Raw genomic sequence first — 57,671 nt, forward strand, 5'->3', positions numbered from 1 at the left:
ACGTCTATTGAGAAATAATGTTTTGTTCTAGTAGAATTGTTCTTAATTTCTCTACACGCTTTTTATTTACACCAAAATCAGAGTGTCCAGTACGAGACTCAGAGCGAACAATAAGATTACTTCCTTCTATTCTAAGCTCTAAATCATCAACAAAGCGAAAGATCGTACTTGTTGATTCTATTCTGGCGTAGTTTTCTTTAATTACCGCTATTTTTGCACCTTTCAGTTGTTCTGCTAGTTGAGTGATAGTCTCTATTTTTGTGGCGGGGTTATTAAGTGTGAAAGGGGCTGCGCTGAAATCAGCTCTAGTTTCTAATGTCGAGATGCAGTTAGGTTTATCTGCACACATCATTTTTGATTTATCAGGCATATTATCGATCCCTTTACTGCAGGCGGTAAGTGTTAGCAATATTGAAAATATGGAGATTATTTTTATCATAGGTTAGTTCATTATTTTGAATAGGCATTGTCAGTATAGAATAAAAAAGGCCAACATCGAAATGTTGGCCAAAGGTTTGGAAGGAAACCTGAATTAATCTATTTCAAAAATTACGATGCCGATAGCATTAGTGAATCCGCTTTTGCTTCTAGATTAGAATTACCCATAAGGTAAGCATCAATTTCTCTAGAACATTCTCGGCCTTCATTAATACAACGAACAATCAGAGACTGACCGGTACGCATATCACCTGCGGCAAAAACACCTTTTTGATTAGTAGCATAGCCATCGGTTGCTACGTTGCCACGATCATCCAGTTTTATATCTAACTGAGCCAATACACCTGTTGGTTCTGGGTGTAAGAAGCCCATCGCTAAGAAGGCTTGATCACAAGGGATCACTCGTTCGCTACCAGCGACTTCATCAAATCCTGGACGTTCGCCTGGTTTCGCATCTTGCCAAACGATGTCAGCAATACGAAGACCAGTCACGTTACCTGCATCATCAGAGATAAACTCTTTGGTTAAGATATTCCAATGACGCTCACAGCCTTCTTCGTGAGAAGTGGTTGTCTTCATGATCATTGGATATTGAGGCCAAGGCATATTCGCAGGGCGTTTCTCTGGTGGGATTGGCATGATCTCAACCTGAGTAATACTTGCTGCACCATGACGATTCGACGTACCTACACAGTCAGAACCTGTATCGCCACCACCAATAACAACAACATGCTTACCTTTAGCATGGATCTCTTTAGTTTTAAGATCCATGTTATTAGCTCGACGGTTGTTTTGACCTAAGAATTCCATAGCAAAGTGAACGCCATTTAGTTCACGTCCTGGAATAGGTAGATCTCTTGGCACTGTAGAGCCACCAGTGAGTAAAACGACATCGAAGTCTTGGCGTAATTGCAATGCATTAATATCGACACCAATATGAGCATTAACTTCAAACTTGATACCAGCATCAGCCATTAGATTGATTTTACGGTCAATGATGTCCATGCCTAACTTGAAGTCAGGAATACCAAAGCGCAGTAGACCACCAACTTTCTCATCTCGTTCATAGACAGTTACTGAATGACCAGCACTGTTTAACTGTTCAGCTGCGGCTAAACCAGCAGGACCTGAACCAATGATAGCAACCGTTTTACCTGTACGAGAACGAGGTTTCTTTGGTTGTGCGTACCCTTCACGGTACGCAGTTTCTACAATTGTTTTTTCGATATTACAGATAGTGATTGGGTCTTGATTAATACCAAGAACACAGGCACTTTCACAAGGAGCAGGGCACACTCGGCCTGTGAACTCTGGGAAGTTATTGGTCGAGCTTAAGATCTTCCACGCTTCTTCCCAGCTATCACGATATACCGCATCATTAAACTCAGGAATGATGTTACCAATAGGGCAACCGTTGTGACAAAACGGAACACCACAATCCATACAGCGAGAGGCTTGTGTACCAATCTTGTCGGCAAACTCATCATTCAATACAAATTCTTTATTGTCTTGAATTCGAACTGTTGGGTCGAGTTTCTTTGGTAGCTCACGACCATGTTCTAAAAATCCAGTAGGCTTACCCATTATACTGCCTCCACTTCTTCCGTTTGTGCCTGTTGTGCTTCAGCTTTACGCTTTTGAAGAACCGCTTTGTAATCACGCGGCATCACTTTAGCCAGAGAGGCCAAGTTTGCTTCAAAGTTATCTAGGAAAGACTGAGCAACTTCACTTCCTGTGAACTCAACATGCTTAGTTAGCATTTCTAATAGAAGATCTTTATCTTCTTGTTCGATAGGATCTAGGTCGACTAATTCAGAGTTTAGTTTAGTTTCAAAATCACCAGACTTATCCCAAACATAGGCAACACCACCACTCATACCTGCCGCAAAGTTACGACCTGTAGAGCCAAGGATTAGTGCAACACCACCAGTCATGTATTCACAACCGTGATCACCAACGCCTTCAACCACAACTCGTGCACCTGAGTTACGTACACAGAAACGCTCACCAGCCATACCGCGAATATAAGATTCGCCAGAAGTTGCGCCGTAGAAACAAACGTTACCTACAACAATGTTATCTTCAGCTACAATCGTTGATTTTAGGTTTGGATAAAGAACTAGCGTACCGCCAGATAAGCCTTTACCCCAATAATCATTCGCATCGCCTTCGACTTCAAATTTCACACCTTTCGCAAGGAAAGCCCCTAGACTTTGACCAGCCGAACCGTTGAACTTCACGTTCATTGGTTGTGGCAAACCTTGGTCTTTATAGACTTTTGAAATCTCATTCGACAGCATAGTACCTACACTTCGGTCGGTATTTAGGATATCGAACTCAGCATTAACCGTTTCACCTTTCTCAAGTGCAGGAGCCGCTATTTGAATAAGCTTACGATCCAATACATCTTCTAGATTATGCTGCTGTTTAATTTGGTTATAAATACCATCTTCAGCACGAGGCTGTTCAACGTGTAGTACTGGTGATAAATCTAAGTTTTTGTATTTCCAGTGACCGATATCATCACGAACTTTAAGTTTGTGCGATTGGCCAACCATTTCATCAATAGAACGGAAACCAAGTTCTGCCATTACTTCACGTAAACCTTCAGCCATGTACTGGAAGAAAGTAACCACATCTTCTACGCGACCATCGAAACGCTCACGAAGGGTTTTGTTTTGTGTTGCGATACCAACAGGGCAGGTATTCTTATGACACTTACGCATCATGATACAGCCTTCAACAACAAGAGCTGCTGTTGCTACACCCCATTCTTCAGCACCAAGAAGTGTTGCTACTGCAAGATCTCGAGGTGTTTTCATTTGGCCATCAGACTGAACAACGATACGGTTACGTAAACCATTTTTCAGTAGTGTTTGGTGTGTTTCTGCCAGACCTAGCTCCCATGGAAGACCAGTATGACGAATTGAAGACATTGGAGATGCACCTGTACCACCATCAAAACCAGCGATAAGTACAACGTCTGCTTTTGCTTTTGCTACACCAGAGGCGATAGTACCAACACCCGCTTCAGATACTAACTTAACGTTAACGCGGCCTTTACGGTTGGCGTTTTTCAGATCATAGATAAGCTGTGCTAAATCTTCGATTGAATAAATATCATGATGTGGCGGTGGTGAAATCAGACCAACTCCAGGAGTTGAGTGACGTGTAGCACCAATCCAATCATCGACTTTATCACCAGGTAGTTGACCACCTTCGCCAGGTTTTGCACCTTGAGCCATCTTGATTTGTAGCTCATCAGCGTTAGTTAGGTAGTAAGATGTCACACCAAAACGACCAGAAGCCACTTGTTTGATTGCTGAACGTTCCCAGTCACCATTGTCTTTTTTCTCAAAACGAATTGGGTCTTCACCACCTTCACCTGAGTTAGATTTAGCACCGATACGGTTCATAGCAACAGCAAGTGTTGAGTGAGCTTCATGTGAGATAGAACCAAACGACATTGCACCAGTAGCAAAACGTTTTAGGATTTTCTCAATAGGTTCTACTTCTTCTAAAGGAATAGATCCTGCAGGATTTTTGATGAAATCTAATTGGCTACGCAGTGTTGCTGCATCATCACCTTGATCATCAACCGCTTTCGCGTATTTCTTGAATTGACCGTAATCTTTATTACGAGTTGACTCTTGAAGTAGAGAAATAGTTTCAGGGTTAAACAGGTGCTTCTCACCACGTTGTTTCCACTGATATACACCGCCCACATCAAGTACTTGAACTGGGATCTCACGAGTTGGATAGCCAACACGGTGACGGATTAGAACTTCTTTTGCGATATCATCAATCGTTAGACCTTGGATACGAGAAACGGTACCGGTGAAGTACTTATCAACCACTGATTTACTGATACCAAGCGCTTCAAAGATTTGAGCACCATGGTATGACTGCAGTGTTGAAATACCCATCTTAGAGAAAATCTTAAGTAGGCCGCCATTAACCCCTTTACGGTAGTTATCAAACAATACTTTTGGATGAACTGTTGGGTCTAGTTTCTTAACTCGTTGAAGTTCAACAATTGTCTCAATTACTAAGTATGGGTTTACTGCGTTTGCGCCGTAACCAACCAGTGTTGCAAAGTGATGAGTTTCACGAGCATCACCCGTTTCAATCACGATGTCACATTTAGCTCGTAACCCTTTACGGATTAGATGGTGATGAACCGCACCAACGGCTAGCATTGCAGGAATTGCTGCGTGGTTTGAGTTTACTGCGCGGTCTGTTAGTAGAATGATAGAGTAGCCATCAACGACGGCATCTTCTGCATACTGGCAGATACGTTTAAGTGCACGCTCAAGTTTGCCTGCATCTTCATTGGCTTGGAATACGATATCTAGCGTTTTAGCTTGTAGGTGCTCGTTATCAATAGCACGCAGTTTTTCTAGCTCAGAGTTAGAAAGAACTGGTGATTCAAGCTCAACCTTTTGACAGTGCTCAGGCGTTTCAGTAAGTAAGTTTTGGTCTTTGCCTAAGTAGGTGTTTAGCGACATAACCATACGTTCACGGATCGGATCGATCGGTGGGTTAGTTACTTGAGCAAACAACTGCTTAAAGTAGTTAGATAAATGCTGAGATTGATGAGAAAGAATCGCCAGTGGCCAATCGGCTCCCATGGCAGTTAATGGCTCATAAGCCGTTTTTGCTAATGGTAAAATAATTTCATTTACTTCTTCAGAGGTAACACCAAATGCTTGTTGACGGTTCAGTAGGCGCTCTGGAGAAGGTTGACTGTATTGGTTTGTTGCTTCAGGTAGCTTATTTAAGCTTAATAGATTTTCTTCAACCCATTTTTCATAAGGTTGTGATTTCGCAATCCCATCTTTTACTTCTTCATCAGAAATAATACGACCTTGCTCTAAGTCAGCAACAAAGATACGACCGGGTTGCAGACGACCACGGAACTCAATGTTTTCTGGTGCTATTTTTACAACGCCAGATTCAGATGCCATCACAAGGAAATCATCTTTTGTTACGGTATAGCGAGAAGGACGAAGACCATTACGGTCAAGTGTTGCACCTACTTGAACACCATCGGTGAAACAAACAGACGCAGGGCCATCCCAAGGTTCCATCACGTTGGCGTGGTACTGATAGAACGCACGACGTGTAGGATCCATATTTTTATTTTCTTGCCACGCTTCAGGTATCATCATCATTAATGCGTGAGGCAAGCTGCGGCCAGAAAGAACTAGCAGTTCTAACGCCATATCAAAGTTCGATGAATCTGAGCTGCCTTCCTGACAAATAGGAAGTAGCATATCCATCTCTTGCTGGCTAAATAAATCAGACTCTATAATCGCTTCACGCGCTTTCATCCAGTTCAAGTTACCACGAACGGTATTGATCTCACCATTGTGCGCGATGTAACGGAATGGTTGAGCTAAACGCCAGCGAGGGAAGGTATTTGTAGAGAAACGAGAGTGAACCAGCGCTAATGCCGTCACCATTGTTGGATTTTGTAAATCAAGGAAGTACTGTGGTACTTGTTCAGTTGTTAATTGACCTTTATAAACCAGTGTTTTGTACGATAGAGAGTTGATGTAAAAATCATCACCAATATTAGAAATACTCTCCAAACATACTCGAACAGTGTAGTTGCGTAGAACATACAATTTACGCTCAAGCTCTTCTGATGTCATTGATGGGCCACCAGAAATAAATACATGCTCAAATTGAGGTTCTGTACTTAGTGGGTCGTCGCCTAGCATTGAATTATCGACAGGAAGAACGCGATAGCCAATGATTTCTAAATCAAGACGTTGAGCATTACGCTCTAAAATATCTCTACATTGTTGACGTTTATGCTCATCTTTAGGGAATAAGACAACACCAACACCGTATTTCTCAAAAGATGGCAGTTTAATACCAAGTTTTACGGCTTCTTCTAATAAAAACTCATGAGGCTTTTGTAAAAGAATACCCGCGCCGTCACCACTGCATGGATCACAGCCTTGACCACCACGGTGTTCCATACGAGCAAGCATATCAAGTGCTTGAGTAACCACATCATGAGATTTACGGTTTTTGAGGTGAGCGACAAAACCGATACCACACGCATCATGCTCCAACTCGGGAGTATACATGCCTTGTGTATTCTGCTCTCTATCTACCATAGATACATCCTTCCAGTATTATGCAGACACAACTTCTCTACGTAAGTTTCTGTCTAGTCCTTTGCTAAATTTTAAATCGAACTTGCTGTGAGTTAGTCTCAAGAGGTAGCAAGTTTGAATCCATTCTGGTGTTTGCGGGCATCACTTAATATGACGTGCAAACAAACCCAATCCATTGCGGTATCTATCAAATACACCTTTATCCATTGTATTTGTTGTTTGAGAGTAGATACCACTATCGAAAAACCACAACATTCGTGTTGGTGGCAAATTAAACTATTTAACGATGTAACTATCCTACATTTTTGTCATATTAAATACCAACGAAAGTTGCACGTAATTTTCACTTTTTTTACTCAAAATGAATAAGTATTTATAATAATTCGGCTTTTTTTGCGATAAATTGCCTCTTTATGCGCCTTTTATTGATATAAATTACAATTAAGATGGGTGGATTTCGATATTATTTACGGTCTTTTTTTACAAACGAGTTAGCAACTTTCACAAATAGGAGTGAGACTTCTTTTTATTTGTGAACTAAGTGTTTGATTTATTAATTGGTTATCGCAATGCAACTTCATGAACTAGCAAATACCTTTGGGCAAGATCTACAGCGCCGTTATGGTGAAAAAGTACATAAGCTGACCCTTCATGGTGGATTCAGTTGTCCAAACAGGGATGGAACGATAGGAAAGGGGGGATGTACCTTTTGTAATGTGGCTTCATTTTCTGATGAACAAGAGCAGTTCAAATCGATTCATGATCAGTTGGTAGATAGAGCTGGAGAAGTGCAGCGTGCTAAAAAGTACCTTGCTTATTTTCAGGCTTATACGAACACCTTTGCTGAAGTGCAGGTATTAAGAAATATGTATGAAGAAGCACTTAAGTCGGCCAATATTGTTGGATTATGCGTTGGGACACGCCCTGATTGTGTGCCAGATGCTGTATTGGATTTACTAAAAGGGTATGTTGATGATGGCTATGAAGTTTGGTTAGAGCTTGGGTTACAAACGGCCAATGATAAAACGTTAAAACGTATTAATCGAGGACATGATTTTGCCTGTTATGATGAGATTACTCGTAAGGCAAGATCGCTTGGAATTAAAGTGTGTACTCATTTAATCATTGGTTTGCCAGGAGATACTAAAGATGACTACCGAGCGACATTAGCAAAGGTACTTGAAACGGGTACTGATGGATTAAAGTTGCATCCTTTGCATATCGTAGAAGGAAGTACGATGGCAAAAGCATGGCGAGCAGGAAAAATTGAAGCACCAGAGATGGACGATTATGTAGATGTAGCTTGTGAGTTAATTAGATTAACGCCACCAGGGATTGTGTATCATCGAGTGTCAGCAACTGCGAGAAGGCCAACCTTATTATCGCCTTTATGGTGTGAGCCGCGTTGGTTAGGATTAACTAACGTAGGTATGGCCCTTAATGAAAAAGGGTCGCAAGGCTCTTTGATAAACCAACCCTTCAAATATACTGCTCCAATATTGAAAAAATAACTCAAATAGAACTAACCCTGATATTATTTATCTGAATACTATCAGGGTGTGTTTATGAAGCAGTTAAAAATTCTCGCGCAATTTTATGTCGATCTCATGGTGAGACTTGGCATTGTTCGTTTTAGCCTCTTACTTGCCATTGCATTAGTTGCATTGGCCGTTATTGTTCAAGTTGGCGTTACGCTTGTGTTAAGTGGTGAAGTGAATGATTTGGACATCGTCCGTTCCGTTTTCTTTGGTTTGCTTATAACGCCTTGGGCTGTCTTTTTCTTGTCTGTCGTAGTTGAACATTTAGAAGACTCACGCCAGAGACTTTCTAAATTAGTCAGTAAGATGGAAGAGATGCGCACTCGTGACTTAGAGTTAAATAAAAAATTACAGGGTAATGTTAAGAAACTTAACCAAGAAATTGAAGAGCGTGAAAAAGCAGAAGACGCTCGACAAGAAGCGATGGAAGATCTTGAAAATGAAGTTTTTCAGCGTGAAAAAGCACAATTAGAGTTAGCAGAACAAACCGCATTACTTCGCTCTTATTTAGATACCTCTCCAGATATTATTTATTACCGTAATGAGCTAGGTTTATTTTCTGGCTGTAATAAAGCCATGGAAGAGCTTACGGGTAAAACAGAAAAAGAATTAATTGGTTTATCTCCTAAAGACGTTTATAACGCAGAGGTTGCTGCTAAAGTTATTGATACCGATAGGCAGGTACTGCGAGATAATAAAGCATTAACTTATGAACAATGGCTAGATTACCCTGATGGGCGAAAAGCATGTTATGAGCTCAGTAAAATTCCTTTCTATAGTAAATCGGGGCGTCATCTTGGTTTGGTTGGTTTTGGGCGAGATATAACAGAGCGTAAAGAGTATGAAGAGGCATTACAAAAAGCCAGTCGAGATAAAACCACCTTTATTTCTACCATTAGCCACGAATTACGCACGCCACTAAATGGCATTGTTGGCTTAAGTCGAATGTTATTAGATACCCGTCTTGATGATGAACAGCATAATTATATGCGAACCATTAATGTCAGTGCGATCACGCTTGGTAATATTTTTAACGATATTATCGATATGGATAAATTTGATCGTCGTAAATTAGAATTACTTCCAAAACCTCTTGATTTTATAAGCTTTGTTACTGAGATGGAAAACATTTCAGGTTTGATGGCTGAGCAAAAAGGTCTTCGTTTTGATCTTGAGCGATTAACAGACTTACCGGCAAATATTAGTGTTGATAGTACACGTCTTCGACAGGTACTTTGGAATCTAGTTGGTAATGCCACTAAATTTACCAAAGAAGGCAGCGTTATAATGTCGGTTGGTGCTGAAATTCATTCAGACAGTGCTGAGATCACTTTTGAAGTAGAAGATACAGGGATCGGAATCCCTGAGTCAGAATTAGATAATGTTTTCGCCATGTATTATCAAGTTAAGCAAGGCAAAGATAATCTGCATGCCGTCGGAACAGGCATTGGTTTAGCTGTATCTAAAGAGCTTATTAATCTGATGGATGGAGACATTACCGTCAGTAGTGAAATAGGTTTTGGTAGTACATTTACCGTAACGATCAATGTGCCATTAGTCGATTCTGTAGAAGAAGAAGAAGCGATGCCTGAGGTAAAAAGCGCGAAGTCACTACGTATCTTTATGTTAGAAGATATTGAATTGAATATCACGGTTGCTCGCTCGCTGCTTGAAAGTCTCGGACATACTGTTGATGTTGCCATGTGCGGCGAAGATGCTCTTAATCAATTTGATCCAACCAAATACGATTTAGCGTTGCTTGATATTCAATTACCAGATATGACAGGGTTTGATGTTGCCCAAGCATTAAGAGAAAGGTTTGATGAATTACCGCCACTCGTTGCTTTAACTGCTAATTTATTGAAAGAAAAAGATGAATATTTTGAAAAAGGCATGGATGAAGCAATAAGCAAACCCCTTAGCGTGAAAGCTTTAACAGAGGTGCTTGAGCTATTTTCGATGTCGGATAAGAAAATAGTTCAAAAGAAATCACAACAACCAATTAAAACGGCTGAGCAATTGGAAAATGAGCAATTGATCGAGCGTTTATTGGATGTGGAGATGTTAGAGTCATATATTGATATTGTCGGTACTAAACCTGTTTATGCCAGTATAGAAATGTTTGAAAAAAGCATGAAGGAATATATTCAAATCTTAGACACCAACATGACAGCAAGAGATCAAGACGGTATTGTATTTGAAACACATAAGATGAAAGGTGCCGCAGGCTCTATTGGCTTAAAGCATATTCAGCAAGTCGCTCAAAAGGCTCAATCGCCAGAATTACCGGCATGGTGGGAAAATATTGATGATTGGGTTGAAGAGATAAAAAATGAATATGAAAATGATATTCAAATATTAAAAAGCTGGTTAGAGCAGCAAAATAAATAAGGAATAGCATGAAAAAGGTACTATTAGCTTCAGTAATGGCCGTTGCATTATCAGGTTGTCAAATGACAACTGACCAACAAGCAGATTGGAAGCAAGATAATAAAATTGAAATGATGAACGCTCAAATTCAACTTGATTCCGCTGTATGGATTGATCAAATGCCAACCATAGGTGAAGAAACAGATGAGAGTAAGGTTAATTTTGCTCTGACATTAACATCAGAGCAAGTAATTGCGCCTGAGTTAATGATTGATAAAGTTATTCTTCGTCAAGGAGATAACTCGTGGTCATTGTCAGATGATGAGTTCGAAGTGAGAGTTCATGATAACCATACATGGGAAGTTGCAGGCCAATCTTTCTATAATATCGACGCAACACAACTGATTGATATTGCGATTGAAGCAAATAATGAGTGGATTGTTGAAACTGATGTTCAGGTTGATACTGTTTATTAGTCGTTTTGTATAAACTAAAAATGCCCAGCTATCACTAGCTGGGCATTTTTATTGGATAAAATAAAAGAGGCTTATAGCTCTTCTAAATCACCACAAAAACGGTAACCTTCACCGTGAATCGTAGCAATGATCTCTGGAGTATCAGTTACTGATTCAAAGTGCTTACGGATACGACGAATTGTCACATCAACCGTACGATCGTGCGGCTTAAGCTCACGACCTGTCATTTTTTTCAGAAGATCAGCACGAGTCTGGATCTTGCCTGGGTTTTCACAGAAGTGAAGAAGAGCGCGGAACTCTGAGCGAGGAAGCTTGTAGCTTTCGCCGCTTGGACTAACAAGAGAACGGCTATTAATTTCAACTGTCCAGCCATTGAACGCATAACGCTCAACTGTTTTCTTATCTTCAACAGTTGTGCTTTGGTTCATTGAACGAGTTAATAGGTTACGAGCACGAATAGTAAGTTCGCGAGGGTTAAATGGCTTAGTGATGTAATCATCAGCGCCAATTTCTAAACCTAAAATCTTATCAACTTCGTTATCACGGCCTGTTAGGAACATAAGAGCCATATCGCCACGCTCGCGAAGTTCACGAGCAAGAAGAAGGCCATTTTTGCCTGGAAGGTTGATATCCATAATCACAAGATTAAGTTGTTGCTCAGAAAGCACAGTGTGCATCTCTTCGCCATCGCTCGCTTCAAAAACATTGTAGCCTTCAGCTTCAAAAATGCTTTTAAGTGTATTGCGAGTTACGTGTTCATCTTCAACGATTAGGATCTGAGGGGTTTGCATGGGCGGTACCTAACTAACTGGTTAAAGTCAAAAGTAGAATTAATAGTGCTAATTCTATAATAAATAATTTACAAATAGGAAATAGATTCTTCAATAGTTAACTAAAATGTTAATTGAAGAATAGAAACCTAAACGGTACGCCATCCTTGGTGGTTGTTATTGAATACATAATCAATAACATGATAAAGCTCTAAATTCGTGAGCTACTAGCTGAAACTCCAATAGAAGGGAGATTTTAATCCCTTAACACCACTCTAACAATAAGCGATTTTTATTTCCATACATTTTATTGATTTAAGTCAATATCAATCAAGGTCAATACAGTGTAGTAATAAATGTAGATACATATCTATATTAAAATTGTAAATATCTATGCGTCTTATCGCTAAATGTTTTAACAAATGTTGTTATTGTAGAGTCAATTTTACAAACAAGGAGAAAATAAAATGGATTTATTACCTGATATTTGTGATCAATTTGAAGAGAAAGTGCAGCTGATTGATATCGAGTTTAAAAACTATGGTGGAAAAGCATGCTTTCATGGTGAAATTGTAACGGTTCGTTGTTATCAAGATAACTCTTTAGTAAGAGAGGTTTTGCAAACTAACGGAAAAGGAAAGGTGTTAGTAATCGATGGTAACGGTTCTTGCCAAAAAGCGTTATTAGGCGATCAGGTCGCTACGCTTGCGGTTGAAAACCAATGGGAAGGCGTTATCGTTTATGGTGCAGTGCGAGATGTCGGTGCGATACAGAATATGTCATTAGGTTTGAAAGCGCTAAATGCTTCCCCATTTAAAACGGAAAAAAGAGGGGCAGGGGAAAAACAGGTATCAGTTACGATTAATACTCAGATCATTTCTCCGGGAGATTATATTTATGCTGACCTTAATGGGGTTCTGATGAGTAAAGAATTATTAATTTAATTGTAGAAGCCAAATTAATACAAAATTACTTTATAGAGAATACTCAATGACTTGAGGTGATATATTCTTTTTTTGTTAAGTAAATGAATAAACTTTTCATTGACTTGTAAGCAGAAAGTAAGGTAGTTATGGTATATCGCAATCATTTATTTCAGAGTTTTTATAATATGTTTACTATCAACTCAATGATTATCACCACATCAATTACCGGCACCATGGTTGCTGGGGTGGGCTGATACGCGTAAGTATTTTAAAGAAGCCCGCCCTGATTTTCAGAGCGGGTTTTTTTTTGCAATTTCGTTACTAATTCCTAACTGTATTCTTTCATTATTGACCGAAAAGGTTATTATGCTAAGAGCAGTAAGGATACTGCAGTAACACTCGTTTTTAGGGAGGATAGAAATGCGAGTATTAAAGTTTGGTGGTTCGTCATTAGCCGATGCAGATCGTTTTTTACGTGCCGCAGATATTATTGCCAATAACGCACAGCAGCAAGAAGTCTCGGTTGTGTTATCAGCACCAGGAAAAGTGACCAATAAATTAGTCTCTGTGGTAGATAATGTTCTTACTAATGGAGAAGCTGAATTACAGATTTTAGAACTAGAATCTACGTTTACTCAGCTATTTAGTGGTATTTCTAACGCTCTTCCTCAAGTTGATCTTAAAACGCTTGAAAATAAGCTAAAAGACTCTCTTTCTCAACTTCGTCAATACGTCCATGGGATCACCTTATTAGGTATGTGTCCAGATAACGTATACGCAAAAATCATCAGTAAAGGCGAGCGCATTTCTATTGTTACGATGAAAGCGGTGCTTGAAGCCAAAGGCCAACCGGCAAGTTTGATTGATCCTGTTAAATATTTATACGCTCGCGGTGATTTCCTTGAAGGTGCTGTTGATGTAGATATCTCAACACTCAACTTTAAAAATGAACCTCTGCCTTCTGGTCATGTAAATATTATGCCGGGTTTTACTGCCGGTAATGCAAAGGGTGAATTAGTTACTCTAGGCCGTAATGGTTCGGATTATTCTGCTGCGGTACTTGCCGCCTGTCTTCGTGCAGAGTGTTGTGAGATTTGGACCGATGTTGATGGTGTCTATAATTGTGATCCTCGTTTAGTTGATGACGCACGTTTATTAAAATCATTAAGCTATCAAGAAGCAATGGAGCTTTCTTATTTTGGTGCCTCTGTTCTACATCCAAAAACAATTGCACCTATCGCGCAATTCCATATTCCTTGCTTGATAAAAAACAGTTTTAACCCTCAAGGTCCTGGCACTTTAATTGGACAGGATACTGGCGAAGATAATCTTGCGATTAAAGGGATTACAACACTAAACAACTTAACAATGGTTAATGTTAGCGGCCCTGGTATGAAGGGCATGGTTGGCATGGCAAGCCGTGTATTTGGTGCGATGTCTACTTCTGGTATCTCCATTGTTCTTATTACACAATCCTCTTCAGAGTATAGCATCAGTTTCTGTATTGAAGCTGAAGACAAATGTAAGGCTGAGCAAGTCTTAAGAGAAGCGTTTGAACTTGAATTAAAAGATGGTTTACTAGAGCCGGTAGAATTCACTGATAATGTAGCAATTGTTACCTTAGTTGGTGATGGTATGCGTACATCTAAAGGTGTCGCATCTCAATTTTTTACTTCTTTAACTGAAGTAAACGTTAATATTATTGCCATTGCACAAGGTTCTTCAGAGCGAGCAATTTCAGCTGTTATTCCAGAAGATAAAGTGTCTGAATCAATTAAAGCCTGTCATGAGAACTTATTTAACAGTAAGCATTTTTTAGATGTGTTTGTTGTTGGTGTTGGTGGCGTTGGTGGTGAACTTGTCGATCAGATTAAGCGTCAGCAACCAAAACTGGCAGAGAAAGGCATTGAGATCCGTGTTTGTGGTCTAGTAAATAGTCGTGGTTTATTGCTTGATAGTAAAGGTATTCCGCTAGAGACTTGGCGTGATCGTATGAGTAATACGTCAGAAGAATTTAGTTTAGCCCGATTGATTGCTTTAGTTCAACGTAACCACATTATTAATCCTGTGATTGTCGATTGTACTTCTGATCATGGAATTGCTGCTCAGTATGTTGATTTCTTATCCGCTGGTTTCCATGTTATTACGCCAAACAAAAAAGCCAATACTGACTCAATGGCGTATTACCATCAATTGCGTAATGCCGCACGCAGTACTCGTCGTAAATTCATGTATGAAACAACGGTTGGTGCCGGCTTACCTGTTATTGAAAACTTGCAAAACCTTATTGCTGCAGGTGATGAGCTTGAGAAGTTCAATGGCATTTTATCTGGCTCTTTATCTTATATCTTCGGTAAGTTAGATGAAGGTATGTCGTTAAGCGAAGCAACAAATGTCGCAAAACAAAATGGCTTTACTGAGCCTGATCCTCGTGATGATCTTTCAGGTATGGATGTCGCTCGTAAGTTGCTTATTCTTGCTCGTGAATCCGGCCTTGAAATAGAGTTAGATGATGTAGAAGTTGAGCAAGCCTTACCACCAGGTTTTGATGATTCCGGCAGTATCGAAGAGTTTATGGCTCGTCTTCCTGAAGCGGATGCTTATTTTGCTCAAGAGTCAGCAAAAGCGGCAGCAGAAGGTAAAGTGTTGCGCTATGTTGGTGAAATCCTAGAAGGTAAATGTAAGGTACGCATTGCTGCTGTTGATGGTGATGATCCTATGTTTAAAATCAAGGATGGTGAGAATGCGTTGGCTTTTTATAGCCGCTATTACCAACCAATCCCATTAGTATTACGTGGTTATGGCGCAGGAACCGAAGTAACCGCTGCTGGCGTGTTCTCTGATTTAATGCGTACGCTTGGTTGGAAATTAGGAGTATAAAATGAGTGTTGTTGTTTATGCTCCAGCATCAATTGGTAATGTAAGTGTTGGCTTTGATGTATTAGGTGCCGCAGTTTCTCCTATTGATGGCACATTACTGGGGGATCGTGTTTTAGTTGAATTAGGAACCGAAGCTTTCACTTTAGCAACCGCAGGTAGCTTTGTAGATAAGTTACCTGAGAACCCAAAAGAAAATATTGTTTATGATTGCTGGCGTGTATTTGCAAGAGAGCTTGTAAAAAAAGGCACTGAACTTAAACCGATTCATATGGTACTTGAGAAGAACATGCCAATTGGCTCTGGGCTTGGTTCTAGTGCCTGTTCGATTGTAGCCGCATTAGATGCGTTGAATTTATTTCATGATAAACCATTAACAGACATGGAAGTGTTGGCCCTAATGGGTGAGATGGAAGGGCAGATATCTGGTGGGATTCACTATGATAATGTTGCCCCTTGTTATCTTGGTGGTCTGCAATTAATGGTTGAAGAGTTAGGTATTATTAGCCAAGAAGTCCCGTGTTTTGATGAGTGGTATTGGGTGATGGCATACCCAGGAATTAAAGTATCAACAGCAGAAGCGCGTGAGATTTTACCTTCTCAATACCGCCGTCAAGATGTGATAGCACATGGTCGTAATTTAGCAGGTTTTATTCATGCCTGTTATTCAAAGCAGCCTGAATTAGCTGCGAAAATGATTAAAGATGTGGTGGCTGAACCTTATCGTGAACGCTTATTACCTAACTTTGCGAAAGCGCGTGAATATGCAGCCTCAGCAGGAGCGCTAACAACTGGGATCTCAGGTTCTGGTCCAACGCTGTTTAGCATCTGTAAAGATAAAGACGTCGCTGAGCGAGTATCTCGTTGGCTACAAGAAAACTACGTACAAAATGATGAAGGATTTGTCCATGTTTGTCGTTTGGATAAGCAAGGCTCACAAGTAACAGGAAGTAAACTATGAAGCTGTATAACATAAAAGAAAATGATGAACAGGTCTCTTTTGGTCAAGCTGTTCGTCAAGGTTTAGGTCGTAATCAAGGACTATTTTTTCCATCAGAATTGCCTAAGTTTGATGATGTTGATGCGCTTCTAGCTGAAGATTTTATACCTCGTAGTACTAAGATTTTATCTGCGTTTATTGGTGAGGAATTATCACAAGATACCGTGAAAAGCATGGTAGAAAATGCGTTTCAATTCCCAGCGCCAATTCATGCAGTAAAAGAGGGCGTTTATGCGCTTGAGCTATTTCACGGCCCGACATTAGCGTTTAAAGATTTTGGTGGTCGTTTTATGGCGCAATCTTTAGCTGCGGTGACAGAAGGCAATGAACAAATTACGATTCTAACGGCGACATCAGGTGATACTGGTGCAGCCGTTGCTCACGCATTCTATGGTATGGATAACATTAAAGTCGTTATCCTTTATCCAAAAGGAAAGATCAGCCCGCTGCAAGAAAAACTATTTTGTACACTAGGCAAGAATATTCATACCGTTGCCGTTGATGGTGACTTTGATGACTGTCAGGCATTAGTTAAACAATCGTTTGATGATGCTGAGCTACGTAAAGAAGTTGGACTGAATTCAGCAAACTCAATTAATATCAGCCGACTAATGGCGCAAATTTGTTACTACTTTGAAGCGGTATCTCAGCTGCCAAAAGAAAAACGTAGTGATGTCGTTATCTCAGTACCAAGCGGTAACTTTGGTAATTTAACCGCAGGCCTGTTAGCTAAATCATTAGGCTTACCAGTTAAGCGCTTTATTGCTGCAACTAATGTCAATGATACGGTACCGCGCTATCTTGAAACAGGTAAGTGGGAACCAAAAACGACGATTCCAACTATCTCAAATGCAATGGATGTGAGTCAGCCAAATAACTGGCCTCGAATCGAAGAATTATGTCAGCGTTTAGGTTGGGGATTAGAAACACTTGGTAAAGGTGCTGTAACGGATGAGCAAAGCGCTGAAACATTAAAAGCAATGAATGCTGAAGGGTATTTATGTGAGCCACATGGTGCCATTGCTTATCGTATTCTTGAAGAGCAACTTAATGAAGGTGAAACCGGGCTTTTCTTATGTACAGCACATCCTGCGAAATTTAAAGAAGTTGTGGATGATATCTTAGGTGGTGATCTGGAATTGCCAGCACCATTAGCGAAACATAATGCAATGGAACTGTTATCTGAAGATCTTGCTAACGATTTTGATGCATTAAAAGCAGTACTTCGTAAAGTACAGTAACCAAAAGTATTAATAATAAAACTCAAATAGCACATCATAATTAATTGATGTGCTATTTATGAAAAGCTTCTTAAATACAGACTAAATAAGTCATTATTTAAGAGGTTTTTTACGCATAAAAAAACGGCACTCATGAGCAATGAGTGCCGTTTTTATTGAATTCAATTCACTCTAAAATTATAGAGTTTCAGTGAATGTACGTGCGATCACGTCTTTTTGTTGTTCAGTAGTTAGAGAGTTAAAACGCACAGCATAACCAGAAACACGGATAGTCAGTTGTGGGTAATTCTCTGGGTGTTTAACAGCATCTTCTAATGTATCACGTTGCAGAACGTTCACATTTAGGTGCTGACCACCTTCGATTTTTGGTGCTTTTTCAATTGCAACGTCACGGCTTTCGTATTCGCCTAGCTCGTTTGCTGCAATTACTTGATCTGCTTCAAAACCTGCTGTTGCAACAACACAACGTGCTTCGTTTTTCTCGCTATCTAGTAGCCAGATAGAGTTAAGAAGATCGTCATTTGCAGCTTTAGTAATTTGGATACCTGTGATCATTTTACTTTCTCCTAGTCCACTTTGTGGTTATTTTGTAAATATCTTATGGGTCACATTATATACATGATACCCTTACTTTGTATATTGATATAGGTCAAAAAACTACAAAAAGTGATAATTAATTCACCTTGCAAACCTTGCTCTAAATCAATAAAGCGCCATATAGCTAGTCTGTAGCACGAAAAATGCAGTCTACCACTTTATTGTTATACCTTTATTTTGTTGTAATATTACTACAAAATGGTTTTTTATGTTGGTGCCCAAATAAAGGTTCAATATTAGTAAAATGATAGAACTACTGACAAATAAAGTGTTTACCGTAATAATAGTGACGACGTTAATTTTGAAAGGAAAGTACAGAGATGAAATATATTGGAGCTCACGTATCTGCGGCCGGTGGGGTTGATCAAGCACCGAAGAGAGCCTATCAAATAGGAGCAAATGCATTCGCACTATTCACTAAGAATCAACGTCAATGGGCAACCAAGCCACTAACGAGAAAAGTCATCTCTGATTTTAAAGTAAACTGTAAGCGTTTTGGTTTTTCAAGTGATCAAATTTTACCACATGACTCTTATCTTATTAATTTAGGTGCACCAGAAGAAGATAAGTTAGAAAAATCTCGAGCGGCGTTTATTGATGAGATGGAGCGTTGTAATCAACTTGGTTTAACGTTATTAAATTTCCACCCAGGAAGCCATTTAAAGAAAATTTCAGAAGATGAGTGTTTAGCTTTGATTTCTGAGTCAATTAATTTAGCTCATCAAGCGGTTCCTGATGTGGTTGCCGTTATTGAAAACACGGCAGGTCAAGGTACAAACCTAGGATGGAAATTTGAACATTTAGCTCAAATAATCGATCAGGTTGAAGATAAAACACGAGTAGGGATTTGTCTTGATACTTGCCACACTTTTGCGGCAGGTTATGACTTAGGATCGAAAGAAGCCTGTGAACATACCTTTGCGGAATTTGAGCGAATTGTTGGTTTTCAATATTTACGTGGTATGCATATTAACGATGCAAAAATTGAGTTAGGCAGCCGTGTAGATCGTCATCACTCTTTAGGGCAAGGAACTATTGGCTGGGATTGTTTTGAATACATCATGCAAGACGATCGATTTAATAATATCCCTCTTATATTAGAAACAATTGATCCTGAAATTTGGAAAGATGAAATATCTCAATTAAGAAAAATGAGCGAGAAGGCATAATGACAGAGACCTGGAATTCGGTTTTATCGGCTGAAAAAGAAAAAACCTACTACCAATCTATGATGGCAAAGATTGATAGAGAGAGAGCGCTTGGCAAAAATGTTTTCCCACAAGAAAAAGATATTTTTACTGCCTTTGACTTAACTGCTTTTGATAAGGTTAAAGTTGTGATTCTGGGCCAAGATCCATATCATGGTGAAGGGCAAGCACATGGTCTTTCTTTCTCAGTATTGCCAGGGATAAAAACGCCGCCTTCATTGCGTAATATCTATAAAGAATTAGCGGAAGATATTAGTGATTTTACTATTCCTGAACATGGCTACTTGGAGAGTTGGGCTAAGCAAGGCGTATTATTGTTAAATACAGTATTAACCGTTGAAGAAAGCAAGGCGCACTCTCACGCTAAGTTTGGTTGGGAAACATTCACAGATAGCATCATAGAGCAGCTGAACTTACATAGAGAAGGTGTAATCTTCTTATTATGGGGAGCTCATGCTCAAAAGAAAGGTGGGAATATAGATAAGGAACGCCACTCTATTTTAAAAGCACCTCACCCCTCTCCGTTGTCAGCTCATCGTGGTTTTTTTGGTTGTAAACATTTCTCAAAAGTGAATGAATTACTTAAATCGAAAAAGTTAGCAGAGATCAATTGGCATTCAGTTTCATAAGTTTGCTGTATAAATTTTGAACTAAGCCCTGTGCTCTTATCTCAGTGATATACACTTAAGTTATCTTAAATAAATTAAGAGACTGTAGGGAGGAAAGGATGCTGATAGAAAGCATATATAAAGAGCATGGGTATATTAATCGTATCATTCAGTTATTAGAGAGTAAGCTGTCTCGGCTAGAAGATGAAAAGAGCGTTAATTATAATGTGATCCGAGAAAGTGTTAGTTATCTGTCGTCTGTTGCAGAGAAGATGCATCACCCTAAGGAGGATATGATATATCAATATTATATTGATCATTATGGTGAGCATGAAGGGTTGGGTAACTTACTGCAAGAGCATCACACATTATCAGACAGCACTGAAGCCTTCTCGATAACGATTGAGATGATTTTAAATGATGCGATTGTTCCCAAGGATATTTTTAAAGAGCACTTAAAAGCATTTACCTCTCGAGTACGACAGCACCTTGAACTTGAAGAAAAGGAGATCTTACCTTTTCTTAAAGCACACCTGACCACCAATGATTGGGAGGAATTAGAACGGTGTTGGATTGAAGAAGAAGATCCCGTATTTGGTAAAATAATTGATAAACGTTATTTAGTACTTGCTGAAAAGGTGAGATAGGGTTGTTGTCAATTAAAAAGGAGAGTTCCGTACTCTCCTTTTTTTGTTTAGTGATTTAGTGTGATGTCTTATTTAAAAAAAGCTTCATCAATGCTTCCTTTGAATGAAGGATCGAGTTCTCTTAATTCATGTAATAGCTGACGACGATCTTGAAATGCCTCAATTTCTCGCCATAAACGCTTTTTTGGCTTCTTTTTAGTTGTTGATGTTTTTGTAGCTAATAAATCATTTAATGTGTACCCATCCATAAGCACCTCGTTTTATAAAATAATGAATCATTACAAAGAGTAAGTTATCTACCATCGTGTGTTATTAAATATCACAGAGTGTCGATTATGACCTTGAACTGTTTCGCATTTGTTTCTTTTTAATGAATAACATGTGAGATAACGGTCACTAAAATGACTTTAATTTTAATTAATAACACCTAATACTCTTTGATTAATCTATTCCATACTGAATAAAAGTATATTTTTTTGTTTAATTTTTGTTAGTGTGGGTTCTTTTTTTTATTGGTTTTTTAGTCTATTCCCTTGCTAAGAATTGAGATGCTTATTATTTTTCTAAGTAAAAATAGAGAGGATGAGCAAAGTCGATATCTTACTGTTTTCTATAGTTGTGGAAGCGTATTTTCATAACTTAAACAACGTGAATTATTATTTGCTGATGTTTCTGCATTGATTTAAATGTCAATAGTATGATTTATTATGTTGTGAAAATGAACGGTAAGTCCAAGATTGTAGAAAAAGTGTCATAACTACAACATTTGTTTTTTATTGATTTTTTAGTAAATACTGAGCATCATTCAGCCCGCTAATCTTATTGGATGAGTAAATATTTAGATTTACTGCTAATAACTGAATAGAGTTGCACGGTATAGAGCTAACTCTTCATCATATCCAAATAAATAATCGACAATAACAAAGAAGATTAGTAGGGGCACTTATAGTGATAAGTGTGTGCAATCATAAATTATTGACGTAATTGAGAGGGAAGTGTGACAAGTCTTATTAACTTACTGAATGACCTATTATGGGGTTCAGTACTGGTGTATTTATTAGTCGCTATTGGTATTTATTTTACTGTTCGTTTAGGGTTCATTCAATTTCGCCATTTTGGTCATATGTTTTCGGTTTTGAAAAACAGTAGAAAATCAGATCCATCAGGAATTTCATCATTTCAAGCCTTGTGTACTAGTCTAGCCGCTCGTGTCGGTACTGGTAATATGGCAGGTGTCGCAGTGGCGTTAACTGCTGGTGGCCCTGGTGCCATTTTCTGGATGTGGTTAATTGCTATGTTAGGTATGGCAACCTCTTTTGCAGAAAGTACATTAGCTCAATTATATAAAACTAAAGATGACGACGGTAACTACCGTGGTGGTCCTGCTTATTATATGGAGAAAGGATTAGGAATGCGCTGGATGGGCGTTTTATTCTCTGTCTTTTTAATTATTGCGTTTGGTTTAGTTTTTAATGCGGTACAAGCCAACTCTATTGTAGGTGCAATGCAAACGGCGTTTGGATGGGAGCCTCTTTATGTTGGTATTGCGATTGTTATTATCTCTGCGGTTGTTATTTTTGGTGGCTTTAGAACTATAGCAAGAACCGCTGAAATTGTTGTTCCAGTTATGGCTCTGGCGTATTTGGCAATAGCATTGTTTATTATGCTAACCAATATCGAACAATTACCAGGTGTTATTGCTTTAATTTTCAAAAGTGCGTTTGGCCTTCAAGAGGCCGCTGCTGGTGGTTTAGGTTACGCAATTGCCCAAGCGATGATTAATGGTATTAAACGTGGTTTATTCTCGAATGAGGCTGGTATGGGGTCTGCACCTAATGCTGCAGCTTCGGCGACACCATATCCACCGCATCCAGCATCTCAAGGCTATGTTCAAATGCTTGGCGTATTTATGGATACGATTGTTATTTGTTCTGCAACCGTCGCAATCATCTTAATGTCTGGCGAATATGTGCCACACGGTGAAGTGACAGGGATAGAACTAACTCAATTAGCTCTAACGAGCCAAGTGGGTGAGTGGGGCGGGATTTTTGTGGCTATCGCAATTTTCTTCTTTGCATTTACGTCAATTATTGCAAACTATTCGTATGCGGAAACAAACTTGATTTTTTTAGAACATAATCACAAAGCAGGCATTGGCATATTCCGTGTCATTGTATTGGGAATGGTTATGTTTGGTGCTTTATCTTCACTACCAACGGTATGGGCACTTGCTGATGTTTCAATGGGACTAATGGCTATTGTTAACTTAATCGCTATTTCATTACTATCTGGCACGGTAATAAAGCTAGCTAAAGATTATAATAAGCAGTTGGCAGCGGGTAAAGTACCTACCTTTGATAGTAAAGATTATCCAGAGCTACACTCGCAGCTAGAAGAAGGTATTTGGGATAATACAAAAGAACAAAAATAATCATTTGTTTTATCCATCAAAGAAATAGATAAAGCCACGCAAGCTAGCGTGGCTTTTTTATATCTGAATAGTTACTATCTTAGTATATAAAAATACATAGGATATCTTGCTCATGCTTATTGTTGTTTCACCTGCGAAAACACTGGATTACGAAACGCCATTACCCGTTAAAACCTTTACTCAACCTGATTTTATTGCTGATTCAGCTGAGCTTGTAGAGGTATGTAAACAATTAACGCCATTAGATATCTCCGGCTTAATGAAGGTGAGTGATAAAATTGCAAGTTTAAATGCGGTGCGTTTTGAAGAGTGGTCAACGACGTTTACTCAAGATAATGCTCGTCAGGCCCTATTTGCATTTAAAGGTGATGTTTATACTGGGTTAGATGCAAACAGCTTAACGGAGAGTGATATCGAGTTCGCTCAAGCGCATTTGCGTATGTTATCTGGGTTGTATGGGCTATTGAAACCATTGGATCTTATGCAACCTTATCGCTTGGAGATGGGAACAAAGCTAGCGAATGATCGTGGCAGTAATTTGTATCAGTTTTGGGGGAGTAAAATTACAGAGCAATTAAACCAAGTACTGAAAGCACAAGGTGATGATATTTTAGTGAACTTAGCCTCAAATGAATATTTTAAAGCGGTAAAACCAAAAGCATTAGCTGCAAAGGTGATAACTCCTGTCTTTAAAGATTGCAAAAATGGACAATATAAAATTATCAGCTTTTATGCCAAAAAAGCACGAGGTTTAATGGCTCGTTTTATTATTGAAAACAGAGTGAAAAATAAAGAAGAGCTCAAAGAGTTTAGTGTTGCGGGTTATTACTTTGTAGACGCAGAATCAACAGAAAGTGAATTTGTTTTCAAAAGAGAAGAGCAACAAAAATAATTACGTCACGACAGTTGAATGTATTATTTTTGTAAGTAAAATGTAGTCAGGATGATTTAACCTGCTAGTGTTAGGTAGGTTATTGTAATTCACGTTGTTTTTATTTCTTACTGAAGAGAATCGAAAGAGAAAAGTGTTTTTTAGAAAGGGATTTTACATCAAGCTAACGCTGATAGTGTTAGAATTGGTATAAATCGTCAATATATGGCAATCATCTCAATTTATACTGAGAATAACTATAAAGGACAAATTACATGGCAGATCAAGGTGCAGTCACTGATTTAGCTACCACAAGTGTGGCTAATTTAGAGCATTGGTTAACAGACAATTCAGAGCTATTTATCACGTATGGGGTAAATATTATTTCAGCATTGGCGATCCTTTTTATCGGTAATATTATCGTTAAGAAAATCGCAGGTGGTGTAAGCAAGGCTCTTCAGAAAAAGAAAATGGATAAAGCAGTTGTCGACTTTGTTCATACGCTGGTTCGTTACCTTTTATTCATTATCGTTTTAATTGCAGCACTAGGTAAAGTTGGTGTTCAAACTGCTTCTGTTGTTGCTGTTATTGGTGCGGCCGGTTTAGCGGTAGGCCTTGCGCTTCAAGGTTCATTATCAAACTTTGCAGCAGGTGTATTAATCGTCGCATTCCGTCCATTTAAGTCTGGCGATTATGTTGAGATTGGTGGCGTTGCAGGGTCTGTTGATTCAATTCAAATTTTCCAAACAATTCTAACTACACCAGATAACAAAATGGTTGTAGTGCCAAATGGTGGCGTTATCGGCAGCCCAATCACTAACTATTCACGTCATGCTACTCGTCGTGTAGACCATGTAATTGGTGTGTCTTACAGTGCTGATTTGAAGAAAACAAAAGAAGTGATTACTAAAGTACTAGAATCTGATGAACGTGTACTTAAAACACCTGCACCAACTGTGGGTGTTGTTGCTCTTGCTGATTCATCAGTAAATTTTGTGGTTCGTCCTTGGTGTAAAACAGAACAGTATTGGGATGTTTACTTTGATACGCTTCAAGCGATTAAAGAGGGTCTGGACAACGAAGGTATTGAGATCCCATTCCCACAAATGGATGTGCATTTAAATAAAGTAGACTAAGGTTTACTTAAATCAATACATGAAATGCTACCTTCGGGTAGCATTTTTTTTGAATAGAACTTTGGTTGGCTAAGGGAATCATTTACTATTCTTATAGTCATAACCCTATGATGTTACTTTGAGATATTAACAATGAAAAAAATAATAAATGCTTTATGTTTATCTGCTTGCTTAACTCCGGTGGCATTTGCTTCATCACCAGACTTTCCTCATCTTGAAGTGTCAGGGACAGGAGAGGTGCTTGTTGTGCCTGATATGGCTCAATTTTCGGTTGATGTTGTAGAAAGTAAAGCAACCGCAGAGAAAGCGAAACAAGCAGCAGATAAAGCCGTGACGAGCTTCCTTGCTCGTTTAGAAGTTCAAGGGGTGAAACGTGAAAACATTAACAGTGGCAATATTCGTTTAACACCAGAATACCGTTATCCAAAAGGAAAAAAACCAGAGCTTGTTGGGTATAAAGCTGTTCGTAATATTACGGTTACGGTAATGGATTTAAATAAGTTAAATGGTTACCTCGATAAAGCGTTAGGTGATGGCGTCAACCGCATTAACCACATTGAACTCAAGACAAGTAAAGAAAAAGAATACATTGAAGCGGCACGTTTAGAAGCGATTAAAGATGCTAATGAAAAAGCAGTATCCTTAGCAAAAGGTTTTGGCACGGAAGTTAAAGGGGTGTGGAAAGTCTCTTATCGTAATAACTATAGCCAACCAGTCTTAATGAAAAGCATGAGAATGGATGCAGCTTCTAATGTGGCTGAAAGCTATCAAGACAGTCAAATGGTAATTTCTGATTCAGTGTCCGTTGTTTATCGATTAAAAGAATAGTTGCTTAAGAGCAGAGAAATAAAAAAGGGTTACCGTGTGGTAACCCATTTTTAATGATACTAGTGCAAAATTCGAGCGCGGATTGTGCCTTCAATAGCTTTTAGCTTAACTAATGCTTCTTCAGAGCGAGCGGTTTCAACATCAATTACGACATAGCCCATATCCGCAGATGTTTGTAGGTATTGAGCGGCAATGTTAATCCCTTCATCAGCAAAAATGCTGTTTATCTGAGTTAGAATACCTGGACGGTTCTCATGGATATGAAGCAAACGAGACGTATCAGTATGTTCAGGAAGAGAGACTTCAGGGAAGTTTACTGATGACAATGTTGAACCATTATCAGAGTATTTAGTGAGTTTCCCTGCGACTTCAACGCCGATGTTTTCTTGAGCCTCTTGAGTCGAGCCTCCGACATGTGGAGTAAGAATAACATTATCAAACTTTTGTAATGGCGATTCGAATGGGTCTGCGTTTGTTTTAGGCTCCACAGGGAATACATCGATAGCTGCACCACCTAAATGACCAGACTCTAATGCATCGCATAAGTCAGGGATCTTAACGACAGTGCCACGAGCGGCATTGATAAAGATAGCACCTGGCTTCATACGGGCAAACTCTTCAGCTCCCATCATGTCTTTTGTTCCTAGTGTTTCTGGAACATGAAGAGAGATAACGTCACATTTATTTAATAGCTCACTCATGGTTTGGATCTGAGTTGCATTACCTAGCGATAGCTTGTTTTCTATATCGTAGTAATAGACTCGCATACCTAAGTTTTCAGCTAAAATACCTAATTGTGTACCGATATGTCCATAACCTATGATACCCAAACGTTTGCCTCTTGCTTCAAAAGAAGCGTCGGCACTTTTTTTCCAGATACCACGATGAGCTAACGCATTTTTCTCAGGGATACCACGCAGGAGTAATAGGATTTGCCCTAAAACAAGCTCAGCAACACTTCGAGTGTTAGAGAAAGGGGCATTAAATACTGGAATACCGCGTTTTGCAGCGGCCGTTAAGTTCACTTGGTTCGTTCCGATACAGAAACAACCGACGGCAACTAACTTGTTTGCGGCATCAAACACTTCTTGAGTTAATTGAGTGCGTGAGCGAAGACCAATAAAGTGAACATCTTTTACTGCCTCAAGAAGATCCTCTTCTGACAACGATCCCTTATGATATTCGATGTTTGTATAGCCATCAGCCTGAAAAACTTCAACACAAGATGGGTGCAACCCTTCTAAAAGAAGAATTTTTATTTTTTCTTTTTCCAGAGATACTTTTGCCATGGTCGTTCTTATCCTTAAAAACAAATTTATGATGGGGAGTTTATGTTTGATGATTATAAAGTATCAAAAAATAATCAGTTTGGGTAAGAAAATTACGGAATAGTTAATAAAAAACGGTGCTAATGAGCACCGTTTGTAATCAAATGACATTTTTTGCACCCGATTGGCGGGAGCATTAAGACGAAAAAGAAACTTAATCGAACTTTTTAACGCCTTCAGGAGCGCCTACTAATAGGACATCTGCACCGCGATGAGCGAATAGACCAACCGTTACCACACCTGGCAATGCATTGATTTTATCTTCTAACTCTTTCGCATCAGTAATTTTCATACCATGAACATCTAAGATCACGTTACCGTTATCAGTAGTTACACCATGACGGTATGCAGGATCGCCACCTAGTTTCACCAATTCACGAGCAACGTAAGAGCGAGCCATTGGAATAACTTCAACAGGCAGTGGGAAGGCACCTAATACATCAACCTGTTTTGTGTCGTCGACAATACAAATGAACTTGTCAGAGATAGCAGCGACGATTTTTTCACGAGTAAGAGCAGCACCGCCACCTTTAATCATTTCGTTTTTGCCATTGATTTCATCAGCGCCATCAACGTAAACATCAAGACCTGCAACATCATTGCAGTCAAAAACTTCAATGCCCAGCTCTTTAAGTTTTTCTGTTGAAGCAACAGAGCTTGATACTGCCCCTTTGATTTTGCCTTTCATTGTCGCAAGCGCGTCGATGAAGTGATTTACTGTTGATCCTGTACCTACACCAACAATGCTGCCAGCTTCTACGTATTCTAACGCTGCCCAACCAGCTGCTTTTTTCATCTCGTCTTGAGTCATGACATTCTCCTAATGAAATAATAGTCTTCAAATGAAAGCGGCGTGATTATAACGCACTGTTTTTTCTTCGTCAGAAAAAATAAGTCTGAAAAGAGCAAAAATTGAAGGAAATACAGTCAAAGCAAACGATTTCGGTTGGGGTTTACCAGAACCATGTTTTTTTAGGGGTGATGATTTGAGGTAGTGGCACATCCCAAGATTCGATCGGTAATAGTGGTACTTGCTGGCAGGAATGAGATAAACCTATTGGCATTGGCCCTTGCTGGTCAGTGTGCCAACGTGAGAGGGTTCGATCATAATATCCTCCCCCCATGCCTAGACGGTTACCGGTATGATCAAAAGCCACCAATGGGGTCAAAATAAGATCCAGCTCTGAGGTCGGTACGATTTTTGTTTTATCTAATTTTGGTTCAAGTATTTGGTATTTATTATGAATGAGTAGGGTTGTTTTTGTGTACTCAAGAAACAATAAATGACCCTTTGCAAAAGGGTGTATAACAGGCAAAGAAACTTGCTTACCTTGTTGCCATAACCATTGAATGAGTGGGTCAGTATCAACTTCACCATCAGATGATAAATATACGGCTATCGTATTTGCTTTTTGAATTATAGGGTTGGTAGCACATTGAAGGACAAGCGCGTCAGCAGCTTGTGATTGTTCTGTAGGAGATAAGGTGTTACGAAGTTGACGTATCGATTGTCGAATGCGTCGACGAGATGTCATGGAATACCCCAAAGTGCCGTAGTGGTCGTAGCCCTTGAACCCTAGGTTCAAGGCGGATCAGCAAGGTTCACCGTAGGCTTCTCAGTACGAGCCGAGCATGCTCAGTAGTAAACAAATACTAACCCTAATTTGTGCTTATCGGCTCAGGGACATAGATCCGCCTACAAACACTCCAGGGTAAATTTTATTCTTTTGCTATCCTTAGCGATATTTCTATTCTGCCGTACTTTCTTCTGTTTGGCTAGGCTTAACTGTAGAAATCGCTGCTTCTAATGCATTAGCAAGCAATCCCATACGCTCATAAACATCAGAAGAGTGTTTACTTGCCTCTTTTTTCGCCATATGTAATTCATAGCATATATTTAATGATGTAATAGTGAGTAGCTGCTCTGTATTGGTTACTTTAGTTCGTTCAGATAGCTCATTTACTCGGTTATCCAAATCTTTCGCTGCTTCTTTCAATGCAGCTTCTTGACCAGCAGGGCAGTTAACCTTGATGGCTCGTCCTAATATTTGGACTTGCACGGCTTGGCTTGTCATCAATACATTACTCATCGTTAAACAATAGAATTACACCATTCAGAAAAGGGAATAGTGATAAGTGAATGAAACTATAAGAAATGCCGTAATAAGATTCAAGTATTTCCCCTCTCTTTGTTGATGAGGGTTAACTATATTCTTAATAAAACAACAATCTGATGAAAAGATACTCAATTGCGAGAGATCGTGAGTTTTCTGAAAATGCGCAAAGTGGTAGCATTGTGTTATTGATTATAAATTCAGAGATCGTTTTACTATGAGTGAAATAAAAATGCCAACATTCCTAGCTGTAGAGTCAGCGCTAAAGGACAGCGGATTAGCGGTTACCCCATCAGAGTTGCATGGCCTACTTGTCGGAATGGTAAGTGGTGGTTTGCCACTAGACGATCAAACATGGAAGCCGTTAATTTATGATTACACAAATGAAGGCATGGGCTGGCCTGATAGTGCAATTAAAATGGGTGAGCAGGTATTTCAATCAACGGTTTCTGAATTAACGTCTGACGTAATTGTGTTAGAAATGTTGATCCCAGATGACACTGAAACATTAATGAATCGAGCTGATGGACTAAGTGAGTGGGTAAATCATTTTATCTCAGGGTTAGGCTTAGTTGAGCTAAAAATGGACAAAGCATCAGAATCATTAAAAGAAGCCTTGTTAGACTTAGAAGAAATTGCTCGCCTAGGCATTGATGAAGATGATGATCTGGAAGAACAAGAAGCCTTATTTGAGCAAGTCTTAGAACATGTTCGTATTTGTGTACTAACGATTCATGCTGAACTAGGGCAACGAGTACATAAAGACAGCTCTAAAACCGTACATTAATGGATAATGCTATGACACATTATGATGTAGTGATCGTGGGCGGAGCGATGGCTGGAGCAACACTCGCTTTGGCCCTAGAGAAAATGAACCAAGAGACATTGTCAATCGCCGTCATTGAAGCGGTTGAGCCAAAGTTAGATCAACATCCAGGTTATGATTCGAGAAGTATTGCTCTTTCAAGTGGAACGACTCAGCTACTGCAAGATATTGGTCTTTGGTCAGGTATCGCATCATTTTCAACGCCAATTGATCATATTCATGTGTCAGATCGACATCATATGGGTTTGACTGAATTAACCGCTAAAGAGCTTAATGTTGATGCATTAGGTTATGTGGTTGAGTTAGCCGATGTCGGTCGTTTTTATCATCAAAAACTTGAAATTTCACCTCATATTGAGCTTATTTGTCCTGCCTCTGTCTTAGGTATTGATAGGGAACAATCATTATCTAAAATCACTTTATCGACAGGTGAACAGATTTCAACATCCCTAGTTATTGCCGCTGATGGCGCTGAATCAAAAACGTGCAAAAGCATGAATATAGAGAGTCTGAATGATGACTTTGAACAAGTAGCCATTATTGCAAACATCACGACGGATATTCATTCGCAAGGTAAGGCATTTGAACGCTTTACTGAGCATGGACCATTAGCCTTACTTCCAATGTCTCAAGGGCGCAGTTCTTTAGTGTGGTGTGTGAGCCCTGAAGAGTCGCAACAAATACTTGGATATGATGACGATACGTTTCTAGCGCATTTACAACAGGCTTTTGGCTGGCGTTTAGGTCAGTTGACTAAAACGGGGCAACGAGCGCATTACCCACTGTGGTTACGTCGTCAAAAACAACATATATCACACCGTTTTGCTGCTATTGGTAATGCTGCTCAAACATTGCATCCAATTGCTGGCCAAGGTTTTAATTTAGGAATAAGAGACGTATTCTCATTGGCAGATTGTATTACCCTAGCAAATCAAGCAGGTAATGATATTGGCGAATATTCAGTGTTGTCTGCGTATCAAAAACGCCGTCAGCCAGATCAACAACAAACAATAACCATGACTGCAGGATTGGTGTCTATTTTTGCAAATAATGCATTTCCTATGGTGATAGGAAGAAATGTCAGTTTGTGTGCAGTTGATACTTTTCGTGCTTTTTTAAAGCCCTTAACGTTACGAGCTATGGGCAGAGTGAATAGATAATTATGATGCAAAGTGTAGATGTTGCGATTATTGGTGGTGGCATGGTTGGTTTGACCGTTGCTGCTGCATTAGAGAGCAGTGGATTAAGAATCGCTGTCATTGAAAGTCAATTACCAGACACTGATCTAACTGACTTACCAGATGTTCGTGTATCAGCAATCAGTCGAGCAAGTGAATATATTTTAGATAATGTTGGTGCATGGCAGGGGATCACCTCTCGTAGAGCCGCTCCTTACCGTTCAATGACAGTATGGGAGCAAGACAGCTTTGCTCGTATTGATTTTGAAGCGGAACAAATTGCACAACGAAACCTAGGGCATATTGTTGAAAACCGAGTGATTCAACTTTCTTTGTTAGATATGGTTTCTAAACAAGAAAATGTAACGTTATTAGCTCCAGAACGTTGTAGTAGTATTATGTTTGGCGAGAGTGAAGCGTGGTTAACTTTAGAATCAGGCAAAGCAATTACGGCTAAATTAGTGGTCGGTGCTGATGGCGCAAACTCTTGGTTACGTAATCAAGTTAATATCCCTCTCACTCATTGGGATTATGGACACAGTGCTTTAGTTGCCAATATACGAACCGTAGAAAATCACACAGAAACGGCTCGCCAAATTTTTAGACCAGAAGGTCCATTAGCTTTTCTTCCATTGGGTGAAAGTAATTTGAGTTCAATTGTTTGGTCACTCGATCCTCTTAATGCAGAAAACTTAGTTTCAATGCCTGAAGACGAATTTAATAAGCAATTGACTGCAGCGTTTGATAACCAACTCGGCCTATGCCGTGTCGAAGGAGAGAGACAAGTCTTCTCTTTAAAAATGCGTTATGCCAAAGATTTTGTAAAAGATCGCGTTGTATTAGTCGGTGATGCGGCTCATACGATTCATCCATTAGCAGGGCAAGGAGTAAACCTTGGTTTAGCTGATGCCGCAGCATTAGCAGAAACGATTATAGAGCTACATCAAGAGGGGAAAGATATTGGGTTAAAAACCAATTTACGCCCATTTGAGCGCTGGAGAAAAGCGGAAGCGGCACAAATGATAGCCTCGATGCAAAGCTTTAAGGTTCTTTTTTCTGGTTCTAATCCAATTAAGAAATTAGTGAGGGGGATAGGAATGTCTCTAACTAATGAGGTTACGCCAGTTAAAGATGAATGTCTTAAACGCGCCTTAGGCTTATCAGGGCGACAACCAAAAATGGCTCAACATAAAGCGTAAATAAGAGTGTTAAAAAAGGTAGCCACAGCTACCTTTTTTTATTCGTATCGATTTTATATAGTCAGTATAAGACGGTTAATAAGACAGTCGTAACCGAGCAACTTCCAAGTTAATCTCTTTTATCATTCGATATTGCGCTCTTTCTGCTTGAGAGGGAACGATTAACTTTCCTTCTTCAAATCGAAACTCACCAATACCATGAATATGAATTTTCCCATTAAACAGTCGACTAATATGTTTAGCAATCATGCTTGGCGCATAGTGCTTAAAAAATCGCATCACCTTGTCCTTTTGTGATTAATACTACAAAGCGTGTAATGTGCTTTGATTGTATTATAAAACAGAAAAGATGAAGGTAGCGTTACAAATATAGAATAGAGTGATGGTTGAATCAGTTTTTATGTTTTTATCGTTTTAAATTTGATCTTTATCTAAGATTTAATACTGTTATTCAGTGGGTATAAATAAAAAAAAGCCCGAATAAATTCGGGCAAACAGTCACAGATGCATATTCAATATATATAGGTATATTGAATTAAATTGTTTGGAGTTAAACAATTTATGCGCTCTTTTTTAAGAAAAGAGCACTGTAAAGATAGCTAAATAACACACAGCTTGCTACTTATTCACTTAGAATAAATAAAAATGCAAAGTTTGTTGTTAATATCTGCGTTTGAGGTCAAGGTTGGAAATGTAACGATGAAACTTAATCTTACCTTCGACACAGAATTAGTTGTGTCTAATTGGATTATTAATTTAAGAAAGGGAATTTAGGAGGTGGGTCTGCAATTTTTTGCAGACCCTTCTTGTTTATGGTGTAGAGTTACTCATCGTCAAGAGAGTAAGGAAGTGACATTTTTTCCCAAATCGCATCTTGAAGTTTAAATTGAGTGTCACTATCAAGATCATTAGGGAGAATAGCTAAAGCTAAAGTATGTCCATCTTGATATCGGAAAGAAGACACAATGGTTCCGCCTTTACGCCAGTTCTCACCAACACTGCGCTCAATTGCATCGCCAGCAACGGGGGCTTGTTCTGATTGCCCTGCAACTAAATACATAGCTCGTTTATTCATACCGCGGTATTTTGCTCTTGCTACGGTTTCTTGACCTGTATAGCAGCCTTTTTTGAAACTGATCCCGTTAATGGCTTGTAGGTTTAATGCTTGAGGAATATGCTCATTACTTAGTGCTGCATCAATTTGAGGGTGAGCTTGTTGAATGGTATAAAGCTCCCATAATGACTCATCACATAATGTCGCTTGAGTTAACGATGACATTAAGGTGTCTTTATGTTCACTTGTCGTTACCAATAACCACTGTAGCTTTCCAATTTTAGCGAAAGTACCCAAATCACAAGTACGGACGTTTTCTTGTGAATCGGTTTGCTCGTTAATCCACTCTTCAGCCGCAGCACCAGTTAAGCCAAGTAATACTTCGTTGCTGATTTCAATATCAACTTTAGAAAATACGGCGTATTTTTTGATTTCTGTTAATTCAGTTTCAATAGCACTTTTACGTTGAAATAAGGCATAACCGTCATTGTGGTGAAACAGTTGAAATATACTCCATAACTTTCCCTTTGCATCACAGTGACCACCAAAGGTAATCTCGCCTTGTGTTAAAGCAACAACATCACAGGTTACTTGCCCGTGTAAGTAGGATTTTTTATCGTTACCTACCATAGTTATTAATGCCCAATCAGTTAATTCTGAAATAGCAAAGCTTGGTAAGGGATCGTTTAGGTTTAGCGATAACGTAGAGAAAACAGTACTCATCATGAAATTCTTATCCAGTTAGGTTATCCCTTTATAGTAAATGCCTAGATTTTAAATGTCAGTAAAAAGAAACAAGTAGTTTTATGTCTCATCTTCTTCATCTTGTGACTTTAGATCATGGTTGTCATAGGAATAGACTGATAAACTCCGTTTAGTTATTTCTATTTTTAAGCTAGAGGACCGTATGTACAGTGTCGAAGAAAAAGCACGAGTAAAGTGGGCTTGCCGTCGTGGGATGCTAGAATTAGATGTGGTAATTATGCCATTTTTTGACGAATGTTTTGAAGAACTAACAGAAGCTGAGCAACAGAATTTTGTTTCATTGCTAGAAAGTGATGATCCAGATTTATTTACGTGGATCATGGGGCACGGACGCAGTGACAACCTAGGCCATGCATCTATGGTAGATAAGATCGTTGAGCACAACCTCAGCAAACTCCGTTAAGATTACGCTCCACTTTTCCTATATCGCCTATCTCACATTATATGGTAGTTATTTCTACTTGGGGTGGGCGGTAATGTTAATGGATATAGCTCCATTTCCTTTATTACCTCTCTTCTTTTATTTTATTCATCAGCATATTACATCTATTTATCATCAATTATTAGAGTTGCAAGGCGATTATACTTTTGCAATCAAAGCGTCTGATGATCATAGAGATTGGATTATTAAACGAGTATTTTGGATAAGTCGAAGTATGAGTGTTTTTTATGCGGAAAATGATTATACAAAGCAGTATTTTTATTTATTTAGAGATGCAATGAGTGAAGATGAGCTGCATCAATTAGCGGTTTTATTAAGATGATCTCTATTCTATTTATAGGTTTAGAATAGAGACCAATAAATGAAAGCGAAAATTAGTTGAAATTCTTAGGCACTAAAATTGTAGGACCTGACTCTTCAAGTGCTTCTGGGTAATCTAGTGTGTAATGTAAACCGCAGCTTTCTTTACGCTCCATTGCACAACGAACCATTAATTCAGACACATCAAGCAGATTTCGCAGTTCGATCAGGTTATTAGATACGCGGAAATTACTGTAGTAATCATGGGTTTCTTGTTTTAATAACTGAATACGACGAAGTGCTCGCTCTAGACGTTTATCCGTGCGAACAATACCCATATAATCCCACATAAATAGGCGTAGTTCATGCCAGTTATGTTGGATTACTACTTCTTCATCTGAACATTCAACCTGACTCTCATCCCAAGCTGGTAATGACGGAGGAAGATCTCGGTTATTTATGTTTTTAATAATATTTTCTGCAGCAGACCATGCGTAAACAACGCACTCTAGCAGAGAGTTCGAGGCTAAACGGTTTGCGCCATGAAGACCCGTATAACTCACCTCACCAATTGCAAATAAGCCATCAATGTCCGTTTGACCTTGTTTATCAACCATGACACCACCACAAGTGTAGTGGGCCGCTGGTACGATAGGGATCGGCTCTTTTGTCATATCTATACCAAATGAAAGCAGTTTTTCATTAATGGTAGGGAAGTGATGATGAATGAAGTCTTCAGGTTTATGGCTGATGTCTAAATACATACAGTCTGCACCTAGGCGTTTCATTTCAAAGTCGATAGCACGAGCAACGACATCACGAGGTGCTAATTCACCACGCTCATCGAAATCAGGCATAAAACGAGTGCCGTCTGGACGACGCAAATAAGCGCCTTCACCACGAAGTGCTTCTGTCATTAGGAAATTACGAGCGTCAGGGTGGAATAGGCACGTAGGGTGAAATTGGTTGAACTCTAAGTTCGCAACTCGACAACCAGCACGCCAAGCCATTGCTATACCATCACCTGAAGATACGTCAGGGTTTGAAGTATATTGGTAAACTTTAGAAGCGCCGCCTGTTGCTAATACAACAAATTTAGCGCGAACGGTTTCAACATGCTCGGCATCACGGTTCCAAATATAGGCACCAACGACTTTATCTGCTTCTCCGCCAACTTTATCTTCAGTGATTAAGTCGAGCGCATTGTGACGTTCAAAAATAGTGATGTTGGGGTGATTTAGAACATTGTCTTGCAGTGAGTTTTGCATTGCTTTGCCGGTAGCATCTGCAGCGTGCAAAATACGGCGATGGCTATGACCACCCTCACGAGTTAAATGAAATTTTGGATCGGTAATGTCGGTTTCTTTTTCATCATCGTGATCAAAAGGAACACCGCCATCAATTAACCATTGAACGCAATGTTTCGCATTTTCAGCAATAAAAGTAACAACATCTTTGTCACAAATATGTGCGCCAGCAACTAAGGTATCATCGACATGAGACTCTACCGTATCACTTTCATCAAATACGGCAGCAATGCCGCCTTGAGCGTAGTACGTTGAGCCTTCATTACGAGGACCTTTACTTAAAACGATCACCTTTCCATGTGGTGCGACTCTAAGTGCAAGTGAAAGACCAGCAGCACCACTGCCTATGACTAAAACGTCGCAACTGTGTTCATTGGTTATGTTCATATATTCATCATTTTCCTGTGATAATCCGATCATTTTACCAGAATCTAGGTGGTTGCGTTATATTTTGAAGTGGAATCTTAAATATCAAGAATAAAAAAGTGAAAATGAGAGATAAAAACAAGCTAAAAAAAGCCTTAAATTACTCATTGAACTATTAAATTGATAAAAAAATGTAATAATGAAGGAACTTTCTAAAGATTAGAAACTCATACATAGTGCTCAAGTTAATCGTGGTATAGCTGAATTTATTATCAGCTGTTTGCGTAATCTAAACTTTATGCGCATCTAAGAAGAATAACATGGGAGTACCCGCTCCAATGAGTGAGCAGTTAACAGATCAAGTTTTAATTGAGCGTGTTCAACGTGGTGACAAGCAAGCCTTTAACCATTTGGTAGTTAAATACCAAAACAAAGTATGTAGTCTTGTTGCTCGTTATGTAAAAAATAGTGGTGATGTACCTGATGTTGCGCAAGAAGCGTTTATTAAAGCGTATCGTGCGTTACCAACCTTTCGTGGGGACAGTGCATTTTATACTTGGTTGTATCGAATAGCAGTGAATACAGCGAAGAATTACCTTGTCGCTCAAGGACGTAGACCGCCAGCATCTGATGTTGATGCGGAAGAAGCAGAATATTATGAAGGGGCAAGTGCCTTAAAAGAGGTCACTAACCCAGAGAATTTATCATTAACCGAGGAATTACGACAAATCGTATTTTCGACAATTGATGGTTTACCTGAAGATTTAAAAACAGCAATAACATTACGAGAGCTAGAAGGCTTAAGTTATGAAGATATTGCTGCTGTAATGGAGTGTCCAGTAGGTACGGTTCGTTCGCGTATCTTCCGAGCTCGTGAAGTAGTTGAGAAAAAAATCCAACCGCTGATGCAGCGTTAATTATTTCCAACGGTCAAACGGTGAAGACAATGACTGATAAAGAACAAATTTCAGCGTTTATGGATAATGAGGAAATGGACAATGCGTTCATAGAATCCCTATCGCAAACAGAAAGCGCAGAAACCTGGAAAAATTACCATTTAATTGGTGATGTAATGAGAGGCGAGACGCCTGAAACACAAGAGTGGGATATTGCCGCCAATGTGGCTCTTGCTCTTGAGGATGAACCTGCTCACCAGTTGAATGATACGGTAACGGAATTCATGCCTTCTCAGCCTACGCCAAGTGAAGCAAAGAAGACAATGCCAAGTTGGTTGACTCAGTTTAGTCAAGTTGCGATGGCTGCGTGTTTCTCTCTTGTTGTTATTGTTGGTGTTCAGCAATATAACGGTTCAGAAAGCAATGCTATCCCTGCGAGTGGTGATATTCAGGTACTCGATACTATTCCATTTAGTGGAACGGCAGAGCCTGTGAGTTTAACCCGTGACTCACTAGTAAATAAAACCTCGACAGAAGCAGATGTCATGGAGCAGCGTAAGCGTATAAATGCAATGCTGCAAGATTATGAATTACAGCTACGATTGAACGCTCATGATGGTTCGATTGATCGTGATTTACTAGAGCAAAATACAACATTGGCAGAATAATGAAACATATCCTGATCAGCTTTATCGCTTTGATCAGCTTCTTTCCAATAACAGCCTCAGCAGAAGAAACTCCTTCTGCTGAGGCTTTGTTGCATCAAATGGGAGAGGCGAGTCATAAGCTAAATTACGAACTTTCTTATATTTTGGTTAAGAAAAACAGTATTGAACCTTTTATGTATCGCCATTCTCACCTGGAGAATATGACGTTATCTCATCTTGTTTATTTAAGTGGTTCAATGCGCGAAGTGATTCGTAGAAATGAAGAAATCACTTATTTAGAGCAAGGCAGTAAACCTTTTTCTATTCAAGCAGAATCTATTGTTGCTCCTATTATCCCTCTTTTACATAAAGAATTGCCTCTTTTAAAACAATATTATGATTTTGTATCAATGGGTAGAGCAAGAGAGGCAGGGTCTCCTTCACAAGTGGTTCGCATCGTGTCAAAGGATGGAAACCGTTATTCTTATATTGTGTGGATTGATGAGCGAAGCAAGCTGCCGTTACGTACTGATTTAGTCAGTAGAGATGGCGACATTATTGAGCAATATAGAGTGGTTTCTTACACCGTTAATGATCAAATTGCAGGATTTATGAACCAGCGTTTAGGTGAGGTAGAGTTACCGAAAGTATTGCCGTTACCACCTACGACACAAGAAGAAGCAGCCTGGTCGATAAAGTGGCTGCCTAGCGGCTTTAAAGCCATTCATTTCAATCGCTATCGTCTTGCTATGAATCAACGAGCAGTTGAAAGCCAAATGTATACAGATGGATTATTTAATTTCTCCGTGTATATTTCAGAAGCCGATGAATTAAGTCAAAAAGAACAATCAGTACGCCAAGGGCGACGTTCATTGTATAGCTATATACAAGGGGATTATGAAATTAGTGTCGTTGGCGATATTCCTGTTGTTACAGCAAAACGTATCGCTGATTCCATTGTTTTTCGTCCCTCTGTATTAAAAAATGAGGATAAATAACGCCTATGATGACAGCGTTAGCGACAGTACTTGATATTCAAGATGACATAGTTGTTGTTGGTTGCCAGCAGAAAAGCAGTTGTAACCATTGTTCATCGAAAGATTCTTGTGGTACAGGTATTGTATCAAAGGTACTTCCAGGAAAGGTGCATCACTGGGCTTTTCATACCGATAAAAAATTAACCATTGGTCAAATGGTAGAAATTGGTTTACCTGAAAAGAACCTACTTCAGTCCGCTGCTATTGTATATTTAGTGCCGTTATTCTTTTTACTCATTGGGGCGTTTATTTCTGATGCGCTTATTTCTCCACTTGTGGGAGTTGGTGAGCTAACAACCATCGTGGTTGCTGCGCTTTCATCATGGGGCGGGTATGTGCTTGCGAAATCACTTTCTCACCGAATTGAGCAGAATACAGAACAACAAGTTAGCTTGATCCGTGTCCTCGGTGAGCCAGTTTCTGACACTATCTCAGTAAATGCTGCACGATAAGATAGCGACTTGCGACGAAATTGGGTAGAATCCCACAACTTGATCTCACGATCCAATCCCATTAACTAATTGAGTTTGTCACATCATTTATGAAGCACATTCGTAATTTTTCTATTATTGCCCATATCGATCACGGTAAATCGACACTATCTGACCGCCTAATCCAAGTTTGTGGTGGCCTGTCAGACCGTGAAATGGCTGCACAAGTTCTTGATTCAATGGATCTAGAACGTGAACGTGGTATCACCATCAAAGCCCAGAGTGTGACGCTCGACTATACGGCTAACGATGGTGAGACTTATCAACTAAACTTTATCGACACTCCTGGACACGTTGACTTCTCTTATGAAGTATCGCGTTCACTTGCTGCCTGTGAAGGTGCGCTATTGGTGGTCGATGCGGGTCAAGGTGTAGAAGCACAGACTCTAGCAAACTGTTATACCGCAATCGAAATGGATCTAGAAGTTGTGCCAATCTTAAATAAGATTGACTTACCAGCGGCAGATCCAGATCGTGTAGCTGAAGAAATTGAAGAAATCGTTGGTATTGATGCAACAGATGCAACGCGTTGTTCTGCTAAGACTGGCCTAGGTGTTGATGAAGTTCTTGAAACTATCGTTAAGTCTATTCCTGCACCAGAAGGTGATCCAGACGGCCCAACACAAGCGCTGATCATTGACTCATGGTTTGATAACTACTTAGGTGTTGTTTCTCTTGTTCGAATCAAAAATGGTTCACTAAAGAAAAATGACAAGATCAAAGTAATGAGCACAGGGCAAGTTTGGGGTATCGACCGTATTGGTATCTTCACTCCAAAACAAATTGATACCGATGGATTAAACACCGGTGAAGTTGGCTGGGTAGTTTGTGGTATTAAAGATATCCTAGGTGCTCCAGTGGGTGATACCTTGACTCATGCGAAGGGTGGCTGTGAAGAGCGTCTACCTGGTTTCCAAAAAGTGAAACCACAAGTGTATGCAGGTTTGTTCCCAGTCTCTTCTGATGATTATGAAAACTTCCGTGATGCATTAGGCAAGTTAAGTCTGAATGACGCTTCTCTGTTTTATGAACCAGAAAGTTCGGCAGCACTTGGCTTTGGTTTCCGTTGTGGCTTCCTTGGTATGCTTCACATGGAAATCATCCAAGAGCGTCTAGAGCGTGAATACGATCTTGATCTGATCACGACAGCACCAACGGTAGTTTACGAAGTGGTATTAAATAACGGTGATTTACTGTACGTAGATAGCCCATCAAAATTACCAGCAGTAAATGATTTAGATGAAATTCGTGAACCAATTGCTCGTTGTAATATCTTAGTACCAGCAGATTACTTAGGTAATGTGATCAGTCTATGTATTGAAAAACGTGGTGTTCAAGTTGATATGGTTTATCACGGTAACCAAGTAGCGTTGACTTATGATATTCCAATGTCAGAGGTAGTTTTAGACTTCTTTGACCGATTGAAATCAACGTCTCGTGGTTATGCATCATTAGATTACAACTTCCAACGTTATGAACAGTCAAACATGGTTCGTGTTGATGTATTAATCAATGGTGACAGAGTTGATGCACTTGCTATCATTACTCACCACGATAATGCACAAAGCCGCGGTCGTTTATTGGTTGAGAAAATGAAAGAATTCATTCCTCGTCAAATGTTTGATATTGCGATTCAGGCAGCGATTGGTGCTCACATTATTGCGCGTTCAACGGTTAAGCAGTTACGTAAAAACGTAATCGCAAAATGTTACGGTGGCGATATTAGCCGTAAGAAAAAACTGTTGAAGAAGCAGAAAGAAGGTAAGAAACGTATGAAGCAGATTGGTAATGTTGAATTACCTCAAGAAGCTTTCCTTGCGATTCTTCATGTAGGTAAAGATTAATAGGTCATCACTGATTATTCAGAGTGACGTAAATTAAGCTTTATTACAGCTCAAAGAAAGCGATGATCACTGGTCTTCGCTTTCTTTGTTATTGCAACACTTAACTTAAGGGAATGAAATGGCGAACACTTTTTCACTAATTTTAGTTCTAGTAACCCTATTTACAGGGGTTATTTGGGCTATTGATAAATTCGTTTGGGCTCCAAAGCGTAAGCAAAAAATTGCAGCAGCGAGAGAACAAGCGGGTGGACAAGTTGATGAAGCAACACTAGCAAAAGTCGCACCTCAACCGGGGTGGGTAGAGCAGTCTGTTTCAATTTTTCCAGTGATTGGCCTTGTGTTAGTGTTGCGCTCATTTATTTATGAGCCGTTCCAGATCCCATCCGGTTCGATGATGCCGACGCTTTTAGTCGGTGATTTTATCTTGGTTGAAAAATTCTCATATGGAATTAAAGACCCTGTTTGGCGTTCACAACTTGTAGAAACGGGTAAGCCTGAGCGTGGTGATATTGTTGTATTCAAATACCCACCTCAACCAAATATCGACTATATTAAACGTGTAGTAGGTGAACCAGGCGATACCGTAATTTACAGCTCTTCGAAGCAGTTGTGTATTAAGCCAAAAGGTGAGAGCAAGTGTAACATCATCCCGTTAACGAACATGAAAGACAGTGAATTCATGCAAGATCGTACTAACCTAGTTCAGTATACTGAGCAGTTAGCAAAAGAGACAACGCATGATATTTTGGTTAACCCTATGAGAGCTGATCGTGTATCTATGTACCAACCACGACCAGGTTACAATGAATGGGTTGTACCAGAAGGAAACTACTTTGTGATGGGCGATAATCGTGACAACAGTGCTGACAGTCGTTACTGGGGATTTGTCCCTGAAGCGAATCTGGTTGGTAAAGCGGTCGGGATCTGGATCAGCTTTGAATTTGAACGTGGTAGCGATAGTGTGCTGCCTTCCTTTATTCCTACTGGTGTGCGTTTTAACCGCATCGGTGGCATAGACTGATTGAACGATTATGAATGCTTCATTACAACGCCTAGAGAAAAAAATAGGCTATCAATTTAAAGATGAAAATTATTTAAAATTAGCACTGACTCACCGTAGTGCTAATGGTACTCACAATGAACGTTTAGAGTTTTTAGGCGATTCAATTTTGAGTTTTGTTATTGCTGATGAGTTGTATCACCGTTTTCCTAAAGTGGATGAAGGTGATATGAGTCGTATGCGTGCAACCTTAGTTCGTGGGCATACATTAGCTGAGCTTGGTCGTGAGTTTCAGTTAGGAGATTACCTATACTTAGGCCCAGGTGAGCTTAAAAGTGGTGGCTTCCGTCGTGATTCAATTTTAGCGGATGCGGTTGAAGCGATTATTGGTGCTATTTATTTAGACAGCGATACAGAAACAATTCGTAGAATCATTCTGTCTTGGTACCAAACACGTCTTGATTCGATTGAGCCAGGTGTTTCTCAAAAAGATCCAAAAACACGTCTTCAAGAATACCTACAAGGTCGTCGTAAACCATTACCAACGTACACAGTAACAAAAATTAAAGGTGAAGCTCATAATCAAGAGTTCACAATTGAATGTATCGTGGCTGGCTTGGATACGCCGGTTATCGGAAAAGGAAGTAGCCGCCGCAAGGCAGAACAGTCGGCTGCTGACATAGCATTAGGACAATTAAACTAATGTCAGATGAAAAAGAATTCGATCTAGATGCATACTTTGCATCTTCAGAAAAAACAGAAACAAGTGACAATCAACACTGTGGTTTTATTGCGATTGTTGGCCGTCCAAACGTGGGTAAATCAACCCTTCTTAACCAAATATTAGGTCAGAAGATTTCGATTACATCACGTAAACCTCAGACAACTCGCCACCGTATTATGGGTGTTGATACTGAAGGGGATTATCAAGCAATCTATGTTGATACTCCAGGTCTTCATATTGAAGAAAAACGTGCAATTAACCGTCTAATGAACCGAGCAGCAAATTCATCGTTAAGTGATGTGAATTTAGTTTTATTCTTGGTGGATGGCACGCACTGGACACCAGATGATGAAATGGTATTGAACAAGCTGAAAAAAGCAGAGTTCCCTACGGTTTTATTAGTAAACAAAGTAGATAACGTTAAAGATAAAAATGATGTGATGCAGCATCTGCAAACCATGACGGAAAAAATGGATTTTGTTGATGTTGTGCCAATTTCAGCAAAATCAGGCTCTAATGTTGATGTTGTGCAAAAATTGGTTCGTCAACATTTACCAAAAGCAGTACATCACTTCCCTGAAGAGTATGTTACTGACCGTTCTCAACGTTTTATGGCATCTGAAATTATCCGTGAAAAGCTAATGCGTTTTACGGGTGAAGAGCTACCATATTCAGTTACGGTTGAGATCGAACGTTTTGATTACAACCCTAAAATGGATGGTTTCCATATTAACGGTTTGATCCTTGTTGAACGCCATGGCCAGAAAAAAATGGTTATCGGTAAGAACGGCGAGAAAATTAAAACGATCGGTCGTGAAGCTCGTATTGATATGGAAGAACTGTTTGACCGTAAAGTGTATTTAGAGCTTTGGGTTAAAGTGAAATCTGGATGGGCTGATGATGAGCGAGCACTTCGTTCTCTAGGTTACATCGATGATTTATAGAGAAAGCAGGGTTCAGATCGGTCGCAAGCTCCCTTAAAGGGTTCAGAAGAGCCGCGGTAGGCATCGAGTCTTACCGCGGCTCTTCTAAAATCTGCAAGCGAAGCGATCTGAACTCTTATTTATAGGTAAGAAACGTGGAAGAAGGCCTACAGCGCTGTTTTGTCCTGCACCGAAGACCATATAGTGAAAGCAGTCTAATTTTAGATGTGTTTAGTGAAGAGTATGGCCGTTTATCTATTATCTCCAAAGGGGCGCGAAGCAAGCGTTCTAATCTAAAAGGCGTACTGCAAGCGTTTACCCCATTATTAATGAAATGGTCTGGTAAAGGCTCTATGCGCACACTGCGACAAGCTGAAACCATTAGCTTGGGTATTCCACTATCAGGCATTAATCTTTACTCTGCCATGTACATCAATGAATTAATCGTTCGAGTAATAGAGCAAGAAACGCCGTATCCAGCCCTATTTTTAGATTACCTCACTGCTCTTACCGAGCTTGCTCAAAGTTCAAATCCTGAACCAGCATTAAGACGTTTTGAGTTAGCGCTTTTATCTTCATTAGGTTATGGCGTTGATTTTTTACATTGTGCAGGCAGTGGTGAAATGGTTTCTCCAGAGATGACTTATCGTTATCGTGAGCAACAAGGCTTTATGGCCTCTATACGTCATGACCCTTTAATGAGCTTTAAAGGTAATGAGTTAATTGCCATTAGTGAGCGTCGATTTGCCACCCCTGAGCAATTAAAAGCAGCAAAACGCTTTACACGCATAGCACTAAAGCCGTATCTTGGCGGCAAGCCCCTAAAAAGTAGGGAACTGTTTCTTCCAAGAACAAGGAGTATTCTAAAATGAGTTCAATTTTACTTGGCGTTAATATCGATCACGTAGCAACCCTTCGTAATGCACGAGGTACAAAATACCCAGATCCTGTTCATGCGGCAGAAATCGCAGAGCGAGCTGGCGCGGCGGGTATTACGATCCATCTACGTGAAGATCGTCGTCATATTAACGATCGTGATGTGCGTATCTTACGTGAAACGTTGCAAACACGAATGAACTTAGAGATGGCAGTAACGGATGAAATGGTAGGCATTGCGCTTAAAACACAGCCAGAGTTTGTTTGTTTAGTGCCTGAAAAACGTGAAGAGCTAACCACTGAAGGTGGCTTGAATGTATTAGGTCAGCTTGAAAAAGTAAAAGCAGCAACGAAAACATTGTCTGACGCAGGGATTAAAGTTTCTCTATTTATCGATGCAGATAAAGAACAAATTGATGCAGCGGTTGAGTGTGGTGCGCCTTTCATTGAACTTCATACTGGCGCTTATGCGGATGCAGAAACAGAAGAAGCACAACAAGATGAGTTGAAAAAAATCGCTGCAGGTGCAAGCTATGCTGCTGCTAAAGGCTTAATTGTTAATGCAGGCCATGGTTTAACGTATCATAATGTTGAAGCGATTGCGGCACTGCCAGAAATCTATGAATTAAACATCGGCCACTCTATTATGGGACGTGCAGTGTTTGATGGTTTAGAAAAAGCGGTCGCGGATATGCACCGTATTATGCTTGGTGCTCGTAAGTAATGGCAATTGTTGGTCTAGGGACTGATATTGCTGAAATAGAAAGGGTTGAAAAAGCCCTTTCTCGTTCAGGAGATGCGTTTGCAGAGCGCATCTTGAGTCAATCTGAATTTGAAAAATATCAAAGTCTAAAACAAAAAGGGCGTTTTTTAGCGAAGCGTTTCGCTGCAAAAGAAGCCGCCTCAAAAGCACTAGGAACCGGCATTGCTCATGGTGTTACTTTTCATGATTTTAGTGTCTCTAATGATGAAAACGGTAAACCCATCTTAGAACTCATGGGTAAAGCTCTTGAGTTATCTCAAAAAATGAGTGTTTCCCATATTCACCTTACAATATCCGATGAGCGCCATTACGCGGTTGCAACGGTAATTTTTGAATCTTAACTAAGCTACTTCAACCATTGAGTGGCATCTTTTGTCACTTTATACATTTCATCTTGCAGCTCAAATAATTCAGGTTCAATGTCTTCAATCGATTGCTCCTGTCTTAGAGCAGTTTCAATTAAATTACATAACTGCTTTAGTCTAGGCACGCCACAATATGAGCTACTTCCATGAAGTTTATGTATGTAATGGCACAGTTCTTCAGTTGATGAGTTACCCTCTAGGGCTTTTTCTATCCAGCCATCGACTTCTGGAATAAATTCTATCAGCATTTCAAGCATCTCTTTTGCGAGCTCTTCTTTTCCTGCTGATTGCTTTAATGCCGCTTCCCAATCAATGCTACTACTTTTATCACAACTAGCTTCTTCCACATGAAGTTCAGGGATCGCGTCGGCTAAAATTTCAATTTTTTCTACATCAGATTTATCCGTTAATGGACTCCAATGAATGATAACTTGCTGTAGGACATGCTCTTCAATTGGTTTGGTTAGATAATCATCCATTCCTTCGTTAATTAATCGTTCTCGTTCACCTTCCATTGCATGAGCGGTTACTGCAACAACAGGAGTTTGAGCGTTTAATACTGTTTTACGGATTTCTTTACATGCCATAACGCCATCCATTTTAGGCATTTGAATATCCATTAAAATAATATCGAACTTTTGTTCAGTGGCTTGTTGCACTGCATCAATACCATTTTTACAGGTCACTACGGTTTCAACTTGTTCATGTAATAAGGCGGAAATAAGCTTAAGGTTAGCTGGGTTATCGTCTACAGCCATCACTTTAATTGGTAAGCGTTGAGACTTGTCGTCATGCGCCATTAAGTCCGGCAATGCGAGCTCTTGCATTGGCTGCTTATGGTGTAATAAGGTATCGAGTAGCTTTTTCTTAGCAAATGGCTTTGATAAACAAGTTATATGAGAAAGTTGATTTATCTCTTCAGTGAGTGCTAGCTCGGTACTTGGCAAACCAATAACAATAGTTGGGCAATAAGGTGCCAGTTTTTTAGATATTAGGTCTAATGATTGTGCTGTAGGTTTAGAACTTGAATTTAAGCTAATCAAAGCAAAATCATGAGGTTCAATAATATCAGGCAAGGTTGAACGATAGGTAACAAATACCCCATGATGAATAAACTGCTGTTGTAAAATAGAGGCAGACTGCATATTAGGCTCAATTAACAGAAGCTTTTTATTTTCTAATTGAGAAATATCGCGTTCATCAATCATTGGTAGCTCTGTTGAGCTCATTTTAATCGTAAACCAGAAAGTCGAACCTTGGTGCAAGCGACTGCTTAAGCCGATCTCACCTCCCATTTGAGCGACTAGTTTTTGAGTGATAACTAAACCTAGACCTGTACCGCCATAACGACGAGAAATACTGGCATCAGCCTGACTAAAGGCTTGGAACAGTTGAGCTTGTTGGCGTTCAGAAATACCAATTCCTGTATCTCGAATAACAAACTGCAGATCAATGCTGTCGTCATGCAAGTGTTTTAACTCAACAGAAATATCGATATTACCTTTCTCGGTAAATTTAATCGAGTTACCAACGAGGTTATTCAGAACTTGCTGAATACGAAGTGGGTCACCAATTAACCCTGATGGAACGCGTTGATCTATCTTAAGAGTGATTTCCAACCCTTTTTCATGTGCGCTTGGGGCTAGTAAACTCACCACTTCATCAAGAGTATCTTGGAAATTAAACGGCAAGTTTTCTAGCAGTAACTTACCGGCTTCAAGTTTCGAAAAATCAAGAATGTCATTGATGATCGTTAATAGGTTATTCGCAGAACGTTCAATGGTTTGTAAGTAATCTTGTTGGTTATTCGATAGAGAGGTTTTTAGCATTTGGCGAGTAAAACCGATAACGCCATTAAGTGGAGTTCGTAACTCGTGCGACATATTGGCTAAGAATTCAGACTTCACACGAGCTGCCTCTTGAGCGCGCTTTTTAGCAATATCTAATTCTACGTTTTGAATCTCTAGTTGCTCTAAAGTCTCACGTAAATCAGACGTTGCTTGGTCGATACTTTGCTGCATCTCGACATGATATTCAGATAAAGAAATAGCCATGGCATTAATGCCATTTTTAAGGGTGTCTAATTCACCATGCAGTTTGTTTTCAATACGTACATTTAAATGACCACGGCGAATACGGTCAACCACGCTGACCATATGTGAAATAGGTTGAGTCACATCTTGCATTAAGCGATAAGCAAAGACACCAGACAAGCTAAGCCCAAGCATTAAAACAATCAAGGCAGAGAATATTTCTTGGTATTGCTGAAGTCGTAAACTCGATAAGTCCAGTTCAATCGCAATATAGCCTAAAGGCTCATTCATATGTGATGAATCAAAGTTGGTAGAGAATTGGCCTTCTGGAAGGATCGGTGTTCTTAATATGATCGATTCTTCTTGAAAAGTAATATCTAACAATAAAGGAATTGGTTGGTTTTTTGGAAATGTTAAACTTTCAAAGTTAGGGTGGAAGTTGGACGTTACAAAAAGTTCATGATGTTCATCAAATACGGCAATACTACGAACAATTTTAGAGTGTTTTCGATGAGCATAGCTAATTAAGCGTCGGACAGCCTCTCGGTTTTTACCCGTCATACCGTACTCACTCGAAATCGCTAGAGGTTCAATGATACTTGTACCACTAGAAATAAGTTGAGCTTCCAAATCATTATATCGATTCATGGTAAAGAAACCACTTAGCAATAAACCGATGATTAATGTTGGTGCCAATGTTAGCGTGATGACTCGTGCGCGCAAACCGTATTTTGTCATATTTATTCGTTCTGATTAACTTCCTTGAGCGCGTAGCTTAATCAAGTTAGAGAGTAACCTCAATTATTCTATGTCGAAATCGTAAGTTGAAACGTAAATGATCACTAATCAGGGCTACATCTTAATGTTGTTTCGGTATAATGGCGTTAATTTTAGTAAATCAGGCAATAATCATGGCGCAGTTCTTCAAAGCGAAAAAGAAAGCTTCAGTAAATACAAAGCATCATTCTGTTGATGTGGTTCGATTAGATCATAATGGCGCAGGCATCGCTTTTGTGGATAAGAAGCCTGTATTTATTGATGGTGCTTTGCCTGAAGAAAAGGCGATTATTCAATTTACAGAGCAGAAAAAACAATATGCTCGTGCTAGGCTGATTAAGGTAATTCAAAAAAGTACTAAACGCCAAGCGCCAATTTGTCAGCATTATCATGAATGTGGTGGATGTAATTTACAGCACTTACAGCATCAAGAACAAATTGCAGCAAAAAATCAAAAGCTGCAAGAGTTAATGCAAAAGCAAGGTGTTGAGCATTGTGAAGTCGTCGCTCCAATTAGTGATAATGAACAAGGTTACCGTCGACGAGCTCGTATTAGTTTAATGGTAAATAAACAGACGAATCAGTTAGATTTTGGTTTCCGTAAAAAGCAGAGTAAAGCTATTGTTAATGTTCGTCATTGCCCAGTGCTTGTTCAGGAATTGGATCAACATTTAGAGTCTTTACATGCATTATTGAACCAACTAAAAGGTAAGAAGCACCTAGGGCATGTTGAACTTGTGCAAGCAGATAACGGCAGCGTTTTACTTATTCGCCATGTTGCTGAGTTTAATGAGAAGGATCATCAATCCTTAGTGAATTATTGTGAAGAACGCAATTTGATCTTATATCTAATGCCTGAGAGTGATGTATTAACCCACGTTTGTGGAGAAGAACCATATTATGTAATTGATGGTGCTAAAATTTATTTTACGCCGAAAGATTTCATTCAAGTGAATCGTCACGTTAATAACAAAATGGTTGAGCAAGCATTGTCCTGGCTCAACCTAAAAGAAACAGATAGTGTGTTGGATTTGTTTTGTGGTCTTGGTAATTTTAGTTTGCCTTTAGCTCAAAAAGTGAAAAACGTTGTTGGTATTGAAGGCGTGGATGAAATGGTTCAACGTGCTCAATCGAATGCAAAAAGAAATGCACTAGATAATGTCACGTTTTATCAAGCAAATTTAGAAGAAGATATCACTGATCAAGTGTGGGCTAGCACAAAGTTTACAAAGATTTTACTCGATCCTGCCAGAGCAGGGGCTGCAGGAGTGATGGAAACTGTGGCAAAATTAACACCTCAAACCGTGGTTTATGTATCGTGCAACCCGGCAACACTTGCACGCGATAGCCAGTTACTTATTCAACACGGTTACAAGCTTACTAGGCTAGGTATGCTTGATATGTTCCCACATACAGGACATTTAGAATCTATGGCTTTGTTTGAGCGATAATTAGCGGTAATGCTAACTACGCTTAAAAAGTCTAAAAGAATCATTATAAAATTGGATTATAGGAAACGGACATGGTCGCAGTTCGCGGAGCACATCTTAAGGAAAATGAAGAGTTCGAGTTAGGTGAATGGATCACCAGCCTTGAACAAGATAAAAACACCTCAAAAAAATTGACTGAGGTGTATAAGCAATGTGAAGAGTTAGTCGCTTCTCATGAAGAAGGACAGCTCTTGCTATGGCGCGGCCGTGAGATGATTGAGATATTAATCACCTTAAGTATGGACAAGCCAACACTTATTGCTGCTCAGTTATTCCCTTTAGTGTCATCTGGTGTTTTAGACAGGGAAACGTTAACTGAGAACTACAATAAAGAAATTGAAAAATTGATTGATGGCGTTGAAGAGATGGACGCTATTGGTCAATTAAATGCGTCCGTAGATGCTGAGTCTGCCTCTTCTCAGGTGGATAATATTCGCCGAATGCTACTTGCGATGGTGGACGATTTCCGCTGTGTGATCATTAAATTAGCAGAGCGTATTTGTAATCTACGTGAAGTGAAAAATGAACCAGATGAAGTGCGACGTGCTGCAGCAAAAGAGTGTAATAACCTATATGCACCATTAGCAAACCGTTTAGGTATTGGTCAATTAAAGTGGGAAATTGAAGATTACTCTTTTCGTTATCAACACCCTGATACTTATAAGAAAATAGCTAAGCAGTTATCTGAGCGTCGTATTGTTCGTGAACAGTATATCGAAGATTTTGTCACCGGTCTTAGTGATGAAATGCAAGAGTACAACATCAATGCAGAGGTGAGTGGGCGTCCTAAACACATCTATAGTATTTGGCGCAAGATGCAGAAAAAGAGCTTAGAATTTGATGAGCTGTTTGATGTGCGAGCGGTTCGTATTATAGCAGACAAACTGCAAGATTGTTATGCGGCTCTTGGTGTTGTTCATACCAAATTTAAGCATTTGCCAAGTGAATTTGACGATTATGTAGCGAATCCTAAGCCTAATGGATATCAGTCTATCCACACCGTGGTATTAGGCCCAGAAGGGAAGACGATTGAAATCCAGATCCGTACCAAGGATATGCATGAAGACTCAGAGCTAGGCGTTGCCGCGCACTGGAAATACAAAGAAGGTTCATCAAACAGTAGTCGCAGTGGTTACGACGAAAAAATTACATGGCTACGTAAGCTGCTTGATTGGCAAGAAGAGATGTCTGATTCTGGCGAAATGCTGGATGAACTTCGCAGTCAAGTGTTTGATGATCGTGTTTATGCCTTTACGCCTCGTGGCGATGTCGTCGATTTACCAATGGGCGCAACACCGTTAGATTTTGCGTATCACATACACTCAGAAGTCGGACATCGTTGCATTGGTGCAAAAGTAGGGGGACGAATAGTTCCATTTACGCATCAATTGAGCATGGGTGATCAAGTTGAAATTATCACACAAAAAGAGCCGAACCCATCACGAGATTGGTTAAATCCAACATTAGGTTTTGTTAACTCAGGCCGTGCTCGCGCTAAAATTAACGCATGGTTCAGAAAGCAGAGTCGAGAGAAGAATCTTGATGCAGGTAAAGAGATCTTAGAAACAGAGCTTGCTAAGATTGGTGGTACATTAAAAGATGCTGAGCGCTATGCACTTAAGCGTTTTAATGTGAACTCGACAGATGAGCTTTTTGCAGGCGTTGGCAGTGGTGACTTACGTATTAACCAAGTGATTAATCATATTAATGCGTTAGTGAATAAACCGACTGCTGAGCAAGAAGATCAAAAGGCACTCGAACAACTGCAAGAGTTAGAAGCCAAAGCACAAGCACAAGCTCAAGCGCAAAATAAAAAGCGTAATGATGCGGTTGTCGTTGAAGGGGTTGATAACTTAATGACTCACCTTGCTCGTTGTTGTCAACCGATCCCTGGTGATCCAATTGCCGGCTACATTACACAAGGGCGCGGCATTTCGGTTCACCGTAGCGATTGCGATCAATTAAACGAACTTCGTCATCATGCTGCTGAACGTATTATTGACACGGTGTGGGGCACAGGTTTTGAAGGGTCTTACATACTGACGCTACGAGTGACAGCAATGGATCGTTCAGGTTTGCTAAAAGATCTTACCAGTTTGTTTGCCAATGAAAAAGTGAAAGTCTCTGGGATGAAGAGCCGCAATGATCATAAGAAACAGCTGTTGATCATGGACTTTGATCTTGAAGTTTTTAATGCTGATATTTTGGCTCGATTGCTCACACGAGTAGAGCAAGTGAAGGATGTAATAGAAGCTACACGACTTTCATAATAAATTTATCACTTGAATAGTTGCCGTTAACTTATTGATAAATAATGTTTATATTTTAAAGCCGAATGCATTTTATTGCATTCGGCTTTTTTATTGAAAAAAAATCTCAAGTTCTGAAATGGCAGGCCGTAAATATAGGTATCAACGATGAATTATAGGCTTCTATCCTATAACAATAAGTGAAGCCGACCGGAGCAAACATTATGTCAATTTCAGTAAATACAAACATCTCAGCAATGACAGCACAACGTTACATGAACAATGCAACTGCTGCACAAACTGATTCAATGGAGAAATTGTCTTCAGGTTCAAAAATCAACAGCGCCGCTGATGATGCTTCTGGTCTGCAGATCTCAAATCGTATGACAGCACAAACTCGTGGCTTAGACGTTGCAGTTCGTAACGCTAACGAGGGCATGTCAATTGCGCAAACAGCAGAAGGCGCAATGAAAGAAACAACGAATGTTCTTCAACGTTTACGTGATTTATCTCTTCAATCAGCGAATGGTTCAAATACAGACGCAGATCGTAAAGCAATGCAAGAAGAAGCTAGTTCACTAACTGATGAACTGAATCGTATTGCAGAAACGACTTCTTTTGCTGGCACCCGTTTAATCAATGGTGAATTTGGAACTAAGTCTTTCCAAATTGGTGCTGATTCAGGTGAAGCAGTAGCAATGACATTAAACAGCATGCGTGCTGACGAAGCGACAATGGGTGGTAAATCTTACTTCGCTGAAGAAGGTCGTGATATCAACTGGAAAGTAGGTAGCGAAAATACGCAGTTTAATGTGACATACAATGATAAAAACGGTAATCCTCAAGAAATCAACATCTCAGCAAAAGCAGGTGATGATATTGAAGAGTTAGCGACGTACATTAATGGTCAAACGAACGAGTTAAGCGCATCGGTAACTGAAGATGGCGTACTTCAAGTGTTCATGTCAGGTGAAACTATCTCTTCACCATTAGAGTTCAATGGCTCTCTAGCAAATGAATTAAAAATGGGTGGCGAGTCAGACGATACTGTAGCATCTATGGACCTAACAACCGTTGGTGGTGCACAGCGTTCAATTGATGTGATTGATGCCGCTCTAGAGTACGTTGATGGTAATCGTGCTTCATTAGGTGCATTCCAAAACCGTTTTGAAAGTGCAGTTAAAAACTTAACTAACATTAACGAAAACATCACTGATTCAAATAGCCAAATTAAAGACACTGATTTTGCTAAAGAGACAACAAACTTAACTAAGACACAAATTTTAAGTCAATCAAGTTCGTCAATTTTGGCACAAGCAAAACAAGCGCCAAGCATGGCAATGAGCTTATTAGGTTAAGTTAACAAAAAGCCTTTTTAATTTAAGGCGAATGTATTTTTAAAAAAGCGGTGACTATAATGGTCACCGCTTTTTTTTTGTTTTTAAATCGAAGGGATAGATATGGCCGCTCAAAATAACATTGAACAGTTACTCTCAATAATGGCTCAATTAAGAGATAAAGAATCAGGTTGTCCGTGGGATAGAAAGCAGACGTTTGATTCTATTATCCCCCATACAATAGAAGAGACTTATGAAGTGGTGGATGCGATTCATAAGAAGGACTGGAGCAATTTAAAAGAAGAGTTAGGGGATTTACTATTCCAAGTTATTTTTTATGCGCAAATGGCGAAAGAGGAGGGGTTATTCGATTTTAATGATGTAGTAGATATACTAAATGAAAAGTTGGTTCGTCGTCATCCACACGTCTTTGGTGATGATGTATTCTCCTCAGAAGAAGAAATCACAGCGAATTGGGATAAAGTGAAGCAACAAGAGCGCTTAGAAAAAGAAGCGTTAAATAACATATCCCAAGAGCAAGGGAGCATATTAGATTCAGTGCCTACCGCTTTACCTGGGCTATTACGAGCAAATAAAATCCAGAAGCAGTGTGCTAAAGTTGGTTTTGATTGGGATGAATTACAGCCCGTTGCAGATAAAGTAAATGAAGAAGTGGCAGAGGTGTTAGAAGAGGCACTGAAAAAGCCGAGAAATGAAGAGAAACTTGAAGAAGAATTGGGTGATTTACTTTTTGCTACAGTAAATTTTTCACGTCATTTAGGAAAAAACCCAGAGCAAGCTTTGTGTAAAGCAAATGATAAATTTGAGCGCCGTTTTCGTCAAATTGAAGCGAACGTCGCCAAAAAGAATAAAAAAATAGAACAATGTGATTTAAATGAACTAGACTCTGAATGGGAAAATGTGAAGCGAAGTGAGCGGAATTGATTTGGAGCAAAAAATAAATCAATTAACTGTGATACTTTTCACGTTGTGGCGATAAAGCGGTTCTGGTATATTCACTTCCCGTCCAGATGAAATCCATTTTTATTCCTCATTACACCAATTTCAGGTAACGTATGACGACGAATTACATTTTTGTAACTGGCGGGGTTGTATCCTCACTAGGTAAAGGTATTGCAGCAGCATCATTAGCAGCTATTCTTGAAGCTCGTGGCTTAAAAGTCACCATGATGAAGCTTGACCCATACATCAACGTTGATCCAGGCACAATGAGCCCAACTCAACACGGTGAAGTATTCGTCACGGAAGACGGCGCAGAAACAGATCTAGACTTAGGTCACTACGAGCGCTTCATCCGCACCAAAATGACTAAGCGTAACAACTTTACCGCTGGTCGTGTATACGCAGATGTTCTACGTAAAGAACGTCGCGGTGACTACTTAGGTGCAACAATCCAAGTTATCCCTCATATTACTAATGCGATTAAAGAACGCGTTATCTCTGGCGCTGAAGGCCACGATATCGCAATCGTAGAAGTTGGTGGTACCGTTGGTGATATCGAATCTCTACCGTTCATGGAAGCGATTCGTCAGCTAGCAGTAGAGTTAGGCCGTGAGCGTGCTATGTTTATGCACTTAACACTGGTTCCTTACTTAGGCGCTGCAGGCGAGCTTAAAACTAAGCCAACTCAACACTCAGTAAAAGAACTACTATCTATCGGTATCCAACCAGATATCCTAGTTTGTCGTTCTGATCGTGTTATCCCAGCGAACGAACGTAAGAAAATTGCTCTTTTCTGTAATGTTCAAGAAAAAGCAGTTATCTCAATGAAAGACGTAGATTCAATCTACAAAATCCCACAACTTATCAAAGCACAAGGTACTGATGATCTAGTATGTCAACGCTTTGGTATTACAGCTCCTGAAGCTGATCTTTCTGAGTGGGAACAAGTAATTTATGAAGAAGCGAACCCAACTGGTGAAGTTACTATCGGTATGGTTGGCAAATACATTGAATTACCAGACGCTTACAAGTCAGTAAACGAAGCATTAAAACATGCGGGCTTGAAAAACCGTCTAAACGTCACTATTAAATATGTAGATTCACAAGATGTAGAATCTAAAGGTACTGAAATCCTAGAAGGTCTAGACGCAATTCTAGTTCCTGGTGGTTTCGGTGACCGCGGTGTTGAAGGTAAGATCCTTGCTGCTCAATACGCTCGTGAAAATGAAGTACCATATTTAGGAATCTGTCTGGGTATGCAAGTTGCGTTAATTGAATATGCGCGTAACGTTGCTAATATGGAAGGGGCTCACTCTTCTGAATTCTCTAAAGACACGAAGTTCCCTGTAGTTGGTTTAATCACTGAGTGGATTGATGGCGACGGCAACGTTGAAGAGCGTACTGAGAAATCAGATCTAGGCGGTACAATGCGTCTTGGTTCTCAACTATGTCACCTTGCTAAAGGTTCAAAAGCTCGTGAGCTTTACGGTAACGCAACTGTTGAAGAACGTCACCGTCACCGTTATGAAGTAAATAATAATTTACTTCCTCAGCTTGAAAAAGCCGGTCTTAAGATTTCTGGCCTATCAGCTGATAAGAAGCTGGTGGAAATTATTGAAATCCCTAACCACCCATGGTTTGTGGCTGCTCAATTCCACCCAGAATTCACATCAACACCTCGTGATGGTCACCCATTATTTGAAGGTTTTGTTAAAGCTGCGGGCGTAAATGCACGCGGTGAATTCGAAAAGTAATAGGATATTACGGATAGCTGCTCAATGTTGCAGCAGCTATTTTTAGCTTTTAAATTAAAGATAAAGTAGAGGAAACACAATGTCTAAGATCGTTAAAGTTCTAGGTCGTGAAATCATCGATTCTCGTGGTAACCCAACAGTTGAAGCTGAAGTTCACCTAGAAAGTGGTTTTGTAGGTATGGCTGCTGCTCCATCTGGCGCATCTACAGGTTCTCGTGAAGCTCTTGAGCTACGTGATGGCGACAAATCTCGTTTCCTAGGTAAAGGTGTTCTTAAAGCTATCGCAGCTGTAAATGGTCCAATCGCAGAAGCTCTAATCGGCAAAGATGCGAAAAACCAAGCTGAAATCGACCAAATCATGATCGATTTAGATGGTACAGACAACAAAGCAAACTTCGGTGCTAACGCAATCCTTGCTGTTTCTCTAGCGAATGCTAAAGCAGCTGCAGCAGCTAAGTCTATGCCTCTTTACGCTCACATTGCTGACCTAAACGGCACTCCAGGCGTATTCTCTATGCCTCTACCAATGA

At 39.7% G+C, this 57,671-nt stretch carries 50 protein-coding genes and 1 other RNA gene (1 of these 51 running past the window's edge); 36 read left to right on the top strand and 15 right to left on the bottom strand.

The annotated features are described in order from the left end of the window. Positions 1-4 precede the first annotated feature (4 nt). From PVK71_RS00005 to gltB, 3 genes are all read right to left on the bottom strand, one after another. A complete protein-coding gene (locus tag PVK71_RS00005) occupies positions 5-436 on the bottom strand; it encodes a DUF1499 domain-containing protein (RefSeq protein ID WP_274417568.1) in 432 nt (143 codons plus the stop codon). A 113-nt stretch (positions 437-549) separates the two neighbouring features. Further along, entirely contained in the window at positions 550-2,022 is a 1,473-nt protein-coding gene (locus tag PVK71_RS00010; RefSeq protein WP_060991798.1) for a glutamate synthase subunit beta, read from the bottom strand. Then, a complete protein-coding gene (gltB, locus tag PVK71_RS00015; RefSeq protein WP_274417550.1) occupies positions 2,022-6,569 on the bottom strand; it encodes a glutamate synthase large subunit in 4,548 nt (1,515 codons plus the stop codon). Before gltB ends, PVK71_RS00010 begins: the two co-directional genes overlap by 1 nt. A 569-nt stretch (positions 6,570-7,138) precedes the next feature. On the opposite strand from gltB, the gene PVK71_RS00020 reads away from it, so the two are divergent. Genes PVK71_RS00020 through PVK71_RS00030 form a run of 3 tightly spaced genes read left to right on the top strand, consistent with a single transcriptional unit; the run spans position 7,139 to position 10,953 of the window. Continuing rightward, entirely contained in the window at positions 7,139-8,080 is a 942-nt protein-coding gene (locus PVK71_RS00020; protein WP_274417549.1) for a TIGR01212 family radical SAM protein, read from the top strand. Between the two features lie 54 nt (positions 8,081-8,134). Continuing rightward, positions 8,135-10,498: an aerobic respiration two-component sensor histidine kinase ArcB gene (arcB, locus tag PVK71_RS00025; RefSeq protein WP_274417548.1), complete on the top strand. Its 2,364-nt coding sequence runs from the start codon at positions 8,135-8,137 to the stop codon at positions 10,496-10,498. A gap of 8 nt (positions 10,499-10,506) precedes the next feature. Continuing rightward, a complete protein-coding gene (locus tag PVK71_RS00030; protein ID WP_274417546.1) occupies positions 10,507-10,953 on the top strand; it encodes a membrane lipoprotein lipid attachment site-containing protein in 447 nt (148 codons plus the stop codon). Between the two features lie 71 nt (positions 10,954-11,024). On the opposite strand, the gene arcA is transcribed toward PVK71_RS00030, so the two are convergent. After that, positions 11,025-11,744, bottom strand: a complete 720-nt coding sequence (arcA, locus tag PVK71_RS00035; RefSeq protein ID WP_130059996.1) for a two-component system response regulator ArcA — start codon at positions 11,742-11,744, stop codon at positions 11,025-11,027. A 446-nt stretch (positions 11,745-12,190) separates the two neighbouring features. Here arcA and PVK71_RS00040 point away from each other — a divergent pair, with 446 nt between their 5' ends. From PVK71_RS00040 to thrC, 4 genes are all read left to right on the top strand, one after another. After that, the gene (locus PVK71_RS00040; RefSeq protein WP_274417545.1) at positions 12,191-12,667 is read left to right on the top strand and encodes a putative 4-hydroxy-4-methyl-2-oxoglutarate aldolase; all 477 of its coding nucleotides are present in this window, start codon (positions 12,191-12,193) and stop codon (positions 12,665-12,667) included. Between the two features lie 402 nt (positions 12,668-13,069). Further along, the gene (thrA, locus tag PVK71_RS00045; protein WP_274417544.1) at positions 13,070-15,529 is read left to right on the top strand and encodes a bifunctional aspartate kinase/homoserine dehydrogenase I; all 2,460 of its coding nucleotides are present in this window, start codon (positions 13,070-13,072) and stop codon (positions 15,527-15,529) included. Position 15,530: 1 nt separating this feature from the next. Continuing rightward, entirely contained in the window at positions 15,531-16,487 is a 957-nt protein-coding gene (gene thrB, locus PVK71_RS00050; protein ID WP_151654501.1) for a homoserine kinase, read from the top strand. Further along, positions 16,484-17,767, top strand: coding sequence for a threonine synthase (gene thrC, locus PVK71_RS00055; protein ID WP_274417543.1), 1,284 nt, complete (start codon positions 16,484-16,486; stop codon positions 17,765-17,767). The genes thrB and thrC overlap by 4 nt, the downstream gene beginning before the upstream one ends. A 177-nt stretch (positions 17,768-17,944) precedes the next feature. Here thrC and grcA read toward each other — a convergent pair whose 3' ends face one another. Then, complete coding sequence (grcA, locus tag PVK71_RS00060) at positions 17,945-18,322, bottom strand: autonomous glycyl radical cofactor GrcA (protein ID WP_045102834.1); 378 nt, start codon at positions 18,320-18,322, stop codon at positions 17,945-17,947. 362 nt (positions 18,323-18,684) lie between these two features. Here grcA and nfo point away from each other — a divergent pair, with 362 nt between their 5' ends. The 3 genes from nfo to PVK71_RS00075 all read left to right on the top strand — a co-directional run bounded on the left by nfo (position 18,685) and on the right by PVK71_RS00075 (position 20,827). Continuing rightward, positions 18,685-19,533, top strand: coding sequence for a deoxyribonuclease IV (gene nfo, locus PVK71_RS00065; protein WP_274417542.1), 849 nt, complete (start codon positions 18,685-18,687; stop codon positions 19,531-19,533). Next, positions 19,533-20,201 (top strand): uracil-DNA glycosylase, encoded by a 669-nt coding sequence (gene ung / locus PVK71_RS00070; RefSeq protein WP_274417540.1) that lies wholly within the window; start codon positions 19,533-19,535, stop codon positions 20,199-20,201. The genes nfo and ung overlap by 1 nt, the downstream gene beginning before the upstream one ends. A 98-nt stretch (positions 20,202-20,299) precedes the next feature. Then, entirely contained in the window at positions 20,300-20,827 is a 528-nt protein-coding gene (locus tag PVK71_RS00075; RefSeq protein WP_274417539.1) for a hemerythrin domain-containing protein, read from the top strand. Positions 20,828-20,895: 68 nt separating this feature from the next. Here the strand turns inward: PVK71_RS00075 and PVK71_RS00080 are convergent, their stop codons facing one another. Then, positions 20,896-21,075 (bottom strand): DUF3545 family protein, encoded by a 180-nt coding sequence (locus PVK71_RS00080; RefSeq protein ID WP_165366873.1) that lies wholly within the window; start codon positions 21,073-21,075, stop codon positions 20,896-20,898. 749 nt (positions 21,076-21,824) lie between these two features. Between PVK71_RS00080 and PVK71_RS00085 the strand changes: the two genes are divergently transcribed. The 4 genes from PVK71_RS00085 to PVK71_RS00100 all read left to right on the top strand — a co-directional run bounded on the left by PVK71_RS00085 (position 21,825) and on the right by PVK71_RS00100 (position 26,093). Next, a complete protein-coding gene (locus PVK71_RS00085; protein WP_274417538.1) occupies positions 21,825-23,258 on the top strand; it encodes an alanine/glycine:cation symporter family protein in 1,434 nt (477 codons plus the stop codon). Positions 23,259-23,370: 112 nt separating this feature from the next. Continuing rightward, complete coding sequence (gene yaaA / locus PVK71_RS00090; protein ID WP_274417537.1) at positions 23,371-24,150, top strand: peroxide stress protein YaaA; 780 nt, start codon at positions 23,371-23,373, stop codon at positions 24,148-24,150. 254 nt (positions 24,151-24,404) lie between these two features. Further along, complete coding sequence (gene mscS / locus PVK71_RS00095; protein ID WP_274417536.1) at positions 24,405-25,265, top strand: small-conductance mechanosensitive channel MscS; 861 nt, start codon at positions 24,405-24,407, stop codon at positions 25,263-25,265. A gap of 132 nt (positions 25,266-25,397) precedes the next feature. Beyond that, on the top strand, positions 25,398-26,093 hold the full coding sequence (locus PVK71_RS00100; protein WP_274417535.1) for an oxidative stress defense protein: 696 nt from the start codon (positions 25,398-25,400) through the stop codon (positions 26,091-26,093). Between the two features lie 59 nt (positions 26,094-26,152). On the opposite strand, the gene serA is transcribed toward PVK71_RS00100, so the two are convergent. The 5 genes from serA to zapA all read right to left on the bottom strand — a co-directional run bounded on the left by serA (position 26,153) and on the right by zapA (position 29,496). Continuing rightward, positions 26,153-27,382, bottom strand: coding sequence for a phosphoglycerate dehydrogenase (serA, locus tag PVK71_RS00105; protein ID WP_130044938.1), 1,230 nt, complete (start codon positions 27,380-27,382; stop codon positions 26,153-26,155). Between the two features lie 193 nt (positions 27,383-27,575). Beyond that, positions 27,576-28,232, bottom strand: coding sequence for a ribose-5-phosphate isomerase RpiA (gene rpiA / locus PVK71_RS00110; RefSeq protein ID WP_130047746.1), 657 nt, complete (start codon positions 28,230-28,232; stop codon positions 27,576-27,578). Between the two features lie 142 nt (positions 28,233-28,374). Next, positions 28,375-28,956 (bottom strand): 5-formyltetrahydrofolate cyclo-ligase, encoded by a 582-nt coding sequence (locus tag PVK71_RS00115; protein WP_274417534.1) that lies wholly within the window; start codon positions 28,954-28,956, stop codon positions 28,375-28,377. Between the two features lies 1 nt (position 28,957). Then, positions 28,958-29,138, bottom strand: a non-coding RNA gene (ssrS, locus tag PVK71_RS00120) — 6S RNA. Between the two features lie 31 nt (positions 29,139-29,169). Beyond that, positions 29,170-29,496 carry a cell division protein ZapA gene (zapA, locus tag PVK71_RS00125; RefSeq protein ID WP_165366879.1) on the bottom strand — a complete coding sequence of 109 codons (327 nt, stop codon included), beginning with the start codon at positions 29,494-29,496 and terminating at the stop codon, positions 29,170-29,172. Positions 29,497-29,752: 256 nt separating this feature from the next. On the opposite strand from zapA, the gene PVK71_RS00130 reads away from it, so the two are divergent. The 3 genes from PVK71_RS00130 to PVK71_RS00140 are packed head-to-tail and all read left to right on the top strand — an operon-like array spanning position 29,753 to position 32,738. After that, on the top strand, positions 29,753-30,322 hold the full coding sequence (locus tag PVK71_RS00130) for a YecA/YgfB family protein (RefSeq protein ID WP_130047747.1): 570 nt from the start codon (positions 29,753-29,755) through the stop codon (positions 30,320-30,322). Between the two features lie 11 nt (positions 30,323-30,333). Beyond that, positions 30,334-31,521 (top strand): 2-octaprenyl-6-methoxyphenyl hydroxylase, encoded by a 1,188-nt coding sequence (ubiH, locus tag PVK71_RS00135; RefSeq protein WP_274417532.1) that lies wholly within the window; start codon positions 30,334-30,336, stop codon positions 31,519-31,521. 2 nt (positions 31,522-31,523) lie between these two features. Continuing rightward, the gene (locus PVK71_RS00140) at positions 31,524-32,738 is read left to right on the top strand and encodes an FAD-dependent 2-octaprenylphenol hydroxylase (RefSeq protein WP_274417531.1); all 1,215 of its coding nucleotides are present in this window, start codon (positions 31,524-31,526) and stop codon (positions 32,736-32,738) included. A 75-nt stretch (positions 32,739-32,813) separates the two neighbouring features. Here PVK71_RS00140 and PVK71_RS00145 read toward each other — a convergent pair whose 3' ends face one another. Both PVK71_RS00145 and ygfZ read right to left on the bottom strand, forming a co-directional pair. Continuing rightward, entirely contained in the window at positions 32,814-33,017 is a 204-nt protein-coding gene (locus PVK71_RS00145; protein WP_130044945.1) for a DUF1107 domain-containing protein, read from the bottom strand. 544 nt (positions 33,018-33,561) lie between these two features. Continuing rightward, positions 33,562-34,518 carry a tRNA-modifying protein YgfZ gene (gene ygfZ / locus PVK71_RS00150; RefSeq protein WP_274417530.1) on the bottom strand — a complete coding sequence of 319 codons (957 nt, stop codon included), beginning with the start codon at positions 34,516-34,518 and terminating at the stop codon, positions 33,562-33,564. Between the two features lie 181 nt (positions 34,519-34,699). Here ygfZ and PVK71_RS00155 point away from each other — a divergent pair, with 181 nt between their 5' ends. Further along, complete coding sequence (locus PVK71_RS00155; protein WP_130044947.1) at positions 34,700-34,960, top strand: FAD assembly factor SdhE; 261 nt, start codon at positions 34,700-34,702, stop codon at positions 34,958-34,960. After that, the gene (locus PVK71_RS00160) at positions 34,932-35,321 is read left to right on the top strand and encodes a protein YgfX (protein WP_338000077.1); all 390 of its coding nucleotides are present in this window, start codon (positions 34,932-34,934) and stop codon (positions 35,319-35,321) included. The genes PVK71_RS00155 and PVK71_RS00160 overlap by 29 nt, the downstream gene beginning before the upstream one ends. A gap of 52 nt (positions 35,322-35,373) precedes the next feature. On the opposite strand, the gene nadB is transcribed toward PVK71_RS00160, so the two are convergent. Continuing rightward, on the bottom strand, positions 35,374-36,993 hold the full coding sequence (nadB, locus tag PVK71_RS00165) for an L-aspartate oxidase (RefSeq protein ID WP_274417528.1): 1,620 nt from the start codon (positions 36,991-36,993) through the stop codon (positions 35,374-35,376). Positions 36,994-37,310: 317 nt separating this feature from the next. On the opposite strand from nadB, the gene rpoE reads away from it, so the two are divergent. The 11 genes from rpoE (at position 37,311) to acpS (ending at position 46,514) form a co-directional block, all read left to right on the top strand. Further along, positions 37,311-37,889: an RNA polymerase sigma factor RpoE gene (rpoE, locus tag PVK71_RS00170; RefSeq protein WP_130045021.1), complete on the top strand. Its 579-nt coding sequence runs from the start codon at positions 37,311-37,313 to the stop codon at positions 37,887-37,889. Positions 37,890-37,918: 29 nt separating this feature from the next. Then, positions 37,919-38,536, top strand: coding sequence for an RseA family anti-sigma factor (locus tag PVK71_RS00175; RefSeq protein WP_130047753.1), 618 nt, complete (start codon positions 37,919-37,921; stop codon positions 38,534-38,536). Further along, the gene (gene rseB, locus PVK71_RS00180) at positions 38,536-39,513 is read left to right on the top strand and encodes a sigma-E factor regulatory protein RseB (RefSeq protein WP_274417527.1); all 978 of its coding nucleotides are present in this window, start codon (positions 38,536-38,538) and stop codon (positions 39,511-39,513) included. The genes PVK71_RS00175 and rseB overlap by 1 nt, the downstream gene beginning before the upstream one ends. Positions 39,514-39,518: 5 nt before the next feature. Beyond that, positions 39,519-40,004, top strand: coding sequence for a SoxR reducing system RseC family protein (locus tag PVK71_RS00185; RefSeq protein ID WP_130044952.1), 486 nt, complete (start codon positions 39,519-39,521; stop codon positions 40,002-40,004). An 89-nt stretch (positions 40,005-40,093) separates the two neighbouring features. Then, positions 40,094-41,887, top strand: coding sequence for a translation elongation factor 4 (gene lepA / locus PVK71_RS00190; protein WP_274417525.1), 1,794 nt, complete (start codon positions 40,094-40,096; stop codon positions 41,885-41,887). Positions 41,888-42,005: 118 nt separating this feature from the next. Further along, positions 42,006-42,908: a signal peptidase I gene (gene lepB / locus PVK71_RS00195; protein WP_274417524.1), complete on the top strand. Its 903-nt coding sequence runs from the start codon at positions 42,006-42,008 to the stop codon at positions 42,906-42,908. 10 nt (positions 42,909-42,918) lie between these two features. Then, the gene (gene rnc, locus PVK71_RS00200) at positions 42,919-43,590 is read left to right on the top strand and encodes a ribonuclease III (protein WP_274417523.1); all 672 of its coding nucleotides are present in this window, start codon (positions 42,919-42,921) and stop codon (positions 43,588-43,590) included. Continuing rightward, positions 43,590-44,555 (top strand): GTPase Era, encoded by a 966-nt coding sequence (gene era, locus PVK71_RS00205; protein WP_130044956.1) that lies wholly within the window; start codon positions 43,590-43,592, stop codon positions 44,553-44,555. Before rnc ends, era begins: the two co-directional genes overlap by 1 nt. A gap of 134 nt (positions 44,556-44,689) precedes the next feature. Beyond that, positions 44,690-45,406, top strand: a complete 717-nt coding sequence (recO, locus tag PVK71_RS00210) for a DNA repair protein RecO (protein ID WP_274417522.1) — start codon at positions 44,690-44,692, stop codon at positions 45,404-45,406. Next, the gene (gene pdxJ, locus PVK71_RS00215; protein WP_130044958.1) at positions 45,403-46,134 is read left to right on the top strand and encodes a pyridoxine 5'-phosphate synthase; all 732 of its coding nucleotides are present in this window, start codon (positions 45,403-45,405) and stop codon (positions 46,132-46,134) included. The genes recO and pdxJ overlap by 4 nt, the downstream gene beginning before the upstream one ends. Further along, positions 46,134-46,514 carry a holo-ACP synthase gene (acpS, locus tag PVK71_RS00220; protein ID WP_274417521.1) on the top strand — a complete coding sequence of 127 codons (381 nt, stop codon included), beginning with the start codon at positions 46,134-46,136 and terminating at the stop codon, positions 46,512-46,514. The genes pdxJ and acpS overlap by 1 nt, the downstream gene beginning before the upstream one ends. Positions 46,515-46,519: 5 nt before the next feature. Here acpS and barA read toward each other — a convergent pair whose 3' ends face one another. Further along, positions 46,520-49,309: a two-component sensor histidine kinase BarA gene (gene barA, locus PVK71_RS00225; RefSeq protein WP_274417519.1), complete on the bottom strand. Its 2,790-nt coding sequence runs from the start codon at positions 49,307-49,309 to the stop codon at positions 46,520-46,522. Positions 49,310-49,482: 173 nt separating this feature from the next. Between barA and rlmD the strand changes: the two genes are divergently transcribed. From rlmD to eno, 6 genes are all read left to right on the top strand, one after another. Further along, the gene (gene rlmD, locus PVK71_RS00230; protein ID WP_274417518.1) at positions 49,483-50,799 is read left to right on the top strand and encodes a 23S rRNA (uracil(1939)-C(5))-methyltransferase RlmD; all 1,317 of its coding nucleotides are present in this window, start codon (positions 49,483-49,485) and stop codon (positions 50,797-50,799) included. Positions 50,800-50,870: 71 nt separating this feature from the next. Beyond that, positions 50,871-53,108 (top strand): GTP diphosphokinase, encoded by a 2,238-nt coding sequence (gene relA, locus PVK71_RS00235; RefSeq protein WP_274417517.1) that lies wholly within the window; start codon positions 50,871-50,873, stop codon positions 53,106-53,108. Positions 53,109-53,311: 203 nt separating this feature from the next. Further along, positions 53,312-54,445, top strand: coding sequence for a flagellin (locus tag PVK71_RS00240; RefSeq protein ID WP_274417516.1), 1,134 nt, complete (start codon positions 53,312-53,314; stop codon positions 54,443-54,445). 102 nt (positions 54,446-54,547) lie between these two features. After that, a complete protein-coding gene (mazG, locus tag PVK71_RS00245) occupies positions 54,548-55,369 on the top strand; it encodes a nucleoside triphosphate pyrophosphohydrolase (protein ID WP_274417515.1) in 822 nt (273 codons plus the stop codon). Between the two features lie 131 nt (positions 55,370-55,500). Next, positions 55,501-57,141 (top strand): CTP synthase, encoded by a 1,641-nt coding sequence (locus tag PVK71_RS00250; protein WP_130047764.1) that lies wholly within the window; start codon positions 55,501-55,503, stop codon positions 57,139-57,141. 79 nt (positions 57,142-57,220) lie between these two features. Next, a protein-coding gene (gene eno, locus PVK71_RS00255) for a phosphopyruvate hydratase (protein ID WP_130047765.1) crosses the window boundary here: on the top strand, positions 57,221-57,671 show its 5' end (the start). Its footprint extends 848 nt past the window's final position; the window shows 451 of its 1,299 coding nt (coding positions 1-451); its start codon is at positions 57,221-57,223; its stop codon lies off the right edge, out of view.

Source organism: Aliivibrio sp. S4MY1, assembly GCF_028765545.1.
Classification (GTDB): domain Bacteria; phylum Pseudomonadota; class Gammaproteobacteria; order Enterobacterales; family Vibrionaceae; genus Aliivibrio.

What these genes read in the sequence shown, in the direction of transcription:
- PVK71_RS00175 (WP_130047753.1), top strand. Translation starts at nt 37,919, where the DNA reads ATGACTGATAAAGAACAAATTTCAGCGTTTATGGATAATGAGGAAATG.
- nfo (WP_274417542.1), top strand. Translation starts at nt 18,685, where the DNA reads ATGAAATATATTGGAGCTCACGTATCTGCGGCCGGTGGGGTTGATCAA.
- rseB (WP_274417527.1), top strand. Translation starts at nt 38,536, where the DNA reads ATGAAACATATCCTGATCAGCTTTATCGCTTTGATCAGCTTCTTTCCA.
- thrA (WP_274417544.1), top strand. Translation starts at nt 13,070, where the DNA reads ATGCGAGTATTAAAGTTTGGTGGTTCGTCATTAGCCGATGCAGATCGT.
- PVK71_RS00030 (WP_274417546.1), top strand. Translation starts at nt 10,507, where the DNA reads ATGAAAAAGGTACTATTAGCTTCAGTAATGGCCGTTGCATTATCAGGT.
- mscS (WP_274417536.1), top strand. Translation starts at nt 24,405, where the DNA reads ATGGCAGATCAAGGTGCAGTCACTGATTTAGCTACCACAAGTGTGGCT.
- mazG (WP_274417515.1), top strand. Translation starts at nt 54,548, where the DNA reads ATGGCCGCTCAAAATAACATTGAACAGTTACTCTCAATAATGGCTCAA.
- PVK71_RS00185 (WP_130044952.1), top strand. Translation starts at nt 39,519, where the DNA reads ATGATGACAGCGTTAGCGACAGTACTTGATATTCAAGATGACATAGTT.
- arcB (WP_274417548.1), top strand. Translation starts at nt 8,135, where the DNA reads ATGAAGCAGTTAAAAATTCTCGCGCAATTTTATGTCGATCTCATGGTG.
- PVK71_RS00040 (WP_274417545.1), top strand. Translation starts at nt 12,191, where the DNA reads ATGGATTTATTACCTGATATTTGTGATCAATTTGAAGAGAAAGTGCAG.
- barA (WP_274417519.1), bottom strand. Translation starts at nt 49,309, where the DNA reads ATGACAAAATACGGTTTGCGCGCACGAGTCATCACGCTAACATTGGCA.
- rlmD (WP_274417518.1), top strand. Translation starts at nt 49,483, where the DNA reads ATGGCGCAGTTCTTCAAAGCGAAAAAGAAAGCTTCAGTAAATACAAAG.
- ung (WP_274417540.1), top strand. Translation starts at nt 19,533, where the DNA reads ATGACAGAGACCTGGAATTCGGTTTTATCGGCTGAAAAAGAAAAAACC.
- PVK71_RS00130 (WP_130047747.1), top strand. Translation starts at nt 29,753, where the DNA reads ATGAGTGAAATAAAAATGCCAACATTCCTAGCTGTAGAGTCAGCGCTA.
- zapA (WP_165366879.1), bottom strand. Translation starts at nt 29,496, where the DNA reads ATGACAAGCCAAGCCGTGCAAGTCCAAATATTAGGACGAGCCATCAAG.
- thrC (WP_274417543.1), top strand. Translation starts at nt 16,484, where the DNA reads ATGAAGCTGTATAACATAAAAGAAAATGATGAACAGGTCTCTTTTGGT.
- nadB (WP_274417528.1), bottom strand. Translation starts at nt 36,993, where the DNA reads ATGAACATAACCAATGAACACAGTTGCGACGTTTTAGTCATAGGCAGT.
- PVK71_RS00100 (WP_274417535.1), top strand. Translation starts at nt 25,398, where the DNA reads ATGAAAAAAATAATAAATGCTTTATGTTTATCTGCTTGCTTAACTCCG.
- rpiA (WP_130047746.1), bottom strand. Translation starts at nt 28,232, where the DNA reads ATGACTCAAGACGAGATGAAAAAAGCAGCTGGTTGGGCAGCGTTAGAA.
- ygfZ (WP_274417530.1), bottom strand. Translation starts at nt 34,518, where the DNA reads ATGATGAGTACTGTTTTCTCTACGTTATCGCTAAACCTAAACGATCCC.
- PVK71_RS00240 (WP_274417516.1), top strand. Translation starts at nt 53,312, where the DNA reads ATGTCAATTTCAGTAAATACAAACATCTCAGCAATGACAGCACAACGT.
- PVK71_RS00115 (WP_274417534.1), bottom strand. Translation starts at nt 28,956, where the DNA reads ATGACATCTCGTCGACGCATTCGACAATCGATACGTCAACTTCGTAAC.
- PVK71_RS00145 (WP_130044945.1), bottom strand. Translation starts at nt 33,017, where the DNA reads ATGCGATTTTTTAAGCACTATGCGCCAAGCATGATTGCTAAACATATT.
- PVK71_RS00140 (WP_274417531.1), top strand. Translation starts at nt 31,524, where the DNA reads ATGATGCAAAGTGTAGATGTTGCGATTATTGGTGGTGGCATGGTTGGT.
- thrB (WP_151654501.1), top strand. Translation starts at nt 15,531, where the DNA reads ATGAGTGTTGTTGTTTATGCTCCAGCATCAATTGGTAATGTAAGTGTT.
- PVK71_RS00155 (WP_130044947.1), top strand. Translation starts at nt 34,700, where the DNA reads ATGTACAGTGTCGAAGAAAAAGCACGAGTAAAGTGGGCTTGCCGTCGT.
- PVK71_RS00080 (WP_165366873.1), bottom strand. Translation starts at nt 21,075, where the DNA reads ATGGATGGGTACACATTAAATGATTTATTAGCTACAAAAACATCAACA.
- PVK71_RS00075 (WP_274417539.1), top strand. Translation starts at nt 20,300, where the DNA reads ATGCTGATAGAAAGCATATATAAAGAGCATGGGTATATTAATCGTATC.
- gltB (WP_274417550.1), bottom strand. Translation starts at nt 6,569, where the DNA reads ATGGTAGATAGAGAGCAGAATACACAAGGCATGTATACTCCCGAGTTG.
- PVK71_RS00020 (WP_274417549.1), top strand. Translation starts at nt 7,139, where the DNA reads ATGCAACTTCATGAACTAGCAAATACCTTTGGGCAAGATCTACAGCGC.
- arcA (WP_130059996.1), bottom strand. Translation starts at nt 11,744, where the DNA reads ATGCAAACCCCTCAGATCCTAATCGTTGAAGATGAACACGTAACTCGC.
- ubiH (WP_274417532.1), top strand. Translation starts at nt 30,334, where the DNA reads ATGACACATTATGATGTAGTGATCGTGGGCGGAGCGATGGCTGGAGCA.
- era (WP_130044956.1), top strand. Translation starts at nt 43,590, where the DNA reads ATGTCAGATGAAAAAGAATTCGATCTAGATGCATACTTTGCATCTTCA.
- lepA (WP_274417525.1), top strand. Translation starts at nt 40,094, where the DNA reads ATGAAGCACATTCGTAATTTTTCTATTATTGCCCATATCGATCACGGT.
- rpoE (WP_130045021.1), top strand. Translation starts at nt 37,311, where the DNA reads ATGAGTGAGCAGTTAACAGATCAAGTTTTAATTGAGCGTGTTCAACGT.
- grcA (WP_045102834.1), bottom strand. Translation starts at nt 18,322, where the DNA reads ATGATCACAGGTATCCAAATTACTAAAGCTGCAAATGACGATCTTCTT.
- pdxJ (WP_130044958.1), top strand. Translation starts at nt 45,403, where the DNA reads ATGAGTTCAATTTTACTTGGCGTTAATATCGATCACGTAGCAACCCTT.
- yaaA (WP_274417537.1), top strand. Translation starts at nt 23,371, where the DNA reads ATGCTTATTGTTGTTTCACCTGCGAAAACACTGGATTACGAAACGCCA.
- lepB (WP_274417524.1), top strand. Translation starts at nt 42,006, where the DNA reads ATGGCGAACACTTTTTCACTAATTTTAGTTCTAGTAACCCTATTTACA.
- relA (WP_274417517.1), top strand. Translation starts at nt 50,871, where the DNA reads ATGGTCGCAGTTCGCGGAGCACATCTTAAGGAAAATGAAGAGTTCGAG.
- serA (WP_130044938.1), bottom strand. Translation starts at nt 27,382, where the DNA reads ATGGCAAAAGTATCTCTGGAAAAAGAAAAAATAAAAATTCTTCTTTTA.
- PVK71_RS00010 (WP_060991798.1), bottom strand. Translation starts at nt 2,022, where the DNA reads ATGGGTAAGCCTACTGGATTTTTAGAACATGGTCGTGAGCTACCAAAG.
- rnc (WP_274417523.1), top strand. Translation starts at nt 42,919, where the DNA reads ATGAATGCTTCATTACAACGCCTAGAGAAAAAAATAGGCTATCAATTT.
- acpS (WP_274417521.1), top strand. Translation starts at nt 46,134, where the DNA reads ATGGCAATTGTTGGTCTAGGGACTGATATTGCTGAAATAGAAAGGGTT.
- PVK71_RS00250 (WP_130047764.1), top strand. Translation starts at nt 55,501, where the DNA reads ATGACGACGAATTACATTTTTGTAACTGGCGGGGTTGTATCCTCACTA.